The 46,628-nt window shown below is 72.6% G+C and carries 48 protein-coding genes; 29 read left to right on the forward strand and 19 right to left on the reverse strand.

Translation table 11 applies throughout. The annotated features are described in order from the left end of the window. The first annotated feature begins 186 nt into the window (after positions 1 to 186). The 8 genes from AC07A6_RS32705 to AC07A6_RS32740 all read left to right on the forward strand — a co-directional run bounded on the left by AC07A6_RS32705 (position 187) and on the right by AC07A6_RS32740 (position 6,903). The gene (locus AC07A6_RS32705) at positions 187 to 840 is read left to right on the forward strand and encodes an HAD family hydrolase (RefSeq protein ID WP_362474528.1); all 654 of its coding nucleotides are present in this window, start codon (positions 187 to 189) and stop codon (positions 838 to 840) included. A 55-nt stretch (positions 841 to 895) separates the two neighbouring features. After that, positions 896 to 2,119 (forward strand): MFS transporter, encoded by a 1,224-nt coding sequence (locus tag AC07A6_RS32710; protein ID WP_478779539.1) that lies wholly within the window; start codon positions 896 to 898, stop codon positions 2,117 to 2,119. After that, positions 2,091 to 3,239 (forward strand): acetoin utilization protein AcuC, encoded by a 1,149-nt coding sequence (locus tag AC07A6_RS32715; RefSeq protein ID WP_362474543.1) that lies wholly within the window; start codon positions 2,091 to 2,093, stop codon positions 3,237 to 3,239. The genes AC07A6_RS32710 and AC07A6_RS32715 overlap by 29 nt, the downstream gene beginning before the upstream one ends. Positions 3,240 to 3,330: 91 nt before the next feature. Beyond that, positions 3,331 to 4,161 carry a phosphatase gene (locus AC07A6_RS32720; protein WP_362474534.1) on the forward strand — a complete coding sequence of 277 codons (831 nt, stop codon included), beginning with the start codon at positions 3,331 to 3,333 and terminating at the stop codon, positions 4,159 to 4,161. A gap of 115 nt (positions 4,162 to 4,276) precedes the next feature. Then, entirely contained in the window at positions 4,277 to 4,486 is a 210-nt protein-coding gene (locus tag AC07A6_RS32725) for a helix-turn-helix domain-containing protein (protein ID WP_042803574.1), read from the forward strand. Between the two features lie 144 nt (positions 4,487 to 4,630). Beyond that, on the forward strand, positions 4,631 to 4,729 hold the full coding sequence (locus tag AC07A6_RS32730; RefSeq protein WP_003948845.1) for a 30S ribosomal protein bS22: 99 nt from the start codon (positions 4,631 to 4,633) through the stop codon (positions 4,727 to 4,729). Positions 4,730 to 4,825: 96 nt separating this feature from the next. Continuing rightward, positions 4,826 to 5,905, forward strand: a complete 1,080-nt coding sequence (locus AC07A6_RS32735; protein WP_478779540.1) for an NAD-dependent epimerase/dehydratase family protein — start codon at positions 4,826 to 4,828, stop codon at positions 5,903 to 5,905. Beyond that, positions 5,905 to 6,903: a lysophospholipid acyltransferase family protein gene (locus AC07A6_RS32740; RefSeq protein ID WP_478779541.1), complete on the forward strand. Its 999-nt coding sequence runs from the start codon at positions 5,905 to 5,907 to the stop codon at positions 6,901 to 6,903. Before AC07A6_RS32735 ends, AC07A6_RS32740 begins: the two co-directional genes overlap by 1 nt. 237 nt (positions 6,904 to 7,140) lie before the next feature. On the opposite strand, the gene AC07A6_RS32745 is transcribed toward AC07A6_RS32740, so the two are convergent. The 3 genes from AC07A6_RS32745 to AC07A6_RS32755 all read right to left on the reverse strand — a co-directional run bounded on the left by AC07A6_RS32745 (position 7,141) and on the right by AC07A6_RS32755 (position 10,764). Next, the gene (locus AC07A6_RS32745; protein ID WP_362467866.1) at positions 7,141 to 8,352 is read right to left on the reverse strand and encodes a DUF5667 domain-containing protein; all 1,212 of its coding nucleotides are present in this window, start codon (positions 8,350 to 8,352) and stop codon (positions 7,141 to 7,143) included. 239 nt (positions 8,353 to 8,591) lie between these two features. Continuing rightward, positions 8,592 to 9,395 (reverse strand): ECF subfamily RNA polymerase sigma factor, BldN family, encoded by an 804-nt coding sequence (locus tag AC07A6_RS32750; protein ID WP_362467868.1) that lies wholly within the window; start codon positions 9,393 to 9,395, stop codon positions 8,592 to 8,594. A gap of 340 nt (positions 9,396 to 9,735) precedes the next feature. Further along, positions 9,736 to 10,764, reverse strand: coding sequence for an HAD family hydrolase (locus tag AC07A6_RS32755; protein ID WP_478779542.1), 1,029 nt, complete (start codon positions 10,762 to 10,764; stop codon positions 9,736 to 9,738). A gap of 99 nt (positions 10,765 to 10,863) precedes the next feature. On the opposite strand from AC07A6_RS32755, the gene AC07A6_RS32760 reads away from it, so the two are divergent. The 8 genes from AC07A6_RS32760 to AC07A6_RS32795 all read left to right on the forward strand — a co-directional run bounded on the left by AC07A6_RS32760 (position 10,864) and on the right by AC07A6_RS32795 (position 18,742). Beyond that, the gene (locus AC07A6_RS32760; protein WP_362467872.1) at positions 10,864 to 11,142 is read left to right on the forward strand and encodes a glutaredoxin family protein; all 279 of its coding nucleotides are present in this window, start codon (positions 10,864 to 10,866) and stop codon (positions 11,140 to 11,142) included. Between the two features lie 273 nt (positions 11,143 to 11,415). Beyond that, positions 11,416 to 12,252 (forward strand): redox-sensing transcriptional repressor Rex, encoded by an 837-nt coding sequence (locus AC07A6_RS32765; protein WP_478779543.1) that lies wholly within the window; start codon positions 11,416 to 11,418, stop codon positions 12,250 to 12,252. Continuing rightward, entirely contained in the window at positions 12,249 to 14,174 is a 1,926-nt protein-coding gene (locus AC07A6_RS32770) for a glutamyl-tRNA reductase (protein ID WP_478779544.1), read from the forward strand. Before AC07A6_RS32765 ends, AC07A6_RS32770 begins: the two co-directional genes overlap by 4 nt. Next, the gene (gene hemC, locus AC07A6_RS32775) at positions 14,171 to 15,139 is read left to right on the forward strand and encodes a hydroxymethylbilane synthase (RefSeq protein ID WP_478779545.1); all 969 of its coding nucleotides are present in this window, start codon (positions 14,171 to 14,173) and stop codon (positions 15,137 to 15,139) included. Before AC07A6_RS32770 ends, hemC begins: the two co-directional genes overlap by 4 nt. After that, positions 15,136 to 16,821, forward strand: a complete 1,686-nt coding sequence (locus tag AC07A6_RS32780) for a bifunctional uroporphyrinogen-III C-methyltransferase/uroporphyrinogen-III synthase (protein ID WP_385763551.1) — start codon at positions 15,136 to 15,138, stop codon at positions 16,819 to 16,821. Before hemC ends, AC07A6_RS32780 begins: the two co-directional genes overlap by 4 nt. A gap of 139 nt (positions 16,822 to 16,960) precedes the next feature. Then, positions 16,961 to 17,323, forward strand: coding sequence for a hypothetical protein (locus tag AC07A6_RS32785; RefSeq protein ID WP_362467882.1), 363 nt, complete (start codon positions 16,961 to 16,963; stop codon positions 17,321 to 17,323). Positions 17,324 to 17,400: 77 nt separating this feature from the next. Next, positions 17,401 to 18,402 (forward strand): porphobilinogen synthase, encoded by a 1,002-nt coding sequence (gene hemB / locus AC07A6_RS32790; protein ID WP_362467884.1) that lies wholly within the window; start codon positions 17,401 to 17,403, stop codon positions 18,400 to 18,402. Between the two features lie 67 nt (positions 18,403 to 18,469). Further along, positions 18,470 to 18,742 (forward strand): DUF1876 domain-containing protein, encoded by a 273-nt coding sequence (locus AC07A6_RS32795; RefSeq protein WP_478779546.1) that lies wholly within the window; start codon positions 18,470 to 18,472, stop codon positions 18,740 to 18,742. Here AC07A6_RS32795 and AC07A6_RS32800 read toward each other — a convergent pair. Both AC07A6_RS32800 and AC07A6_RS32805 read right to left on the reverse strand, forming a co-directional pair. Next, the gene (locus tag AC07A6_RS32800) at positions 18,739 to 19,488 is read right to left on the reverse strand and encodes an ABC transporter permease (protein ID WP_478779547.1); all 750 of its coding nucleotides are present in this window, start codon (positions 19,486 to 19,488) and stop codon (positions 18,739 to 18,741) included. The two genes, AC07A6_RS32795 and AC07A6_RS32800, sit on opposite strands and share 4 nt — an antisense overlap. Continuing rightward, on the reverse strand, positions 19,485 to 20,405 hold the full coding sequence (locus AC07A6_RS32805; RefSeq protein ID WP_478779548.1) for an ATP-binding cassette domain-containing protein: 921 nt from the start codon (positions 20,403 to 20,405) through the stop codon (positions 19,485 to 19,487). Before AC07A6_RS32805 ends, AC07A6_RS32800 begins: the two co-directional genes overlap by 4 nt. A gap of 93 nt (positions 20,406 to 20,498) precedes the next feature. On the opposite strand from AC07A6_RS32805, the gene AC07A6_RS32810 reads away from it, so the two are divergent. Together AC07A6_RS32810 and AC07A6_RS32815 are read left to right on the forward strand one after the other, a co-directional pair. Further along, positions 20,499 to 21,275: a TetR/AcrR family transcriptional regulator gene (locus tag AC07A6_RS32810; RefSeq protein ID WP_478779549.1), complete on the forward strand. Its 777-nt coding sequence runs from the start codon at positions 20,499 to 20,501 to the stop codon at positions 21,273 to 21,275. A gap of 48 nt (positions 21,276 to 21,323) precedes the next feature. Further along, on the forward strand, positions 21,324 to 21,596 hold the full coding sequence (locus AC07A6_RS32815; protein WP_478779550.1) for a DUF1876 domain-containing protein: 273 nt from the start codon (positions 21,324 to 21,326) through the stop codon (positions 21,594 to 21,596). Here the strand turns inward: AC07A6_RS32815 and AC07A6_RS32820 are convergent. Both AC07A6_RS32820 and AC07A6_RS32825 read right to left on the reverse strand, forming a co-directional pair. Beyond that, on the reverse strand, positions 21,586 to 21,765 hold the full coding sequence (locus AC07A6_RS32820) for a DUF397 domain-containing protein (RefSeq protein ID WP_478779551.1): 180 nt from the start codon (positions 21,763 to 21,765) through the stop codon (positions 21,586 to 21,588). The two genes, AC07A6_RS32815 and AC07A6_RS32820, sit on opposite strands and share 11 nt — an antisense overlap. Next, positions 21,762 to 22,547, reverse strand: coding sequence for a helix-turn-helix domain-containing protein (locus tag AC07A6_RS32825; protein WP_478779552.1), 786 nt, complete (start codon positions 22,545 to 22,547; stop codon positions 21,762 to 21,764). The genes AC07A6_RS32820 and AC07A6_RS32825 overlap by 4 nt, the downstream gene beginning before the upstream one ends. A 179-nt stretch (positions 22,548 to 22,726) precedes the next feature. Here AC07A6_RS32825 and AC07A6_RS32830 point away from each other — a divergent pair, with 179 nt between their 5' ends. The 5 genes from AC07A6_RS32830 to AC07A6_RS32850 all read left to right on the forward strand — a co-directional run bounded on the left by AC07A6_RS32830 (position 22,727) and on the right by AC07A6_RS32850 (position 26,838). Beyond that, the gene (locus tag AC07A6_RS32830; protein ID WP_478779553.1) at positions 22,727 to 23,092 is read left to right on the forward strand and encodes an ATP-binding protein; all 366 of its coding nucleotides are present in this window, start codon (positions 22,727 to 22,729) and stop codon (positions 23,090 to 23,092) included. Positions 23,093 to 23,192: 100 nt separating this feature from the next. After that, positions 23,193 to 23,684, forward strand: coding sequence for a hypothetical protein (locus AC07A6_RS32835; protein WP_478779554.1), 492 nt, complete (start codon positions 23,193 to 23,195; stop codon positions 23,682 to 23,684). Between the two features lie 85 nt (positions 23,685 to 23,769). Next, positions 23,770 to 24,147, forward strand: a complete 378-nt coding sequence (locus AC07A6_RS32840) for a hypothetical protein (RefSeq protein WP_478779555.1) — start codon at positions 23,770 to 23,772, stop codon at positions 24,145 to 24,147. Next, positions 24,144 to 26,531, forward strand: coding sequence for an ATP-binding protein (locus AC07A6_RS32845; RefSeq protein ID WP_478779556.1), 2,388 nt, complete (start codon positions 24,144 to 24,146; stop codon positions 26,529 to 26,531). The genes AC07A6_RS32840 and AC07A6_RS32845 overlap by 4 nt, the downstream gene beginning before the upstream one ends. Before the next feature lie 67 nt (positions 26,532 to 26,598). Continuing rightward, on the forward strand, positions 26,599 to 26,838 hold the full coding sequence (locus AC07A6_RS32850) for a type II toxin-antitoxin system Phd/YefM family antitoxin (RefSeq protein WP_478779557.1): 240 nt from the start codon (positions 26,599 to 26,601) through the stop codon (positions 26,836 to 26,838). A 268-nt stretch (positions 26,839 to 27,106) separates the two neighbouring features. Here the strand turns inward: AC07A6_RS32850 and AC07A6_RS32855 are convergent, their stop codons facing one another. Continuing rightward, positions 27,107 to 27,904: a VOC family protein gene (locus AC07A6_RS32855; RefSeq protein WP_478779569.1), complete on the reverse strand. Its 798-nt coding sequence runs from the start codon at positions 27,902 to 27,904 to the stop codon at positions 27,107 to 27,109. A 135-nt stretch (positions 27,905 to 28,039) separates the two neighbouring features. Here AC07A6_RS32855 and AC07A6_RS32860 point away from each other — a divergent pair, with 135 nt between their 5' ends. Beyond that, positions 28,040 to 30,484 (forward strand): tetratricopeptide repeat protein, encoded by a 2,445-nt coding sequence (locus AC07A6_RS32860; RefSeq protein ID WP_478779558.1) that lies wholly within the window; start codon positions 28,040 to 28,042, stop codon positions 30,482 to 30,484. A 3-nt stretch (positions 30,485 to 30,487) separates the two neighbouring features. On the opposite strand, the gene AC07A6_RS32865 is transcribed toward AC07A6_RS32860, so the two are convergent. Beyond that, on the reverse strand, positions 30,488 to 30,919 hold the full coding sequence (locus AC07A6_RS32865) for a DUF3995 domain-containing protein (protein WP_478779559.1): 432 nt from the start codon (positions 30,917 to 30,919) through the stop codon (positions 30,488 to 30,490). A gap of 278 nt (positions 30,920 to 31,197) precedes the next feature. After that, positions 31,198 to 32,961 (reverse strand): arginine--tRNA ligase, encoded by a 1,764-nt coding sequence (gene argS / locus AC07A6_RS32870; protein WP_478779560.1) that lies wholly within the window; start codon positions 32,959 to 32,961, stop codon positions 31,198 to 31,200. 191 nt (positions 32,962 to 33,152) lie between these two features. On the opposite strand from argS, the gene lysS reads away from it, so the two are divergent. After that, positions 33,153 to 34,895, forward strand: coding sequence for a lysine--tRNA ligase (lysS, locus tag AC07A6_RS32875; RefSeq protein ID WP_386272481.1), 1,743 nt, complete (start codon positions 33,153 to 33,155; stop codon positions 34,893 to 34,895). Positions 34,896 to 34,971: 76 nt separating this feature from the next. Here the strand turns inward: lysS and AC07A6_RS32880 are convergent, their stop codons facing one another. From AC07A6_RS32880 to AC07A6_RS32890, 3 genes are all read right to left on the reverse strand, one after another. Beyond that, complete coding sequence (locus AC07A6_RS32880) at positions 34,972 to 36,378, reverse strand: DUF2637 domain-containing protein (protein ID WP_478779561.1); 1,407 nt, start codon at positions 36,376 to 36,378, stop codon at positions 34,972 to 34,974. Positions 36,379 to 36,476: 98 nt separating this feature from the next. After that, positions 36,477 to 37,265: a DUF3558 family protein gene (locus tag AC07A6_RS32885; protein ID WP_478779562.1), complete on the reverse strand. Its 789-nt coding sequence runs from the start codon at positions 37,263 to 37,265 to the stop codon at positions 36,477 to 36,479. A gap of 144 nt (positions 37,266 to 37,409) precedes the next feature. Further along, complete coding sequence (locus AC07A6_RS32890; RefSeq protein WP_478779563.1) at positions 37,410 to 38,336, reverse strand: DUF3558 domain-containing protein; 927 nt, start codon at positions 38,334 to 38,336, stop codon at positions 37,410 to 37,412. 172 nt (positions 38,337 to 38,508) lie between these two features. Here AC07A6_RS32890 and AC07A6_RS32895 point away from each other — a divergent pair, with 172 nt between their 5' ends. Beyond that, on the forward strand, positions 38,509 to 39,702 hold the full coding sequence (locus AC07A6_RS32895) for an RtcB family protein (RefSeq protein ID WP_478779564.1): 1,194 nt from the start codon (positions 38,509 to 38,511) through the stop codon (positions 39,700 to 39,702). 78 nt (positions 39,703 to 39,780) lie between these two features. On the opposite strand, the gene AC07A6_RS32900 is transcribed toward AC07A6_RS32895, so the two are convergent. Next, a complete protein-coding gene (locus tag AC07A6_RS32900; protein WP_478779565.1) occupies positions 39,781 to 40,656 on the reverse strand; it encodes a hypothetical protein in 876 nt (291 codons plus the stop codon). Positions 40,657 to 40,826: 170 nt separating this feature from the next. Then, entirely contained in the window at positions 40,827 to 41,321 is a 495-nt protein-coding gene (locus AC07A6_RS32905; protein ID WP_478779566.1) for a Uma2 family endonuclease, read from the reverse strand. 264 nt (positions 41,322 to 41,585) lie between these two features. Here AC07A6_RS32905 and AC07A6_RS32910 point away from each other — a divergent pair, with 264 nt between their 5' ends. Continuing rightward, complete coding sequence (locus tag AC07A6_RS32910; protein WP_362467929.1) at positions 41,586 to 42,260, forward strand: polysaccharide deacetylase family protein; 675 nt, start codon at positions 41,586 to 41,588, stop codon at positions 42,258 to 42,260. Positions 42,261 to 42,263: 3 nt separating this feature from the next. Here AC07A6_RS32910 and AC07A6_RS32915 read toward each other — a convergent pair whose 3' ends face one another. Next, positions 42,264 to 43,031, reverse strand: coding sequence for an SDR family NAD(P)-dependent oxidoreductase (locus tag AC07A6_RS32915; RefSeq protein WP_478779567.1), 768 nt, complete (start codon positions 43,029 to 43,031; stop codon positions 42,264 to 42,266). Positions 43,032 to 43,125: 94 nt separating this feature from the next. Beyond that, a complete protein-coding gene (locus AC07A6_RS32920; protein ID WP_362467933.1) occupies positions 43,126 to 43,458 on the reverse strand; it encodes a YnfA family protein in 333 nt (110 codons plus the stop codon). Between the two features lie 130 nt (positions 43,459 to 43,588). Here AC07A6_RS32920 and AC07A6_RS32925 point away from each other — a divergent pair, with 130 nt between their 5' ends. Then, positions 43,589 to 44,071: a hypothetical protein gene (locus tag AC07A6_RS32925; protein WP_362467935.1), complete on the forward strand. Its 483-nt coding sequence runs from the start codon at positions 43,589 to 43,591 to the stop codon at positions 44,069 to 44,071. Between the two features lie 24 nt (positions 44,072 to 44,095). Here AC07A6_RS32925 and AC07A6_RS32930 read toward each other — a convergent pair whose 3' ends face one another. Together AC07A6_RS32930 and AC07A6_RS32935 are read right to left on the reverse strand one after the other, a co-directional pair. Beyond that, positions 44,096 to 44,833, reverse strand: a complete 738-nt coding sequence (locus AC07A6_RS32930; RefSeq protein WP_478779568.1) for a Mut7-C RNAse domain-containing protein — start codon at positions 44,831 to 44,833, stop codon at positions 44,096 to 44,098. 54 nt (positions 44,834 to 44,887) lie between these two features. Next, a complete protein-coding gene (locus tag AC07A6_RS32935) occupies positions 44,888 to 45,304 on the reverse strand; it encodes a winged helix-turn-helix transcriptional regulator (protein WP_362467939.1) in 417 nt (138 codons plus the stop codon). A 195-nt stretch (positions 45,305 to 45,499) separates the two neighbouring features. Between AC07A6_RS32935 and AC07A6_RS32940 the strand changes: the two genes are divergently transcribed. After that, entirely contained in the window at positions 45,500 to 46,396 is an 897-nt protein-coding gene (locus AC07A6_RS32940) for an NADP-dependent oxidoreductase (RefSeq protein ID WP_478779570.1), read from the forward strand. Positions 46,397 to 46,628 lie beyond the last annotated feature (232 nt).

A 46,628-nucleotide genomic window follows, 5' to 3' on the forward strand; every position in this document is an offset into this window, starting at 1 on the left:
GGGGGGACCCTGTGGGAGAGTAGGACGCCGCCGAACAATCATTGTGGGAAAGCCCCGCACCTTCTGGTGCGGGGCTTTTCTGCGTTTACGGGCCGTACGGGCCCGCGGGGACCGTTCGGGCGCGTTCAGCCGTTTACCGGCACGCGGTTGCCGTCAACCTGAGCTGACTGCTCGTATGGTGGGCCGATGGGCTATGAGCTGGTCATCTTCGACAACGACGGCGTCCTCGTGGACAGCGAGCCGCTCGCCAACACGATCCTCTCCGAGTACCTGACGGAACTCGGGCACCCCACCACGTACGAGGACTCCCTGCGGGACTACATGGGGTCCGCCGTGCACCGGGTGCACGACCTCGTCCAGGAGCGGACCGGGCAGCGGCTGCCGGCGGACTTCGAGCGGGTCCTCAACGAGCGCGTCTTCGCCGCCTTCGAGCGCGAACTGCGGCCCGTCCCCGGAGTCGCCGACGTCCTCGGGGAGCTGTCCGCGACGGGCATGCCCTACTGCGTGGCCTCGTCCTCCAGCCACGAGCGGATCCGGGTCGGGCACCGGGCGTCCGGGTTGGACGAGTGGTTCGAGGAGGAGTGGATCTTCAGCGCGGAGGAGGTCGGGAAGGGCAAGCCGGCGCCGGACCTGTTCCTGCACGCCGCCGACATGATGGGCGTCCACCCCTCGCGGTGCGTGGTGGTCGAGGACAGCCCGCTCGGGGTGGAGGCCGCACGGGCCGCCGGGATGGACGTCCTCGGCTTCACCTCGATGCTGCCCGCCGACCGGCTCGCCGGGGCCACCGCCTGCTTCGGGGAGATGAAGGAGCTGTCCGCCCTGCTCGGACTGGGCGGTTGATTGGGTGTGTGATCTCTCTACCCACCGGTAGCCGCGGGGCCTACGCTGTGCCGCCATGACGGTTGACGTACGGCTTCGCCGTGGGCGTGGGGCGCTCGGGTTCAGCTTCTTCGTGCAGGGCGTCGCCTTCGCCCTGCTGGTGACGCGGATCCCGGCCATTCAGGACCGGTACGGGATATCCGACGGGCTGCTGCCCGTCTTCCTCGCGGCCGTGCCGGTCCTCGCCGGGGTCTCCAGCGTCGCGACCGAGCACCTGGTGAAGCGCGTCGCGCCCGGCGTGGTGCTGCGGTGGGCGCAGCCCGTCGTGCTGCTGGCCCTGCTGGGTGTGGGGGCCGGCAGCGGTATGGGGCAGGTCGCGGTGGCCCTGGGGGTGTTCGGGCTGGCGGTGGGGGCGCTGGACGCCTCGATGAACATGCTCGGGGTGAGCCTGCAGCGGGCGTACGGGCGCTCCATCATGCTGGGGTTCCACGCCTCGTACAGCCTCGGCGGGATCCTGGGGGCGTCGGCGGCCTGGGCGGGGGCGCACTGGCACCTGTCGCTGTTCTCGGGCTACCTGCCGGCCGTGGCGGTGCTGCTGCCGCTGGCGTTCGCGGGGAGCCGGTTCTACACGGGCGCGGCGGACGGGGGCGGGAAGGCGGAGCAGGGGTGGCCGGCGGGCGGGGGGAAGCTGCTGCTGCCGTTGTGCCTGGTGATGGCGTGCGCGTACATCGGGGACTCGACGGTGGCGAACTGGAGTGCCAAGTACCTCCAGGACGTGCTGGGGAGTTCGGAGCAGCTGGCGACCGTCCCCTACAACGTGTACATGGTGACGACGCTGGCCGGGCGGGCCGTCGGGGACCTGGGCGTGCGCCGGTTCGGCGCGGTGGCCGTGGTGCGGGCCGGGACGGTGGTGGCGGCGGCAGGGTTCGGGGTGGTGGCGGTCGCGCCGGGGGCCTGGGTGGGGATGCTGGGCTTCACGCTGCTGGGGATCGGGCTGTGCGTGATCGTGCCGCAGACCTTCGCGGCGGCCGGGCGGTTGTTCCCCGGTGCGTCGGACACGGCGGTGGCGCGGCTGAACATCTTCAACTACGTGGGTTTCCTGATCGGTTCGCCGCTGGTGGGCGGGATCGGGGACGCGTGGAACTACCGGGGCGCGATGGTCGTGCCGATGGTGCTGGTGTTGGTGACGTTGTTCCACGCCCGTTCCTTCGGCGCCGACGGGGCCCGATACGGTGTCGGGCATGAGCGGCGAGCCGGTGACCGGGCTGTTGATGTGGGACGAGGCGGTAACGGGGTATGACTTCGGACCGAGCCATCCGATGGACCCGGTGCGCCTGGCGCTGACCATGGGCCTGGTGCGTGCCTTCGGGCTGGACCGGGAGATGGAGGTGCGGGCGGCGCCGGCGGCCGGGGACTCGACGCTGAGGCTGGTGCACCGGGAGGACTACGTGGCCGCGGTGCGGGAGGTGTCGGCGGATCCCGGGCTGGCGGACGGTTCGTACGGGCTGGGGACCCTCGACGATCCTGCGTTCCACGGGATCCACGAGGCGTCGGCGCTGATCGCCGGGCAGTCGGTGGCGGCGGCGGAGGCCCTGTGGCGGGGGGAGGCCGAGCACGCGGTGAACTTCGCGGGCGGGCTGCACCACGCGATGCCGGGCGGGGCGGCCGGGTTCTGCGTGTACAACGACGCGGCGGTGGCGATCGCGCGGCTGCTGGAGCTGGGCGCGGAGCGGGTCGCGTACGTGGACGTGGACGTGCACCACGGGGACGGGGTGCAGGCGGCGTTCTGGGACGACCCCCGGGTGCTGACGGTGTCGCTGCACGAGCACCCGCGGACGCTGTTCCCGCAGACGGGCTGGCCGGAGGAGACGGGCGGTCCGGGGGCCGAGGGGAGCGCGGTGAACGTGGCGCTGCCGGCGGGGACCGGGGACGAGGGGTGGCTGCGGGCCTTCCACGCGACGGTGCCGGAGCTGCTGGCGGACTTCCGGCCGCAGGTGCTGGTGACGCAGCACGGGGCGGACACGCACTTCGAGGACCCCCTCGCCCACCTGGCGGTGTCGCTGGACGCGCAGCGGGCGGTGCAGGAGGCGTGCCACGCGCTGGCGCACGAGTACGCGGGCGGGCGGTGGCTGGCGCTGGGCGGCGGGGGGTACGCGGTGGTGGACGTCGTACCGCGGTCGTGGACGCACCTGGTGGGGATCGCGGCGCACCGGCCGGTGGATCCGGCGGCGATGGTGCCGCAGTCGTGGCGGGACGAGGCGTACGCGCGGACGCGGCAGGGCGGGCCTGCCCGGATGACGGACGGGCGGACTCCGGGTTGGCGGGAGTGGGAGGCCGGCTACGACCCGGCGGACCGTACGGATCAGGCCGTTCTGGCGACGCGGAGGGCGGTGTTCCCGCTGCGCGGGATGCTGGTGTGACGCAGGGTCAGCCGTTGGCGCGGTTACGCCAACTGTGGGGCGATTCGGCGGAATTGATGAACCGGCAGGTCCGGTGCGGCAGCATCGGAGGGTGTTGAGCACCGGCGCGTTGCGTGCGCATCTGCTGGCCGCCCGGTTGGCCGGGCCCGTCGCCACGACGCGGGAGGAGAGCCTGCGCAGCTACCGGCTGTTCGCGGCGGGGGACCCGCGGGTGTTGCTGGGGTTGGAGCCGGAGCGCCGGTGGGGTGTGGGTGAGCTGCTGGGGCTGATGGCGGCCAAGTGCGGGGTGTCGGCGGACCCGGCGCACGTCAGGGGGCCGGACGTGATCGATCCGGAGCGGACGGTGGCGGCGCTGGAGGCGTTCGCGGTGCGGCTGGGGGCGGCGGCGGGGGCGCGGTCGCCGGTGTTGTTCGGGACGGGGCACCCGCACCGGCTCCTGCCCTTCTACGCCGCTTTGGCCCGGGCGCTGTCGGCGGCGGGATGTGTTGTCCTCACTCCGGCGCAGGGGGTGCATGTCGACATGGCGACCCGGTTCGGCGTACGGCCGCACCGGATCGATTACGTACGGGGGGTCGCGCTGGTGCGGGAGTCCGGCGCGCGGGGCGCCGGGAGTGCCACCGGCGCACACTCCCATTCGCCGCTGCCGGTTCGGGTGGCGCTGGGCGCGCTGGCGGCGGCCGGCGGGCCGTTGCCGGAACTGGTGGTGGGTGATCACGGGTGGGTCTGCGGTGCAGGTCAGCTGGGTGTGGAGGCGATCGGGCTGGGCGATACGGATGATCCGGCGCTGTTCGTCGGGGAGGCCGAGGGGCGGGTGGTGGTGACCGTTCCGCTTGATGACGGGGTGCGCTCGGACTACTACGGTCCGCTCATCCGGCACGTGCTGCACCGGGCCGGCCTGTCGGGGCGTCAGGAGTGGCCGTAGCTCCTCTTCCCCACTCGTATCACCCGCCCCTACTCTGGGGAGTGAGCGTGCGACGACGAGGAGTAACCGGAGGGGAAGCCGGTGCCCGTCATGCGCGGAAGGTCAGGTGGGTGTCATGGCTGCTGGCGAGAGGCCTCTCAGTGAGGTTCAGTTCCTGACCGTGGCGGAGGTCGCCTCGGTGATGCGAGTGTCCAAGATGACCGTGTACCGGCTGGTGCACAACCGTCATCTGCCCGCGATCCGGGTGGGCCGGTCCTTCCGGGTCCCCGAGAACGCGGTCCACGAGTACCTCCAGGAGTCCTTCGTGGGGGTGGAGTCGGCCTGAGGTCCGGGCCTCCTGCCGAGGCTTGGTAACCCCTGCGGAGGGCTCGGATTACAAGCTCTGAGTTTGGGCGGGTAGGCTAGGCCGACGTAGGTCGTGTGGGCCCAGACGCCCCGCACCAGTGAAGAGAAGTGAGCGAGGGTAGTCGTGGGCTCTGTTATCAAGAAGCGGCGCAAGCGGATGGCCAAGAAGAAGCACCGCAAGCTGCTCAAGCGCACCCGCGTCCAGCGCCGTAACAAGAAGTAAACGGCAGCTGTACGTGTTCTCCGCAGCCCCTCCACCATCCTGGTGGAGGGGCTGCGGTGCAGCCGGGGGTACTTCTTCGAGGGAGGCGCTGAGCTCGTGGGGAAGGTCGTGCTCGTCACCGGGGCAGCCCGGCAGCTGGGGGGCCGCTTCGTGCGCCGCATCCAGCGCGACCCGGAGGTGGAGCGGGTCATCGCGGTCGACGCGGTGAACCCGCCGGACCGGCTCGGCTCGGCCGAGTTCGTGCGTACGGACATCAGACAGTCGGCCATCGCCCGGGTGCTCGCGGAGCACGCCGTGGACACGGTGGTCCACCTGGCGGTCACCGGGGGCGCCGCGGCGGGGGCGCCGGGCGGGCGCAGCACCGTCAAGGAGACGAACGTCATCGGGACGATGCAGCTCCTGGGGGCCTGCCAGAAGTCCCCGACGGTGCGGCGGCTCGTGGTGAAGTCGAGCACCAGCGTGTACGGGGGCACGGCGCGGGACCCGGCGGTCTTCACGGAGACCACGCAGCCGAAGACGCTGCCGGCGGGTGGCTTCGCGAAGGACGCCGCCGAGGTCGAGGGGTACGTACGGGGCTTCGCGCGGCGGCGGCCGGACGTGGCGGTGTGCGTGCTGCGCTTCGCGAACATCCTGGGGCCGTTCGCGGACTCCGCGCTGGCGGAGTACTTCTCGATGCCGGTGATGCCGACGGTGCTGGGGTACGACCCGCGGCTGCAGTTCGTCCACGAGGACGACGTGGTGGAGGTGCTGAGGCTGGCGGCGGGGGAGCCGGAGCGGGGGACGCTGAACAGCGGGACGTTCAACATCGCGGGTGACGGGGTGCTGCTGCTGTCGCAGTGCGCGCGGCGGCTGGGCCGGCCGACGGTGCCGTTCCTGCTGCCGGCGGTGACGTGGGTGGGGCAGGCGCTGCGGGCGGTGGGGGCGACGGACTTCTCGCCGGAGCAGATCCGGCTGCTGACGCACGGGCGGGTCGTGGAGACCACGCAGATGCGTCAGACGCTGGGGTTCCGGCCGATGTACACGACCGCCGAGACCTTCGCGGACTTCGCGCGGAGCCGGGGGAGCGGGCTGCTGCCGCCGGAGCGGGTGGCGCGGGCCGTGGGGCGGGTCGCGGAGCTGTTGGACGTCGACGAGGTCGACGAGGTTGCCCAGGTTGCCGAGGGAGTGGAGCGATAGTGGCCGACGCCAAGGTCATCCCGTTCGACGAGGACCGGCCGCGCCGGCGGGCCGGTGCGGGCCGGAAGGTGCGGGCGGTCCCGGACCGGCCGGAGCCGGTGGAGCCGGTGGAGCCGGTGGAGCCGGCCGTGGAGGCTCCGGTGCGGGCCGGCGGCGGGGGCGGCTGGGACCGGCGGATCGCGGGCGGGCTGGCGTTCCTGCGGCGGCGGATCACGGGCGAGTACGAGGTCGACGAGTTCGGCTACGACAAGGAGCTGACGGACCAGGTCCTGATGTCCTTGATGCGGCCGCTGTTCGAGAAGTACTTCCGGGTGGAGGTCCGGGGCGTCGAGAACATCCCGAAGGAGGGCGGCGCGCTGATCGTGGCGAACCACTCGGGGACGCTCCCGCTGGACGGCCTGATGCTCCAGGTGGCCGTCCACGACCACCACCCGGCGCAGCGGCACCTGCGGCTGCTGGCGGCGGACCTGGTGTTCATGCTGCCGGTGGTGAACGAGCTCGCGCGGAAGGCCGGGCACACGCTGGCGTGCGCGGAGGACGCGCAGCGGCTGCTGGAGGCCGGGGAGCTGGTCGGGGTGATGCCGGAGGGCTTCAAGGGCATAGGGAAGCCGTTCGGCGACCGGTACAAGCTCCAGCGGTTCGGGCGCGGCGGCTTCGTCTCGACGGCACTGCGGGCGGGCACGCCGATCGTGCCCTGCTCGATCGTGGGGGCGGAGGAGATCTACCCGATGATCGGCAACGCGAAGACGCTGGCGCGGCTGCTGGGGGTGCCGTACTTCCCGGTGACGCCGACGTTCCCCTGGCTGGGGCCGTTGGGGGCGGTGCCGTTGCCGACGAAGTGGACGATCCAGTTCGGGGAGCCGATCCCGACGGACGGGTACGCGCCGGAGGCGGCGGAGGACCCGATGCTGATGTTCAACCTGACGGATCAGGTGCGGGAGCAGATTCAGCACGCGCTGTACAAGATGCTGGTGCAGCGGAGGTCCGTCTTCTTCTGAGGGCGGGGCGGGTGTGGGGTGCCTGCGGCGCTGGTCCCCTACCCGCCCTTCGCCCGTTCCCCGGGGCTCCGCCCCGGACCCCGCGCCTCAAACGCCGACGGGGCTGGATGTCCGGGGGGCCGCCCCGGACCCCGCGCCTCAAACGCCGGCGGGGCTGGATGTTCGGGGCTCCGCCCCGGACCCCGCGCCGGAGCGCCCGGCGGGCTGGACGGCCAGCCTGCCGGGCGCTGTGCGTTGTTACTCGGCGTCCTCTGCCTGGATGCCCAGGCCCGGGAGGAGGCCCGGGAGGAGCGGGGGGAGGGTGATGTCCGGCTGGGGTTGCGCGGACGGGGCCGAGGGGGGCGGGGTGGACTGGCCCTGCGCCGGCGGGTTGAGCAGGTTGCCCGTGCCGCCGAGGAGGCCGCTGCCGGGAGCCGGGGGGTGGCTGCCGGAGGGGCTGGGGGCGGCCGGGGTCTGCGCCGCGGCGGGGGAGTCCGGTGCCGGTGCGGGCTGCTGCTTGCCCGTCGCCGGGGTGCTCGGCCTGGCGGGGCTGCCGCCGGGGCCGCTCCGCTGCTGCTCCGGGGGCTTGGGCAGCAGGCCCTGGAGCGGCGCCACCTCATCGTCTATGGCCTGGAAGACCGAGGTCACCTGGTCGCCCACGTCCATCAGCTGCGGCGGCAGGTTGGACCGGAGCCGCCCCCACGCGTCGCGGTGGGAGTTGGAGAACGAGGACAGCGTCTGGATCGGGCCCAGCGAGCCGTCCCGCTTGTAGGCCGCCTGGAGCAGCCGGTGGCCCTCGGCCGCGTCGTGCTGCATGCCTGCCAGGGCCCGCCGGATCTCGCCGAGGACCTCGTGGTCCAGGGGGCCGGAACGGCCGCGTTCCATCAGCCGGCGTGCTTCCGACAGGCGGTTCGAGGCCCGGTCGAGATAGACCTCGCCCCGGTCCGCGCCGTCGTCGGCCATGCCCAGCTTGAGGTCCTCCATGCCCAGCTTGACCGGGTAGAGGGGATCACCGGGCAGGGCGTCGGTGCTGGCAGCGGCCACTCCGCTGAAGGCCCCTGCGGCCACACCCACGGTGAGGCCCCCCGCTGCGATGCCCTTGGACCAGCGGGAGCGGGGCCGCAATTTCCGGAGCGAGGTCGCCCGGTGGGCGCCGCGGCCGGTCCGCTGCTCGGGCACCAGAGGGTCCTCGGCGGCACCGCCCCCGGCCCTCTCCTCCATCACCATGGCCTCCATGGCTGCTACGAGCTGTGCTCGTTGCACCACTTTGACCTCGGGGTCCAGCACCGGGCGCGGCATTTCGCCGAGCACGCTCGCCAGGGCCAACAACCGGTCGTGGTCGGCGGATTCGGCAGGTGCCTCGGACTGCTCGGCCGCCGGGTCCGGTTCCGAAAGAGCGGACGGGGTCCGATCCTCCAGGGCCTGGGCGAAGGCGTTCGCCCGCCGGTGCGGAGTCACGTTCGCGATCACTGGCGGCACCTCCTCTCGTCATGACGATCGACTCCCCAAGGTGTCCGGAAGGTTGCCTTCCTTGAGCACATCCACACTTTCGGGTGAGCGGCTTCGGGCAGGGCGTGTCCACAGGGAGCCTGCATTCCGCACAACGAGCGGCGCGGCACTTGGGTTACGGACGAAGGATGATCGGACCACAGCGTCATCGAGGGGTCACCGGTCGTGGGGTTGTGTAGTCGTATGCGGGAGCGGGCCGGTCAGCGGGCGTCGTCCGGCAGCAGGCGGGCCAGGGTGCGGACCGCCCGGTACTGGAGCGTCTTGATGGCCCCTTCGTTCTTGCCCATCACCCGGGCGGTCTCGGCGACCGAGAGGCCCTGGAGGAAGCGCAAGGTGACGCACTCCTGCTGCTGGGGGTTCAGTTTCCGCACGGCTTCGAGCAGGGCCGCGTTGGAGAGGGACTCCAGGACGGAGTCCTCGGGGCTGCGCTCCACCTCGTTGGCGTCGAGCATCTCGCCGGTGGTGACCTCCAGCCGGAAGCGGCTGGACTTGAAGTGGTCGGCCACCAGGTTCCGCGCGATGGTCACCAGCCAGGCGCCGAAGTCGCGGCCCTGCCAGGTGAAGGTGGAGATGCGGCGCAGCGCGCGCAGGAAGGTCTCGCTGGTGAGATCCTCCGCGGTCGCCTTGCCGCCGACGCGGTAGTAGATGTAGCGGTACACCGTGTCGCTGTACTGGTCGTAGAGGCGGCCGAAGGCCTCCGCCTCGCCGGCCTGGGCGCGTTCGACCAGGTCCATCATGCGGGCCTGGTCGCTGTCCGCCGTGGGGCGGCGGGCGGCGGCCGTGCTGGTGCCGCCGGCGGCGGAGCCCGCGCGACCGCGTCTGCCCACGGTCGCCCCGCCGTCCGTCAGGGCGTAGCAGGGGCCGGCCGGGCCGAGGCCGGCAGGGACCGCGGCGGCGAAGGCGGGGACGGCGTACGCGGTGGGGACGAAGCCGCGCAGGTGGTCGAGGACCGTCGCGCGCAGCGTAGCCAGGCCCGAGGCGTCAACCCCGACAGGTGGGTACACGGGACTCCCAGAGGCAGAGCTTCCATCACGTGCAGTGCGGGACCGTTCACCCGTCGTGGGGACGGATGGGCGGTGGCATGCGTTTGAGGAGAATAACGCTTCGTACAGGCAGCGCTACACCCAGTTGCCTAAATCACCGGTTCCGACACTTCTGTTGCGTGTCCAGGGCATATTCAGGCCTGGTTGGTGATCGATTCCTGATCGCTTGGATGCGCGGAATGGACGCTTCCACGGTGGCTCGCGACCGAGTCGGGCAGGCCGGAGTGCCGCGCCGACGGCGCGGGTAGAGGGGAGCGAATGGCCGCCGGGCGGCCCGTGGGCGGGCGGGGGCCCGGCGTTGCTACTTGCGGCGCCGGTGCAGGGCGATGGCGGCGGCCGCGCCGCCCGCGATCGCGCCGACTCCGGCGGCGGCCGGGACGCCGACCTTCACGGCCTTGCGGCCGGTCCGATAGTCGCGCAGCCGCCAGTCGTTGGCCCGGGCATGCTTGCGCAGTTTTGTGTCGGGATTGATCGCGTACGGATGTCCGACCAGGGACAGCATCGGGATGTCGTTGTGCGAATCGCTGTACGCGGCGCAGCGGTCGAGGTCGAGGTCCTCGGCGGCGGCCAGCGCGCGCACCGCCTCCGCCTTCGCGGGGCCGTGCAGCGGCTCGCCGACCAGGCGGCCGGTGTAGACCCCGTCCACGGACTCGGCGACGGTGCCCAGGGCGCCGGTCAGGCCGAGCCGGCGGGCGATGATCGTGGCCGTCTCGACGGGGGCCGCGGTGACCAGCCACACCTTCTGGCCGGCGTCGAGGTGGGCCTGGGCCAGGGCGCGGGTGCCCGGCCAGATCCGCTCCGCCATGTACTCGTCGTAGATCTCCTCGCCGATGGCCATGAGCTCGGAGACCTTGTGGCCCTTGACGATGGACAGGGCGCTGTCGCGGGCGTCCTGCATGTGCTCGGGGTCCTCGACGCCGGCGAGCCGGAACCAGGCCTGCTGCCAGGCGAAGCGGGCCAGTTCGCGGCGGCGGAAGAACTCGCGCTTGTAGAGGCCGCGGCCGAAGTGGAAGATCGCGGCGCCCTGCATGACGGTGTTGTCGAGGTCGAAGAAGGCGGCGGCGAGGTCGTCGCCGTGGACCGGGAACTCCGGCTCGGCGGGCTCGGTCCCGGCGTCCTCGGGCTCCGCGGCCGCGACTGTGGCCTCGGTGTCGGGGACCTCCCCGGGCGCGGGTGCAGGCGCGGTCTCCGGTGCGCCGGCCGCCTCGGGGGCGTGTGGTGCACCGGCCTGCGCGGTCTTGCGGGCGGCCTCGGCCGAGGCCTCGCCTGCCAGCACGCTCCGCGCCGTCGCGGAGCGCCTACGGGGGGTGAGCCATCCCAGAGCGGCCATGACGCGAGCATAGCCATTGTGTTCGGGAGTTCCCGAACCGCCGGGAAACGGAGCGGTTAACTCTTCGGGCATGCCGGACAGGCGCGGGACAATGGCGGCATGAGCCCTTTGCTGCGCCGTAAGGAAAAGAAGCGTCCCGCAGAGCGGATGGTGACGCTCATCGGGAAGCCCGGGTGCCATCTCTGCGACGACGCCCAGGAAGTGATCGAGAAGGTGTGCGCCGAGACGGGCGCACAGTGGGAGAAGAAGGACATCTCGCAGGACGAGGAGCTCTACCGGCTGCACTGGGAGCAGATCCCGGTGGTGCTGGTCGACGGTGAACAGCACACCTTCTGGAGGGTGAACCCTGACCGGCTGCGTCGGGCGTTGGGAAACTGACCCTTTCGCCCGTTACCATCATGGGCGATTTATGGGGACTCGGGGGCGTATCGATGAGGAGTGTGTACCGTTTTGCCCCCCTCGGGATTTGAACGGGTTCGGCCCGTTCCCGGCCCGGGCCCCATCTGCCCAGCCCGCGTGACCCCGGTCACTTTGCTCGGACAAAGCGGACACAATCTTTGTGCACGCGTTCACAAAGACATAGCCTGCATTCGACGGGGCGGTCCTGGGACAAGAGGCCGCCTGCAGCCCCGCTCATCCCGCAGGAGCATCGTGGCAACTGGCCGAACTCACCGACCGGCGACCCGCAGCCGAGGTATTCCCGAGGCCACTGTCGCCCGGCTTCCGCTGTACTTGCGCGCACTCACCGCGCTCTCCGAGCGATCGGTGCCCACGGTGTCCTCCGAGGAGCTCGCGGCCGCCGCCGGAGTCAACTCCGCGAAGCTGCGCAAGGACTTCTCCTACCTCGGTTCCTACGGGACGCGCGGCGTCGGCTACGACGTCGAGTACCTCGTCTACCAGATCTCCCGCGAGCTCGGCCTGACCCAGGACTGGCCGGTCGTCATCGTCGGCATCGGCAACCTCGGCGCCGCCCTGGCCAACTACGGCGGTTTCGCGTCGCGCGGCTTCCGCGTGGCCGCGCTGATCGACGCCGACCCGGCCATGGCCGGCAAGCCGGTGGCCGGCATGCCCGTGCAGCACACCGATGATCTGGAGAAGATCATCGAGGAGAACGGCGTCTCCATCGGCGTCATCGCCACGCCCGCGGGCGCGGCCCAGCAGGTCAGCGAGCGGCTGATCGCCGCCGGTGTGACCTCCATCCTGAACTTCGCGCCGACCGTGCTGTCCGTCCCCGAGGGCGTGGACGTGCGCAAGGTCGACCTGTCCATCGAGCTCCAGATCCTGGCGTTCCACGAGCAGCGCAAGGCCGGCGAGGGCTCCGGCGGCGCCGGTGCGGACACCGAGACCGAGCCCGGCGCCGGCGCTGGCGCCGCCGCGGGCGCCGCGCCCGTCGCCGCCGTCGAGCCGCCGGCCGGGCGGGCCGCCGCGGCCGCCGCCGCGCGCAAGGGCGGTCCCGAGGGCGATGTTCCGGCGGTGATGCCGGCATGAGTCTGCTCGTCGTAGGCCTGAGCCACCGCAGCGCGCCGGTGAGCGTGCTGGAGCGGGCCTCGCTGTCCGCCGACGCCAAGGTCAAGCTGCTGCACGACACCCTGGCCGCCGAGCCGGCGGCCGAGGCGACCGTGCTGGCCACCTGCAACCGCATCGAGCTTTACGCCGACGTGGAGAAGTTCCACGCCGGCGTCGCCGAACTGTCCACGCTGCTGGCCCAGCACAGCGGGGTCGCGCTGGAGGAGCTCACCCCCTACCTGTACGTGCACTACGAGGACCGGGCGGTGCACCACCTGTTCTCGGTGGCGTGCGGGCTGGACTCCATGGTCGTCGGCGAGGGCCAGATCCTCGGCCAGATCAAGGACGCGCTGGCGCTGGGGCAGGAGCTCCACACGGCGGGCCGGCTGATCAACGACCTCTTCCAGCAGGCGCTGCGGGTCGGCAAGCGGGCGCACTCGGAGACCGGGATCGACCGGGCCGGGCAGTCGCTGGTGACCTTCGGGCTGGAGCAGCTCGCGGTGCACCAGCCGGTGGGGGAGTGGGCCGCCGGGAAGCGTGCGCTGGTGATCGGCGCCGGGTCGATGTCCTCGCTGGCGGCGGCGACGCTCGCGCGGGTGGGTGTCGCCGAGGTGGTCGTGGCGAACCGGACCGCGGAGCGGGCGGAGCGTCTTGCGGAGATTTTGGTTGCCTCGGGCACTGGTGTCGCTGCGTGGGCGGTTCCGATGTCCGCCGTTGCGCGGGAGCTCGCGCGGGTGGACGTGGTGGTGTCCTGTACCGGGGCCACCGGGCTGGTGCTGACCGGGGACGACGTTTCGGCGGCCCTCGCCGATGCCGGGGTCCCTGCGGGGCTCTCCCCCACCCCGCCCCTTCCCGAAACCGGGGGCGAGCCCCCGGCCCCCTCCTGGGGGCTCCGCCCCCAGACCCCCGCGCCTCAAACTCCCCCAGCTACCGCTGGGAGGGGCCCCCAGGCGGGGCTGGAGAACGGGGCTGCGCCCCGGACCCCCGCGCCGCAGGCGGCGGGGCTGGATGTGGCCGGGGCTGCGCCCCAGGCCGCCGGGCCGGCCGTGGCCGTCGGCGTCGTTGACGCTGAGGTCGTCGCGCGGCTCGTCGCCGTGGCGGAGGCCGGGCGGCGGATCGCCGATGCCGGGGCCGTGCGGACGATCACCGCGCCCGCTCCTGTCGCGGCGGACGGGTGTCCCGTCGGGCTGGACGGGGCCGTCGGTGACGGCCCGGCCGCGCTCGCCGGTGACGAACGGCCGGCGCCGGCCGGGGACGGCCGCTCCGCGCTCGCCGGGGTCGACGCCGGGTCGCTCGAACTGCACGGGGCCTGGGCCGACCAGGGTGAGGCCGCCGCGCAGCGGCAGCCGCGGCGGGCGGCGCGGGCGCTGGCCGACGGGGCCGTTCCCGTACGGCTGGCGCTGCTGGACCTGGCCATGCCCCGGGACATCGACGCCGCCGTGCACCGGATCCCCGGCGTGCGGCTCGTCGACATCGAGAGCCTGGCGGAGGCGTCCGCGGACGCGCCGATGGCCGCCGACGTCGACGCCGTGCGCGGGATCGTGGCCGCGGAAGTGGCCGCGTTCGGCGCCGCGCAGCGGGCCGCGCACATCACGCCCACCGTCGTCGCCCTGCGGGCGATGGCCGCCGAGGTCGTCGCCATGGAGGTGGCACGGCTCGACGGGCGGGTACCCGATCTCGACGAGCGGCAGCGCGCGGAGGTCACCCAGACCGTGCGCCGCGTCGTCGACAAGCTCCTCCACGCGCCGACCGTGCGCGTCAAGCAGCTCGCGAGCGAGCCCGGCGGCGCCGGGTACGCGGAGGCGCTGCGCGAACTCTTCGACCTCGACCCTCAGACGGTGGCTTCCGTCAGCCGGGCGGACGCGGCCGATCCGATGAACGACGACCCAGGACGGGCATCATGAACACACGTCCCGACCAGCCCCTCAGGCTTGGCACGCGGCGCAGCAAGCTGGCCATGTCCCAGTCCGGGCACGTCGCCGAGGCGGTACGGGCGATCACCGGCCGGCCCGTCGAGCTCGTGGAGATCACGACCTACGGTGACGTGTCCCGCGAGAACCTCGCGCAGATCGGCGGCACCGGCGTGTTCGTCACGGCGCTGCGCGACGCGCTGGTGCGCGGCGAGGTCGACTTCGCCGTCCACTCGCTGAAGGACCTGCCGACGACGCAGCCCGACGAGCTGGTCATCGCGGCCATGCCCAAGCGCGAGGACCCGCGCGACGCGCTGGTGGCCCGCGACGGCCTGACCTTCGAGCAGCTGCCCGACGGGGCCCGCGTGGGTACCGGTTCGCCGCGCCGCATGGCGCAGCTGAACGCGTACGCCCGCAGCCTGGGCAAGAGCATCGAGACCGTCGCGATCCGCGGCAACGTCGACACCCGGATCGGTTTCGTGCGCTCCGGCGAGCTCGACGCGGTCGTGCTGGCCGCGGCCGGCCTGAACCGGATCGGGCGCGCCGACGAGGCGACCGACCTGCTGTCGGTCGACAACGTCCTGCCCGCGCCCGGCCAGGGTGCCCTGGCCGTGGAGTGCCTCGCCTCCGACGCGGACCTCATCTCCGCGCTCGGCCGGCTCGACGACCCGCACACGCGGGCCGCCGTGACCGCGGAGCGTGCGCTCCTCGCCGCCCTGGAGGCCGGGTGCAGCGCACCCGTGGGCGCGCTCGCCGACCTGCTGGCCGACGGGCAGATTGTCAATGAAATGCGCCTGCGTGGTGTCGTCGGGACCCTCGACGGTTCGACGCTGGTGCAGCTGTCCACCACCGGTCCCGTGCCCCAGTCGTACGACGAGGCCATGGCGCTCGGCCGCGAACTCGCGGACGAGATGCTGGCCAAGGGCGCGGCCGGTCTGATGGGGGAGCGATCCCTTTGAACCCCTCAAGCCCCACCACCTCCCCCTTCGCGGGCGTAGCCGCCCCCGGGCTGGTCACCTTCCTCGGTGCCGGTCCGGGCGACCCGGGTCTGCTGACGCTGCGCGCCGTGGAGGCGCTCGCCGCCGCGGACGTACTGATCGCTGAGCCCGAGGTGCTAGAGGTCGTACGGACCCACGCACGGGCGGGCGTCGACACGCCGCAGCTGACGGTCGCTGACGAGATGTCAGCCGCCGCCGGTGTCCCGGCGATCCGTACTCCGTCGACCGCCGCGGACGTTGCCAATCTTGTCATGGAGGCCGCGCGCTCCGGCAGGCGGGTCGTCCGTGCGGTGACGGGTGACCCCGGACTGGAGGGGAACGCGGCCGAGGAGATGCTCGCCTGCGCCCACCAGGGGATCCCCTTCGAGGTGGTGCCCGGTGTGGCGACCGCCGTCGGCGTGCCCGCGTACGCGGGTGTCCCGCTGCGCGGGGAGCAGGGCGCGGACGTGCGCTTCGTGGACGCCCGGCACGCCTCGGCGCGCTGCTGGAGCGAGGTCGGCACGAGCGACTGCGGCGTGGTGGTCTCGGCGACGCTGGAGACGGTCGCGAGCGCGGCCGCCGAGCTGGTGGCGGCCGGCCGCAAGCCGGAGACCCCGCTGACGGTGACCGTGGGCGGTACGACGACCCGGCAGCGGACCTGGAGCGCGACGCTGGGCACGATCGCCCAGGTGTTCAAGCAGGGCAAGGTGCTCCCCTCGCCCGAGGGCTCGCGCCCGGTGATAGCCGTGGTCGGTGAGCAGGGTGCCGCGGCGCGGCGCGAGGAGCTGGCCTGGTTCGAGTCGAAGCCGCTGTTCGGCTGGCGGGTCCTCGTACCGCGTACGAAGGAGCAGGCCGCTTCGCTCTCCGACCAGCTGCGTTCGTACGGTGCGGTGCCGCACGAGGTGCCGACCATCGCGGTGGAGCCGCCGCGCACCCCGCAGCAGATGGAGCGGGCCGTGAAGGGGCTCGTGACCGGACGCTACGAGTGGATCGCCTTCACGTCGGTGAACGCCGTCAAGGCGGTGCGGGAGAAGTTCGAGGAGTACGGGCTCGACGCGCGTGCCTTCGCGGGCATCAAGGTCGCCGCGGTGGGCGAGCAGACCGCGGCCGCGCTGGTGGAGTTCGGCGTGAAGCCGGACCTGGTGCCGAGCGGTGAGCAGTCGGCGGCGGGTCTGCTGGAGGACTGGCCGCCGTACGACCCGGTCTTCGACCCGATCGACCGCGTGTTCCTGCCGCGGGCCGACATCGCCACGGAGACGCTGGTGGCCGGGCTGATAGAGCTGGGCTGGGAGGTCGACGACGTCACGGCCTACCGGACCGTGCGGGCGTCGCCGCCGCCGGCGGACACCCGTGAGGCGATCAAGGGCGGCGGCTTCGACGCCGTTCTCTTCACGTCGTCCTCGACCGTCCGCAACCTGGTCGGCATCGCCGGCAAGCCGCACAACGTGACCGTCATCGCCTGTATCGGGCCGGCGACGGCCAAGACGGCTGAGGAGCACGGCCTGCGCGTGGACGTGCTGTCGCCGGAGCCGAGCGTGGGCAAGCTGGCGGAGGCGCTGGCCGCGTACGGGGAGGCGCGCCGGGAGGCGGCCAAGGCGGCCGGTGAGACGGTGGCCCGCCCGAGCGAGCGCCGTCCGGGCGCGCGCCGGCGGCGCGCGACGTGAGGTTAGTGGTCGGAGGGGCCCGGGAGCGGTGTACGCCCCGGGCCCCTTCGGCGTTCCCGGGGTACTCGGGCGGGGCTGAGTAGGCGGTTGAGTAGCCGCGCGGATACCGGGGGAGCCCGGGCGGCGGTTGGGTGGGGGCATGACCGAGAACACCGCTGCCGCCCCTGACGCCACCGACCGGCGGGCCTTCGTGGCGCCGCTGCTGTCCACGCTGCTGACCGTGCCCATGGGGTTGCTGTCGCTGTTCTTCGCGGGGATCTCGCCGATGGCCTGCGACTCCTGCAACGAAGGGGCCTCCGACGTCTTCGAAGCCAGCTTCGACGTCGCCTGGCCGGTGTTCCTGGGCGGGCTGGTGGTGGTGCTGATCACCCTGCTCGCGTCCTGGCTGCTGCCGTGGCGGCGCCGCAACGCGGCCCGGCGGGTGGTGCTCGCGCTGGTCGCGCCGGGCATCGTCCTGTTCAACGCGGCCGTCTTCTACGGGCTCGTCGACTGGCCCGCGTAGGGCCTGCGTCGGGCGGGCGGGGGCGGGCTCTAGGCTGGTTGCCGACTGCTGTCGATGCTCGAAGAGGCGACTAGAAGATGAGCGCGTACGGATCCTTCCCCGGCTCGCGGCCCCGCCGGCTGCGCACCACCCCGGCGATGCGGCGGATGGTCGCGGAGTACCGGCTGCACCCCTCGGACCTGATCCTGCCGGCGTTCGTCCGGGAGGGCATCAGCGAGCCGCTGGCGATCTCGGCGATGCCGGGCGTGGTGCAGCACACCCGGGACACGCTGAAGAAGGCCGCCGTGGAGGCGGTCGAGGCGGGCGTCGCGGGGATCATGCTCTTCGGTGTTCCGGCGGACGAGAACAAGGACGCGCTGGGCACGGCGGGCACGGAGCCGGACGGCATCCTCCAGGTCGCGATCCGCGACGTGAAGGCGGAGGTCGGCGACGACCTCGTCATCATGTCGGACCTGTGCCTGGACGAGTACACCGACCACGGCCACTGCGGGGTCCTGGACGAGCACGGCCGCGTCGACAACGACGCGACGCTGGAGCGGTACGCGGAGATGGCGCAGGTCCAGGCCGACGCGGGCGTCCACGTCGTGGGTCCGAGCGGGATGATGGACGGCCAGGTCGGCGTGATCCGCGACGCGCTGGACGAGACGGGCCACGAGGACGTGGCGGTCCTGGCCTACACGGCGAAGTACTCCTCCGCCTTCTACGGGCCCTTCCGCGAGGCCGTCGCCTCCTCCCTCCAGGGCGACCGCAAGACGTACCAGCAGGACCCGGCGAACGCCCGCGAGTCGCTGCGGGAGCTGGCGCTGGACCTGGAGGAGGGCGCCGACATGGTCATGGTGAAGCCGGCCGGCCCCTACCTGGACATCCTGCACCGGGTCGCCGAGGCCGTGGACGTGCCGGTGGCGGCGTACCAGATCAGCGGCGAGTACGCGATGGTCGAGGCGGCCGCGGAGAAGGGCTGGATCGAGCGCGACCGGGCGATCATGGAGACGCTGCTCGGCATCAAGCGGGCGGGCGCGGACACGATCCTGACGTACTGGGCGACCGAGGTCGCGGGCTGGCTGCGCGCCGAGCGCTGACACGGGTGCGGGACGGCCGGGGCGGGCGCACCCTGGAGGGGTAGTCCGACCGCGGAGGTGATCCGTCATGGCCACGCTCGCCGGATGGCACGTGGAGCTGGAGTTCACCGAGGACGGGCACCGCACGAACGCGGCGGCCCTGCTGAGGCTCGGTGACGGCTGCGAGATGAGGGCGCGCGGCTACGCCATGCGCCATCCCTCCGACCCGGAGCAGCTGCGGGTCGGCGAGGAGATCGCGGGCTCGCGGGCCCTCATGGACCTCGCGTCGCAGCTGCTCCAGAAGGCGCACACGGAGATCGACGAGGTCTCCGGCAAGCACTCCTTCCCGCTCACGGGCTAGCGGGTCCGGGCCCGGAACAGGGTGACCGCCAGGGTTAGCGCCAGGGCGGTGATGCCCGCGCACCAGGCCAGCGCCGTCCACGGGGTGTCGCCGGCGGGCTGGTCCAGGAGCAGGGCCCGCAGGGATTCGATGACCGGGGTCAGCGGCTGGTGCCCGGCGAAGCCGTGCAGCCAGGACGGCATGGTGTCGATGGGGACGAAGGCGCTGGAGGGGTAGGGCAGGAACATCATCAGGAAGGTGAACCCGCCCGCCGCCTCCGGAGTCTTGGCGAGCAGCCCGAGCGCCGCCGCGAGCCAGGAGATCGCGGTGATGTACGCGACGAGCAGCCCGGCGGCGGCCAGCAGGGCGAGCGGCCCGCCCGAGGGCCGGAAGCCGATGGCGAGGGCGACCAGCAGGACCAGGGTGGTGGAGAGCAGGTTCCGTACGACCGAGGCCGCGACGTGCCCGGCCAGGATCGGCACCCCGCCGACGTCGAGGGAGCGCAGGCGGTCGACGATGCCCTTGCTCATGTCGTCGGCCACGCTCACGGCGGTGCTCGCCGCGCCGAAGCCCGCGCACAGCAGCATGGCCCCCGGGACCACGTAGGTCACGTACTCGGTGCCGGTGTCGATGGCCCCGCCGAAGAAGTAGACGAAGATCAGCATCAGCATGACCGGCAGCATCAGGGCGGCGATCAGCGCGTCCGGGCTGCGCCGGCTGATGCGCAGGCTGCGCCCGGCCATGGTGAGGGCGGTGGCGTTGCTCATCGGGCTGCTCCCGTCAGGGTGAGGAAGACGTCGTCGAGGGTGGCGCTGCGTACGGTGAAGCGGGCGACGGCGGTGTGGTCGGGGTCGAGTTCGTCGAGCAGGGCCCGTACCTGGGCGGCGGAGCCGTCGGTGGCCAGGCCGAGGGTCAGCTCGTCGGGGGCGTGGTGCACGGCGCGGGCGGCGAGGGCCTCGTAGGCGCGGCGGCTGGTCAGGGTGAGGTCGAGGCGGTGCCCGGCGACGCGGGCCTTCAGCTCGGCCGGGGTGCCCTCGGCGGTGATGCGCCCGGCGTCGAGGACGGCGACCGTGTCGGCGAGCCGGTCGGCTTCCTCCAGGTACTGGGTGGTGAGCAGGACGGTGGTGCCGTCGGCGCGCATCTCCCGTACCGCGTCCCAGAGTTCGAGGCGGCTGCGCGGGTCGAGCCCGGTGGTCGGCTCGTCGAGGAAGAGCACCTCGGGCCGGCCGACGAGGCTCGCGGCGAGGTCGAGGCGCCGCCGCATGCCGCCGGAGTAGGTCTTGGCGAGCCGGCCGGCGGCCTCGGTCAGGCCGAAGCGCTCCAGCAGTTCGTCGGCGCGGGTGCGTGCGTCGCGGGCGGAGAGCCCGGCCAGCCGCCCGGTCATGCGCAGGGTCTCGGTGCCGGTCTGGAGGTCGTCCAGGGCGGCGAACTGCCCGGTCAGCGCGATGCGTTCGCGTACGCGGGCCCGTGCGCCGGCGATGTCGTGCCCGGCGACGCGCGCGGTCCCGGAGTCGGGTGCGGTGAGGGTGGAGAGGATCCGGACGGTGGTGGTCTTGCCCGCTCCGTTGGGCCCGAGGAGGGCGAGGACGGAGCCCTTCGGGACGGCCAGGTCGAGGCCGTCGAGGACCCGGGTGCCGCCGTAGGACTTGGTCAGGGCGTGGGCGTACAGGGCGTGGTCGTTCACGGCTATCCCTTCTGCGTATGGGTTACGCGCTTCTGCGTAAGTAATACACAGAACTAGGATGTGGGTCAACGAGACGAGAGGGGAGGGGTGGCCGTGGCGAAGGACGAACCGGATGAAACCGGGCTCCCGGCGAGCCTGCAGATGGCCTGGGGCCTGCGCGAACGCCCCGGCAAGGGCCCCCGCCCGACCCTCACCCTCCCCAAGATCGTCGACGCGGCCGTCGCCCTGGCCGCGAGCGAGGGAATGGACGCCGTCTCCATGGGCCGCGTGGCCAAGGAGCTGGGCGTTTCGACGATGTCCCTCTACCGCTACGTCACGGCGAAGGAAGAGCTGTACATCCTGATGTCCGAGGCGGGAGTCGGGACCCCGGCGCCGCTCCCGCCCGAGGCGGCGCAGTGGAGCTGGCGCGAGCTCCTGACCGACTGGGCCTACGCCCAGCGCACCCTGCTGATGACGAAGCCGTGGATCCTCCGGATCCCGCTCACGGCCCCGCCGGCCTCACCGAACCAGCTGGCCTGGATGGAACGCGGCCTCGCCTCCATGGCCGGCACGGCCCTGGAGGAGGGCGAGAAGCTCTCCGCGATCATCCTGATCGGGGGCCTGGTCCGGAACGAGGCGACGATGGCCGCCGACATGATGGACGCGATCATCAAGAGCGGCGTCGCCCCCGACCAGGTCATCGGCCGCTACGTGAAGACCCTCCACCTGCTGACGGCCCCGGACAGCCACCCCGCCCTGACCCGCCTCCTGGACTCGGGCGCCTTCGCCGGCTCCGGCGAGCCCGACTTCCAGTTCCGCTTCGGCCTGGACCGCATCCTCGACGGCCTGGCCCGCCTGATCGCGGAGCGGATGGCCCCGCCGAGCGCGTAGCCGCGTACGGGTGCACGCTGGAAAGCAGCGGCCACGGAGGTGATCGTCATGAAGGATGCCGTCGGATGGCATGTCGACGTGAAGTTCGATGAGGACAACGAACGCACCCGCGCCGCCGCCCTCGTCCGCCTGCCGGACGGGAGCGAGCTGCGCTCGCACGGCTACGCCAGCCGTCACCCGAGCGACGGTAATCAGCCCCGGGTGGGAGAGGAGCTCGCGGCGGCGCGCGCGCTCAACGATCTGAAGGAGCAGTTGCTGACCAAGGCGCACGACGAGATCGACGGGGCGTCGGGACGCACGTCGTACCCGATCAAGCGCTGATCCAGCCGGTTAGCGCCGCCCAACTGGCGGGTCCGAGGTCGAGGACGGGACCGTCCTCGACCTTGGAGTCCCGGACGTGGACGGTGGCGGGGGTGGTGGCGACCTCGACGCACTTGTCGCCCTCATCGCTGCTGTAGCTGGACTTGAACCACGAGAGTTCGGTGTTCATAGCTCTCCTAGCAGGCGCGTCAACAGGCCGCTGGTCTCTTGGGGGTTGAGGGCCTGAGTTCGCAGCATGGCATACCGGCGCGCCATGATGCTGACGTCGCCGGGGCTGCTGATGATCCTGCTGCCGCGTTGGCCTTCGAAGTACCCAAGATGCTCGTGTTCAGGGGTCTCCAGCATGGTGAAGGGGCCGGAGAGGCCGGGGTGGGCGGTCTGGCCGAAGGGCAGCACCTGGAGCGTGACGTGAGGAAGCTCCATGCAGGTCAGCAGATGACGTACCTGCTCGACGTAGATGGAGTCGCCGCCGATGCGGTCCCGTAGGGCCCCCTCCAGGACGACGAGGCTCAGGTGCGGTGGGTGTTGCCGGTGCAAGATCTGCGTGCGCGCCAGTCGCTTGGCCGTCAGGGTCTCGATCTCCCCCGAGGGGAATGCCGGGATGCGATTACGGAAGAGGGCGCGCATGTAGCTCTCGGTCTGGAGTAGTCCTGGTACGACCAGGCACTCGTACCAGTCGAGGGCGATCGCCTGCTTTTCCAGCTCCATGTACTCCTCGGACCAGGCTGGAAGGGGGTCCCGCTCTGGCATTCCGAGGGCAGCCACGGTCAGCAGCCCTGGCAGGCCCAGCTGGGAGTCCAGCAGCTCGGCAACGTTCGGCATCAGTGCGCGGCGACCCTGTTCGATGGAGGCGATGGTCTCCTCGTCCACCTTGACCAGCGCTGCGAGCTGTTTCTGTGTCAGGCCTTTTGCGGCCCTGGCGGCAGCCGCCTGCTTGCCGATCATCTTCATGGTCGTTGCGTTGGCGCGCGGGCGCTTCTTTGGTGGCATGGCGATGAACTCCCCGCCTCAGGAGGTGGACTACCCCGTGCCGATCCGTACTCATCGCAGAGTACGGGTCGGCACACTGTTACAAGTTAGTCACTCCCAGCGATCGTCGTCCCGTGAATCTAAATACTCAACCCGGGCTGATGCGCGAGCGGTTGTTCCCTCGGACCTTCCAAACGGTGGCCGCGGCGCGGGCCTTCGCCCGCGAGACCCTCGCCACCTGGGACGTCACCCACCGCCAGGTGGACATCGTGCTCTGCGTCAGCGAACTGGCCACCAACGCCCTCCGCCACGGCGTCCCGCGCGGTCGCGCCTACCGCCTCCGCCTCCTCAACTTCGGGTGCTGCCTGCGCGTCGAGGTGCACGACAGCGGGCCCGGGCGGTCGCGGATCCTCGGGCGGCCGCCGGGGAACGGGCTGCGGATCGTGGAGGCCGTCTCCGATGAGTGGGGGGTGCTTCCGCGACGGCCCGGCAAGGTCGTCTGGGCCGAGTTCCGCGCACACGAGTGATAAACGGGCCGCTACCGGGGCGGAACCCAACCTGCCTCCCTGCCGGAGCCACCATGGCGTGCGTACAGCCCGCAGAGTGCGAAAGGTGTGGTGAAGGTTCATGCGCACGACGACCCGGTACAGGGCCGCGACGGTGGTGGGCGCGGCGGCGCTGCTGGTGGGAGGTCCCGCCTGGGCGGCGCCGGCCGCGCCGTCCAACTCGGACCTGGAGGTGGTACGGATCGACCCGGACGCGGCGGCTCCCGGTGGTCTCACCACGCTCCACGCGTTCGTCGCCAACCTCGGCCCGGAGACGACCAACTCCCCGATGACCATCACGGTCGCCCTGCCGCGCGGAATGGAGGCCGCCGAACCCTTCTTCCCCGAGGACTGCAAGGCGTCCGAGGACCTGCGCAGGGTGCGGTGCGTGTTCCCGGCGGGACTGAGGGCGCAGCGGACTGCCACCGCCCACATTCCGATCCGCGTGGACTTGGAAACCCGCCTGGGCGTGCACCATGGCACGCTCACGGTGCAGAGCCCGGACGACCGGAACAGGGAGAACAACCGGGTCGAGTTCGAGATCACGGTCTTGGAGTCGGTCCCCGGCCGCTGACGCGCGAGGCCATGGCTGCGCAGCGGTGTCGTGCTCGGGATGCTGCTAGTTTCGGCTGACGGAGCAGACGGCCGGAGGGGGATCAATGTCGCGTCCGTGGCGGTGGGTTGTGGTGGTGGTGGCCACCGGGATCGGGTTCCTGATCGCCTTCGGGTTCGGGCAGTGGGACCCCTTCGGCTGGTTCCCCGAGAAGGACTCCGACCGCATCTCCGCCGCCGGCGCCTTCGGCGGGGCCATGGCCGCCGTCATCGCCCTGGCCCTCGGCTGGTGGGCCGGAGGCTCCGGTGGCGGGGACGGCGGCGGCTCCCTCACCCAGCGCGCCCGCGCCTCCGGCGCCTCGCAGATCACCCAGGACGGCGGCCGCACCACCCCCGGCCGGGTCGACCAGCAGGCCCGCGCCGACGGCGACTCCCGCATCGAGCAGCGCGGCGGCGGCGGTGAGACCGAGGAGCAGTCCCCGTGACGGCCGAGCAGCACGCCCGGGCCTCCGGCAGCGCCCGGATCACCCAGATCGCCGGAGACCAGATCAACTACGCCGCCGGGGCCGGCCCCGCACCCCGCGCCGGGCTCGGCCTGCCCGAGGCGCCTCCCGTACTGGTCGGGCGGGACGGGCCGGCCGAGGAACTGACGGCCCTCCTCGCCGAGGGCGGGCCCACGGTCGCCGTCGTCTCGGGCCTGGCCGGGGTCGGCAAGAGCGCGCTCGCCGTGGCCACGGCGCACCGGGCGGCGGAACTGGGCTGGTTCGGCGACCGGGTGTTCTTCCTCCGCCTGCGCGGCTACGCCCCCGGCGGCGGGGTGAGCGGGCCCGAGGCGGTCCGGGAGATGCTGCGGCAGCTCGGGATCCGGGACACGGACGTGCCGGAGTCCCAGGACGGCCGGGCGGCGCTGTACCGGGGGCTGCTGGCGGAATACGCCGGGGCGGGGCAGCGGGTGCTGATCGTCGCCGACGACGCGGGCGAAGTCGCCCAGGTCCGCGACCTCGTACCGGCCCACCCCGGACACCGGCTCCTCGTCACCTCCCGGCACCGGCTCGTGCACCGGGATTTCGCGGCCCGGGTGGTGCCCCTGGGCGAGCTGGCGCCCGGCCCGGCCGCCGAACTCCTCGCGGGGGCGGTCCTGCGCACCTGGCCGCAGGACCCCCGCCCGGCGGCGGAACCGGAGGCGCTCGCGGAGGTCGCGGCGCAGTGCGGGCGGCTCCCGCTGGCCCTCACGGTCGCCGGGGCGCTGCTGGCGGGCGACCCGGGTCTCCCCGTAACGCAGCTGGCGGCCCAACTGGCCGACGCCCGCACCCGGCTGTCCACACTGGACTCGGAGCTGGACGACGGCGTCCGGGCCGCCTTCGACCTCTCGTACGGGCGGCTCCCGGAGGACCAGGCCCGCGTCTTCCGCCTGCTGACGGTGAACCCGGGCCCGGACTGCGCCACGGTCTACGCCGGGCTCCTGACCGGCGAGGAGCCGGCCGCCCTGCGCCCGAAGCTCGCCGCCCTCGTACGGGCCTCCCTGCTCGCGGAGGAGCCGGTCGGCTCGGGCCGCTGGCGGATGCATGACCTGGTCCGGCTGTACGCGCGGGAGCGGGGGGAGGAGCGGGCGGCGGAGGACGGCCGGGAGGAGGCGGTCGACGCGCTGCTCGGCAGCCTCGTACTGGACGCGGGGAAGGCGACAGGAGCCCTGGGCGTGAACGGCGTCCCGGTGGCCCCGGGCCCGGGACTGCCATCGGTGGCGCAGGCGCTGGACTGGCTGGGGACGGAACGGGCCCTGCTCCTCGCAGCCGTGGGCTTCGCCCTCGACACGGGCCGGCCGACGACCTCCGTCGAACTCGGCCACTACCTGATGCCGTACCTCCAGATCTACCGGTACACCCAGGACGCGGTGCTGGTGGGGTACCAGGTTCTCGCCGCGGTCGAGCGGACGGGCGACGTCGAGCAGGTCGGGGCGCAGCTGTACGACCTCGGCCTGCTATTCCTCGGTGCGGACCTGCTGGACGAGGCCGTGGTCTCGCTCCTCCGCGCGTTGGAGGTGTTCCGGGAGATCCCCCTGCGGATGGGTGAGGGCAAGGCGCTCAACCTGCTGGGCACGGTGTACGTCGCGAGGCATCAGTGGGCGGAGGCGGAACGGGTCCTGGGGGAGGCGCTGGAGATCTTCCAAGAAGAAGGGATCCTCCACGCCGAGGGCACCGCATTGTCCGGACTGGCCGCCGTCTTCGAGCAGGACGGGCGGCTGGACGAGGCCATCTCCGCTCACTGGCGGGCGGTCGCCATCATGAACGCCTTCGAGGACCGCCACCGCGAGGCTTCCGCGCTGGTTGCCCTGGCGGACACGTTCTGGCGGGCCGGGCAGCGGGACGAGTCCCTGGCCGTGCGGGAACAGGCACTCGCCACGCAGCGGGAGTTCGGCAATGGCAAGCAGGTGGTCCGGAGGCTGATGGAGCTCGGTGACTCACTTCTCGAAGCGGGGCGCGAGGACCAGGCCAGGGTCCGCTATGAGGAGGCCCTCGACGCCCTCACGGAAGAGGAGGACCGGCACGGCCACCGGAAGAAGATCCTCGCCAACCTGGGCATGCTCCATCAGAAGGCGGAGCAGCCCGAACGGGCGCTGGTGCTGCTGGAGCGGTCTCGCGAGCTCTTCGCGGAGTCGGGTGACCGGGCCGGTGAAGCCGTCGTCGCCGGCGCGCTGGCCCTGACGCTGCACGCCCTGGACCGCCACGCGGAGGCCGCCGCCGCCTTCGAGCGGGCGGCGGCGCTCCACGCGGAGCTCGGCGACCCCGAGCAGGAGGCGGTGGCCCGGGCGGCCGCCGCCGACCTGCGGCGGCGGGCGGCCCGGCCCCGCCGGGGGCGGCGGCGCAGCTGATCCGCGGCAGCCGGATGACCCGACTCGTACGGTAATCCCGTACGACTCTGTACTGGGAGGTGAGCCCGTGCCGATCTCCGCGAACGAGGCCCGGCAGCGTTTCTACCCGCTGATCCGGCAGGTCAACGAGGACCACGTCCCCGTAGAGGTCACCTCCCGGGAGCACGGCGACGTCGTCATCATGTCCGCCGGGGACTTCCGGTCCTGGCAGGAGACCGTCTACCTCCTGCGCTCGCCGCGCAACGCGCAGCTTCTGATGGAGTCCATCGCGGAACTCGACGCCGGCCACCGACACGCCGGGGAGTGAGCCTGTTCGGCTGGTCCCGGAGGCCAGCCGGACGGCTGCGTGAGGGGGCGGGGGCGGGGTGGGGTGTTGTCCGGGACTAAAACGAGATGATTTCGGCGCGCGGTGCCGTTCCGCAGGGCAGGTCCGGATCAGGCGCCGAACATCGAAGCCCGTCCCGGACGACACCCCACCCCGCCACCGCCCCCGACACCCGCAGCACGCACCCAGGACCCCGCCCGGTCAGGGCAACGGCCCTGCCGGACCGTTGCCCACAGGCTGGGGATGAACCTCAGGCCGGATCCTCCTGCATCGACGCCGTGATGATCGAGAACGCCCCGCCCTGCGGGTCGGCCAGGACCGCCATGCGGCCCGCGACCATGTCGAAGGCCGGGGCCAGGACGGTGGCGCCCGCGCGGACGGCGGCGGCCTGGACGTCGTCCACGCTGTCCACGTGGAAGTACGGCTGCCAGTGCGGCGGCACGCCCGGCGGCATCTTGCTCATGTCCATCATCCCGCCCACCGCGCGGTCGTTGACCTTGAACTCGACGTACCCCTCGGCGCCCTCCATCTCCGACTCCGCCGTCGTGACGGGCAGGATGGAGGAGTAGAACGCCGAGGCCGCCTTCAGGTCCGGGGTGGTCAGCTCGTTCCAGATCAGCGCGCCGTGCTCGTTGACGATGCCCGCCCCGTCGAACGTCCCCGGCTGCCACAGGCCGACGACCGCGCCCGTCGGGTCGGAGATCACGGCCATCCGGCCGAGGTCCATGACGTCCATCGGGCCCATCATGACCGTGCCGCCCGCGTCCGTGACGGACTTGACCGTCGAGTCGATGCTGTCCGTGGACAGGTACGTCGTCCACACCGTCGGCGGCAGCGGGTCCGGCACCGTCCCGTCCGGGTTCATCGCCTTCATGATCCCGGCGACCGGCTTCCCCTTGAGGGTGCAGACGGCGTAGCCGCCCGTCTCCGGCGGGCCCACCTCGCCCTGCCAGCCGAAGAGGTCGCGGTAGAAGTCGAGCGCCGCCTGCTGGTCGGGGACCATCAGGTCGATCCAGCACGGGGTGCCGGGCTTGTAGGGGCCGTTCATGTCGGGCACGGATGCCTCCGTCGGTGGTGCGGTGGTACTGGGGCTGGACGGGCCATCCCCTACCCGGCTCCGGCCGTCGGAATCGGTCCGAACGGGTGACACCGAACCGCCCCCGGGCGGTGCCATCGTGGAGGCATGGCGAGTTCGGAGCAGGGCGCCCGGGCCAAGGACAACGCCCGCATAGAGCAGTTGACGGTGTACGGCGACTACTACGTCCGGCCCCCCGACCGGGCCACGGCCCCGGCGCGGACCCTGCCCGACGCCCCCGAGGCGCTCGTCGGGCGGGACCGGGAGCTCGGGGAGCTGCTGGCGGTGCTGGAGCCCGGCAGCGGGGCGCGGGCCGTGGTGGTGGCCGGGCTCGCCGGGGTCGGCAAGAGCGCACTCGCCGTCACCGCCGCGGAACGGGCCATGGAGCGCGGCTGGTTCACCGGCGGGGTGCTGTTCCTGTCGCTGCGCGGCTACGACCCCGCCGGGGCGGTCGGCGCCGGGCAGGCCGTCGGGACCCTGCTGGAGGGGCTGGGCGTCGCGGACGCCGAGCTGCCGGCCGATCCCGACGGGCGGCTCGCCCGGTACCGGTCGGAGCTGGCGGCCCGCGCCGGGGACGGGCGGCGCGTGCTGGTCGTCGCCGACGACGCGGGCGACGCCGCCCAGGTCCGGGACCTCGTACCGCCCGGCGGGGACGCCCACCGGCTGCTCGTCACCTCCCGGGACCGGCTCGTCGCCCCGGACTTCACCGCGCGGGTGCTGGACCTGGAGGTGCTCGGGGCGGACGCCGCCGCGGAGCTGGTCGCCGACGCGCTGCGCCGCGTACGGCCGGACGACCCGAGGCCGGGGGCGGAGCCGCGGGCCCTCGCGGAGGTCGCCGGGCACTGCGGGCGGCTGCCGCTGGCGCTGAGCGTGGCGGCGGCGGTCCTGGCGGGAGACCCGGGGCTGCGGGCGGCGGAGCTGGCCCGCCAGCTCGCGGACGCCCGCACCCGGCTGGAGGCCCTCAGCCCCCGCGACCGCGCCGGGATCCCGACGGGGGTGCGGGCCGCGTTCGGGCTCTCGTACGCCCGGCTGCCGGAGGAACAGCAGCGGATGCTGAGACTGCTGACGGCGGTACCGGGCCCGGACTGCGAGACTGGCTTCGCGGCCTTCAACCTGCGCGGACTGGTCGCGGAGGCGGACTGGGGCACGGCCGTCTCCAGCACCCGGGCCCTACTGGCCGCCCTCGCCGGCGCCGGACTCCTCGCGGAGCACCCCAAGGGTTTCCAGCGCTGGCGCATGCACGACCTGGTCCGGCTGTTCGCGGCCGAACTCGCCGACGCGCACGCCGAGGAGGACGGGCGGGAGGCGGTAGTGGACCAGGTTCTGACGGCCTACGCCGGCATGACGCTCGCCGCGGAATACCACCTGCTGCCCCGGCCGGGCGAGCCCGTGCCGCAGAACTTCCCGGACGTCGAGACGGCCCTGCAGTGGCTGGACGAGGAACGCGACAACCTGCTGGCCGCCGTGTCCTTCTGCGCCGCGCACGACCGCCCGGCGAAGGCGGCCGTCCTCGCCGTGCGCCTGTCCGCGTACCTGCTCAGGCGCCGGCTCTTCGACGACGCGATCGCCAACGCCGGGATCGGGATCGAGGCGGCCCGGCGGGCCGAGGACGAGGAAGCCGAGCACCTCCTGCTGAGCACGCTCGCCACGGCACTGTGGGAGACCTCTCGCTCCGAGGAGGCACCCGAGCTGGGCGAGCGGATCCTTGCCTTCTACAGCGCGCGGGACGACGGGGTCGCCACGGCCGTGGCCCTGGGGAACCTCGCCTCTTGGCGGTCGGCCACCGGACGCCCGGAGGAAGCCCGCACCGGGATCGAACAGTCCATCGACCTCCTGCGGGCACTGGGTGCGCGCGAGACCGAGGGCGAGGCCCTGACCGCCTTCGGCCTCATCCTGGCCGAACAGGGCCTGACCGCAGAGGCCGCCGACACACTGGAACGCGCCGTGGACGTGCTCTCGGAGTACGGCGACTCCCTGCACAGGGCGCGCGCGCTCGGCCACCTGGCCGCGGCCCTGGTGGCCGACGGGTGGGCAGGCGAGGCGGTCCCCCGCTACCGGGAGGCTGCCGTGATGTTCCGGCGTGTCGGCGAACGGTACGAGGAGGGCGCGGCGATGCACCAACTCGGCCTGCTGCTCCGGGGGCTGGGCCGCCTCGACGAGTCGGCCCAGGCGCTGTGGGAGGCGGCGCAGTGTGCCGCGGCGGCCGGGGAACACGACCAGGCGGGCGTCTCCCTGACCCAGGTGGGCGTGAACCTGCTATCGCTCTCGGACGCTGCCGGTGCCGTGCACGTGCTCAACGAGGCCCTCAGGCAGGGTCGGCGCGCCGACGCACCCGCGTGGTCGGCCGACGCGCTGTACGTGCTGGGTGTTGCGTACCAGACGACGGGAGACTTCGCCCGGGCCGCGGAGGCCTACCGCGAAGCCGCCGCCCTGTTCCGGGAGTCCGGCCGGGAGGAGGAAGCGCTGGGCGCCGAGGAGGCGTACGAGGCCGCCCGCCGCCGGAGCCGGCGCGGCTGGTGGCAGCGGCTGCGTACCCGGCTCCGGCGCCGCTGACCCTCACCGCTCCCGGGCCAGCCGGGCCGCCGCCCAGCCGAAGCCGAGGCAGGCCGGCGTGTACAGCGCGAGGTTCAGCGTGTGGAAGGGGCTGTCCGGCGGGCTGTCGAGGAGGCCGGCGGCCCAGCCCAGGCCCGCGAGGCCGCGTACGGCCAGGCCCGCGGCCACCGCGCCCGTGACGGCCCGCGTCAGGCGGCCGCCGCGGCCGTACCCGTGCGCGAGGACGGCCGCTCCGGCGGTGAGGGTCAGTGCGGCCAGCGGGAGGACGACGGGCGGGCCGAAGGAGGTCTCCAGGCCGAGCACCGCCAGCGACAGGGCCCGCTCGTCCGGGGCGGGCCAGGTGGCGCCGGTGGCCCAGTAGAGGTGGACGAGGCCGTCGGCCCCCAGCAGTCCCGCCACCGCGAGTGCGGCCCGTCGCCGTGCCGTGAGGTTCATCCGCGTGCTTCCCTTCGCCGTGCCGCGCCCTGACACACCGAAGAGGCCCGGCCCCCGGGGAACGTTCCCCGTGACACGCGTCACGCCGGCCTACTCGCACGCCTTCGGCATGTACTCCGGCATGGGCGGCACGGCTCCGCCGGCCGAGGGCGTCGCGGTCGTCATTTCCGGCTCCTTCTCGGATCGGCCGCCTTCCACCCCAGCCGTCCGGCTCCGGCCCGGGCCGGGAAACGCGAGGGCCCCCGGGGCGGATGCGCCGGGGGCCGTCGAGCGGTACGTCAGAGCTTCTCGGGGGTCCGGATCCCGAGGAGGGCCATGCCCTTGGTCAGGGTGCGGGCGGTCAGGTCGCACAGGAACAGGCGGTTCTCGACCTGCTCCGGGGTGTCGGCCTTCAGCACCGGGCACTCGGCGTAGAACGTCGTGTACAGCGACGCCAGCTGGTACAGGTACGCGGCCAGCTTGTGCGGGGCGTACTCGGCCGCCGCCTCCGCGATCAGCGCGCCGAAGCCGTCCAGGTGCAGGCCCAGCGCACGCTCCGAGGCGGTCAGCTCCAGCTCGGGGTGGGCGGCCGGCCGGGCCTCGCCCGCCTTGCGCAGGATCGACTGGATGCGCGCGTACGCGTACTGGAGGTACACGGACGTGTCACCGGTCAGCGAGACCATCTGGTCCAGGTCGAACTTGTAGTCGCGCGAGGCGGAGGTGGAGAGGTCCGCGTACTTCACCGCGCCGATGCCCACCTGGGCGCCGCGCTCGGCGATCTCCTCCTCCGTGAGGTCCTGGGCCTTCTCGCGGACGACCGCGGCGGCGCGGTCCACCGCCTCGTCCAGCAGGTCGACCAGCCGGACCGTCTCGCCCTCACGGGTCTTGAACGGCTTGCCGTCCTTGCCGAGGACCGTGCCGAAGGCCAGCTGCACGGCCTTGACGCCCTCGTTCAGCCAGCCGGCCCGGCGGGCCGTCTCGAAGACCATCTTGAAGTGCAGCGACTGCCGCGCGTCCACCACGTAGATCAGGCTGGTGGCCGCCAGGCCGGAGACGCGGTTGCGGATCGCCGACAGGTCGGTCGCGGCGTAGCCGAAGCCGCCGTCGGACTTCTGGACGATCAGCGGGGTCGGGTTGCCGTCCGGGCCCTTGTACTCGTCGAAGAACACGCACAGCGCGCCGTTGGAGCGGACGGCGACGCCCGACTCCTCCAGCAGCTTGCACGTCTCGACCAGCATGTCGTTGTAGCCGGACTCGCCGACCACGTCGGGGTCCTGGATGTCCATGTCCAGCTTGTTGAAGACGGAGTAGAAGTAGATCTTCGACTCGTCGACGAACCGCTGCCACAGCTCCAGGGTCTGCGGGTCGCCCGCCTGGAGGTCCACCACCCGGGCCCTGGCCCGCGTCTTGAACTCCTCGTCGGAGTCGAAGAGGGCGCGCGAGGCCTTGTAGAGGCGGTTGAGGTTGGACATGGCCTCCTCGCCGGAGGCCTCCTCGTCGCCGCCCTTGTGGTCCAGCTCGTGCGGGTGCTCCAGCAGGTACTGGATGAGCATGCCGAACTGGGTGCCCCAGTCGCCGATGTGGTGGCGGCGGATCACCTTCTCGCCGGTGAACTCCAGGATCTCCACCATCGCCGCGCCGATCACGGCGGACCGCAGGTGGCCGACGTGCATCTCCTTGGCCACGTTGGGCTGCGCGTAGTCGATCACCGTGGTGCCGGCGGACGCGTTGAGCGCCACGCCGAGCCGGTCGTCGGCCGCGCGGGCCGCGAGCGTCCTGATGATCGCCTCGTCGGAGACGGTGATGTTGAGGAAGCCGGGGCCGGAGACCTCGACGTCCTTGATCACGCCGCCCTTGTCCAGGCCCTCCAGGACGGTCGCGGCCAGCTCGCGCGGGTTGGCCTTGGCCTTCTTCGCGAGCGCCAGGATGCCGTTGGCCTGGAAGTCGGCCCGGTCGCTACGTCGCAGCAGCGGGTCGGCGGCACCGGCCTCCGGCAGGGCGGAGACGAGGGCGTCCGAGACGCGCTGTTCGACGGAAGAAGCGAGGGAAGGGACCGAGGCCATGAGCTGCCGTTCCTGTGAGGTTGCACGTGCGCGTGCACTTGGTTGTTCCGACAAGTGCCGAGTATCCCACGCGGAGGGTGCCCGTTTCCCGGCATATAGCGGCGCGTATCAGTGGGCGGAAGCAACCCCGGAGCGGCCCCTTCCGTCTGGGAGAATGGCCATAGCCAGCATTCGAGATAGAAGGACGTGTCGTGGCTCAGAGCGCGCAGGGCAGCAGCACAGAGACCGACTGGGTCTCCCGTTTCGCGGACGAGGTCATCGCCGAGGCGGAGCGCCGGGCCCCGGGCAAAACGATCGTCGTCGCGTCCGGACTCTCTCCCTCCGGCCCGATCCACCTGGGCAACCTGCGCGAGGTCATGACCCCGCACCTGGTCGCGGACGAGATCCGCCGCCGGGGCCACGAGGTCCGCCACCTCATCTCCTGGGACGACTACGACCGCTACCGCAAGGTCCCCAAGGGCATCCCCGGCGTCAGCGAGGAGTCCCACGCCCAGCACATCGGCCGCCCGCTGACCGCCGTGCCGGCGCCCGAGGGCTCCTCGTACCCGAACTGGGCCGAGCACTTCAAGGCCGCCATGGTCGCCTCCCTGGCCGAGCTGGGCGTCGAGTACGACCCCATCAGCCAGACCGAGCAGTACACCTCCGGCGCCTACCGCGAGCAGGTCCTGTTCGCGATGAAGCACCGCGGCGACATCGACGCCGTCCTCGCCCAGTACCGCACCAAGCAGAAGCCGGGCGGCAAGAAGCCCCAGCAGAAGCCCCTCGACGAGGCCGAGCTGGAGGCCGCCGAGGGCTCCGGCGCGGCCGGCGAGGACGACGGCAGCGCCGAGGGCGCGGAGTACTTCCCGTACAAGCCGTACTGCGGCGAGTGCAACAAGGACTTCACCAAGGTCACCGCGTACGACGACGCGACCACCGAGCTGACCTACGTCTGCACGGAGGACGAGTTCACCGAGACCGTCAAGCTGTCGGAGTTCAACCGCGGCAAGCTGGTCTGGAAGGTCGACTGGCCGATGCGCTGGGCCTACGAGGGCGTCGTCTTCGAGCCCTCCGGCGTCGACCACTCCTCCCCGGGCTCCTCCTTCCAGGTCGGCGGCCAGATCGTCGGCCTCTTCGGCGGCGAGCAGCCCATCGGCCCGATGTACGCCTTCGTCGGCATCTCCGGCATGGCCAAGATGTCCTCGTCGAAGGGCGGCGTCCCCACGCCGGCCGACGCGCTGAAGATCATGGAGCCGCAGCTGCTGCGCTGGCTGTACGCGCGCCGCCGCCCCAACCAGTCCTTCAAGATCGCCTTCGACCAGGAGATCCAGCGCCTGTACGACGAGTGGGACAAGCTGGAGGGCAAGGTCGCCGACGGCTCCGTGCTGCCGGCCGACGCCGCCGCGCACGCCCGCGCCGTACGCGTCGCCTCCCACGAGCTGCCCCGCACCCCGCGCCCGATGCCGTACCGCACCCTCGCGTCGGTCGTCGACATCACCGCCGGGCACGACGAGCAGACCCTGCGCATCCTCTCCGACCTGGACCCGTCGCAGCCGCTGACCTCCCTCGACGACGTACGGCCGCGCCTGGACCGCGCCGAGAACTGGATCACCACCCAGGTCCCGGCCGACCAGCGCACCCTGGTCCGCGAGGACGCCGACACCGAGCTGCTGTCCTCCCTGGACGAGGCCGGACGCGAGTCCCTGCGGCTCCTGCTGGAAGGCCTCGACTCCCACTGGTCCCTGGACGGGCTCACCACCCTCGTCTACGGCGTCCCGAAGGTCATGGCCGGCCTGGAGCCCGACGCCAAGCCCACCCCCGAGCTCAAGGTCGCCCAGCGCGAGTTCTTCGCCCTGCTCTACCGCCTGCTCGTGACCCGGGAGACCGGCCCGCGCCTGCCCACCCTGCTCCTGGCGGTCGGCGCCGAGCGGGTGCGCAAGCTGCTCGCCGCCTGACCGCACGTACGCGGCCGACGCATGAGGAAGGGCCCGCACCCCGAGGGGTGCGGGCCCTTCCGCGTGGTCGTACCGGCTACGCGATGTGCTCGCTCTCCAGGTCGCGCTGGTAGCGCTGCTTGAGCGCGGGCACCAGCCGCTTGAGCTCGGCCTCGCTGCGCGGGTGCGTCTGCCCGAGGCGGGCCGAGAGGTGCTTGTCCAGCTCGTCCGGCTCCGGGAACTGGGAGTACTTGTCGATGTACGCCCGGAAGACCTCGTACGCGGCCTCCGCGAACTTCTCCTCCTCGGCGTCACCCGGCGCAGGCTCCGCCTGCTCCAGCTCCAGCTGCTCCGGCAGCGGCTCCTCCTCCGGGCCGGCCGGGGCCATCACCGGGGTCGGCTCCAGGCCCTCGACGTACCGGGGGTCGTAGTCGCCCTCGTACGCGGCCTGCGGCGCCCGCGGCCCCGCGAACCAGGCGCTGTCGTGCGCCGCCGGCATCGCCGTCGGGTCCACCGCGAAGGGCGCGGGGGCGTGCGCCGGCTGGGGCTGCCGCCGCTGCGCCGAGGCCCGGTCCTGGCCCTCCCGCTGCTCGGGAACCTCCGGGGCCGCGTCACCGCCGGACGCGGCAGATGCGCTGGACCCGCCGGCCGCCGGGGCGGAAGCGGGCGCCGCCTGGGACGGAACCGCGGCCGGAGCGCCTGCCGCAGCCCCGGGCGCCGCCGGCAGGGCAGGGGCCGCATGGGCGTCCGCAGCCGGCAGCACCGCCCCCGCGGCGACGGCCGGACCCTTCGCGACCGCCGGAGGCAGCAGCACCGGGTCGATGCCCGCAGCCGCCAGCCCCTCCGGAGCCGTCTGCGACAGCGGCACGCCGATCCGCGCCAGCCGCAGCGGCATCAGCGCCTCCACCGGCGCCTTGCGCCGCCACGCCCGCCCGTACCGGGCCTGGAGCCGCGCCTGGTAGATCAGCCGGTCCTGCTCCATGCCCACGGCCTGCTCGTAGGAGCGCAGCTCCCACAGCTTCATCCGGCGCCACAGCTTGAAGGTGGGTACCGGGGACAGCAGCCAGCGGGTGATCCGCACGCCCTCCATGTGCCGGTCCGCGGTGATGTCCGCGATCCGGCCCACGGCGTGCCGGGCCGCCTCCACCGTCACCACGAACAGCACCGGGATCACCGCGTGCATGCCCACGCCCAGCGGGTCGGGCCAGGCCGCCGCGCCGTTGAACGCGATCGTCGCCGCCGTCAGCAGCCACGCCGTCTGGCGCAGCAGGGGGAAGGGAATGCGGATCCACGTCAGCAGCAGGTCCAGCGCCAGCAGGACGCAGATGCCCGCGTCGATGCCGATCGGGAACACCAGCGAGAAGCTGCCGAAGCCTTTCTTCAGGGCCAGCGCGCGGACCGCGGCGTAAGAGCCCGCGAAACCGATGGCCGCGATGACCACGGCTCCGGCGACCACGACACCGATGAGTATCCGGTGCGTACGAGTCAGCTGCATCGCGGCCACCCGCGGTCCCCTCCCGTTGTCGAGCTACGGCAGGCACAGCGTACGGGTGACTGCGCGTCACCCGTGCCCTAGGCCCCCTCTTGTCGGAGGGATTGTCGCTACGACTGCGCCGACGGGGAAGCGGAAGCCGAAGCGGAACCCGACGGAGTCGCACCCTCGCCGGTGTTGGCGGCGCCGATCGCGGCCACCGTCTCCTTGGCCGCGGTGATCGCGTCCTGGAGCAGCTTGCCCTGGTCGGGGGCGCCGGCGCCCTCGTAGGCGGCACCGTTGTAGTCGACGGTGACGACCACGTTCTGGGCGCGGACGACGATCGAGTTGTTGGAGAAGTCGACGTCCTTCTTCACGCCGAAGGACACGGAGGTGGCGGCGTCGCCCAGCCCGTCCGCCTTCTCGGTCTTGACGTCGTGCGCGCCCTCGGTGGTCTTCGCCAGCTCGATCTGCTTGTTGTACTGGTCCTCGGCGCGCTTGTTGCCGCTGCCGAGCGAGGCGTGCGAGTCGTAGCGGACCAGGGAGACGGAGAGCCAGCGGTACTGCGAGCCCTTCGCGCCGTCCGTCTTGAGGCCGTTCCAGGAGCAGCTGGCGCGGTTGGCCAGGTCGTTCGACTTGGCCGCCGTGCCGCCCTTCTCCTTCGCCTCGGGCACGAGCGAGTCGATGCTCTTGCCGGTCACGGCCTTGCACGGGTCGGGCAGCTTCGCGAAGGCCACCTTCTCCAGCGGGGCCGCGGACTTCGTGCCCGGCTTGGCGGGCGAGGAGGCTTCGGACTTCTTGCCGGAGTCCTTGGCACCCGAGGACTTGTCCGAGTCGGACGAGCAGCCGGCGACGGTGAGGATCACCGGGACGGCTGCGCAGGCGAGAACGCGGGTGAGGCGCGAGGCTGATCGGTGCATGGTTCCTTCAGACGTTGGGCAGACGTGGGGTCTTCTGCGGGGTGCGTTACGGGCGCTGGACCCGAGCAACGGTAGCCCGACCGGGCGCCCGGCTGCTGTGCGCGCCGTCACGCGGGGCGTGCGCGCCCCCTCGCGGGAGCGCCGTCACTCGCTGAAACGCTCGGCCAGGGCCTGCGCCAACTGGCGCGCCTTCTCCTGCGTTTCCGCACTCGGGGGGACCGAGCCCGGCCCGGACGGCTGGACGCTGTACTCGACGGTGACGAGGACGTTCGAGGTGCGGAACACGATCCGCACCGTCCGCGACTGGGCGGCGGTGGCGCCGGCCGCGCTGAGCTTGTCGTCGAGGAACGCCTCGTTGCCGAGCCCCTCCAGGATCCGCGAGCCGAGCTCGGGCGGAGCGGTCGGGGAGGCCGGCGAGGCGACCGGCGAGGCGGGCGCGGACGGCGAAGCGGAACCGGGAGCGGAGGCGGCCGGCGGGGGCGCAGTGCTGCCGCCGGGGGCGGGTGCGGGGGGCGCGCTGGGGCTGCCACTCGTATTCGTACCGTTACCGGCGCTGGGGGTCGGGCTTCCCGACGGCCCCGGGAAGGGCAGCTTCGCGGCGGTCAGCAGGCGCACGTACACCTGGCGGGCCTTGTCGTCGTCGCTCGTCGTGGCGCGGTCGTACGAGACCACGCGCTCGAAGGTGACCGACAGCAGCAGGTTCCCCTCGGGGGCCTGAGCGTTCCAGCGGCAGCCGACGTGCCGGTCCCCGTCGTACGAGGGGTCCGCGGTCCCGGCGTAGAGCCGTTCGCGCTGCTCGGTGGTGAGGGAGTCGGAGGCCGGGAGCATGGCCTTGAGCCGCTTGGCGTCGGCGGCCTTGCAGGGCTGCGGCAGGCTGCGGTACTTCCCGGGCTGCGCGGGCGCGGCGCTGCTCCCGCCGCCCTTGGGGTCGCTGGTCCCGATGCCGTTGCCGTCGGTGCACCCGGTCGCGCCCGCCACGAGCGCGGTGAGCACGCCGAGCATCGCGATGCCCGGCAGGACTCGGCGGCGGCGCACCGACGCCCGGTGTACCGGCATTGGGTCCACGTCCACTGGCTCCCCTTGGCTCCCTCGGGAAAATCCGTTGCCGCGACTTGGGCACGGATGGACACAATGTCTATCGCACACGCACGTGCCGGCGCCGGTTCCCTGTCTGCTTTGGGGTGATGAGCGCGGCTTTTCGCGTATTCATACTTTTCTGCGGTTTTCGGGGGATGGTTGTCTTATGTCGTATGTAGAGGTACCTGGGGCGAAAGTCCCGATCCGGATGTGGACGGATCCGGCGTCGGTCGAGGACAGCGCGATGCGGCAGCTCCAGAACACGGCCGGACTGCCCTGGATCAAGGGCCTGGCCGTGATGCCGGACGTGCACTACGGCAAGGGCGCCACGGTCGGCTCGGTCATCGCGATGAAGGACGCGGTCTGCCCGGCGGCGGTCGGCGTCGACATCGGCTGCGGCATGTCGGCGGTCAAGACCTCCCTGACGGCGAACGACCTCCCGGGCGACCTGTCGAAGCTGCGCTCGCGCATCGAGCAGGCGATCCCGGTGGGCACGGGCATGCACCGCGACCCGGTGGATCCGGGGCGGCTGTACGGCTTCTCGGAGGCGGGGTACGCGGACCTGTGGGAGCGGTTCGACTACCTGGCGGACGAGGTGAAGTTCCGGCGTGACAGGGCGCTGCGGCAAACCGGAACACTAGGCTCCGGGAATCACTTCGTTGAAGTTTCAATCGATGAGTCCGGGGCGGTGTGGCTCATGCTGCACTCGGGCTCCCGGGGCATCGGCAACGAGCTCGCCGCGCACCACATCGGTGTGGCCCGCGGCCTCTCCCACAACCAGAACCTGGTCGACCGGGACCTGGCGGTGTTCCTCGCGGCGACCCCGGAGATGGACGCGTACCGCAGCGACCTCTTCTGGGCGCAGGAGTACGCGAAGTACAACCGCGCGGCGATGATGGGCCTGCTCAAGGAGGTCGTCCGCAAGGAGTTCCGCAAGGCGAAGGTCTCCTTCGAGCAGGAGATCAGCTGCCACCACAACTACGTGGCGGAGGAGCGGTACGACGGCATGGACCTGCTGGTCACCCGCAAGGGCGCGATCCGCGCCGGCAGCGGCGAGTACGGCATCATCCCGGGCTCGATGGGCACGGGCTCGTACATCGTGAAGGGGCTCGGGAACGAGAAGGCCTTCAACTCCGCCTCGCACGGCGCGGGCCGGAAGATGAGCCGGACGGCGGCGAAGAAGCGGTTCACCGCGCGCGACCTGGCGGAGCAGACGCAGGGCGTGGAGTGCCGGAAGGACTCGGGCGTGGTGGACGAGATCCCGGGCGCGTACAAGTCGATCGAGCAGGTCATCGACCAGCAGACGGACCTGGTCCGGGTCGTGGCGAAGCTGAAGGCCGTCGTCTGCGTGAAGGGCTGAACGGCTGAACGCACCGTGCCGTGCCCGGATGGATCCGGGCACGGCACACGTGTGTTGCTCAGCGGGGGCCTGATGGGGTCAGGAGGCCTCGGCGCTCTTCGAGAGGTTCTTGTTCGCTACGAACGGGCCGCTGGGGTCGTCGGTGAAGCCCACCAGGCGCCAGCGTCGCAGAACCCCGGCGTTGGGGCCGGTGGCGTCGGGGCCGCAGTTGAGGTTGGCCCCGGGGGCGTTGGCGTCGCACTGGAGCTCGTACACGGTCCCGACCGTGGTCTGGACCTTGAAGTTCGCAATTGCGCCCTGGACCGACAGAGTGGCGGAGCAGACCGTGGTCGGGTTGGGGTAGTCGGGGTTCTGCGCGGGCGTGGTGAGGTTCTGGCGGATGTAGTTGCCCGTGGTCGGGGAGTGGCGGTGGCCTCCGTACGTCACTCCGTCGACCAGGAAGACGGCGAACTCCTCCGTGCCGTTGGGGAGGACCGCGTCGATGTCGTTGCCGCACGCGCTGGTTCCGGCGGGTCCGGGCGGACCCGGCTGGCCGTCGCGGCCGTCTCGGCCGTCTCGGCCGTTCGTGCCGTCGGCGCCGGGGGCGCCCGGGGTGCCGGGCTGGCCGTCGCGGCCGTCGCGGCCGTTCAGGCCGTTGGCGCCGGGGGCGCCAGGGGCTCCCGGAGGTCCGGGCGGGCCGACCTTGAAGCACTTGTCCTTGTGGGGTTCGGCCGCCGCGCCCTTTACTTCGGGCTCGTAGTCGTCGTTGTCCTTCTCCTTGTCCTTGCCCTTGCACTTGTCGCCGGCCGGCGCCGCGGCGACCGTTGCCGACGCCGGGGCGTCGGTGTCCGCCTGTGCGGGGGTGGCGAGGCCGAGCATCGCGATGGCCATCGTGGCCACCGCACCGCCGGCGAGCCACTTGCTCTGCCGGGGCAGCGGGCCCATGCGGGACGGTGTCCTTGTCTCAGGACTCATGTGTGGTGCTCCTCGTGGGAACCGGGGGTCTGACGTCGAGGCGTTGGCGGCCTCTGTCCCGCATGGTTCGCCCGCCGGAGCCCGTACGGCGTGAGGCGCGAGGTCCGATCATCAGATAGGTGTCACAAATGACGCCGAACGGCCGAGCCGCCGGCGCCCCCGGTCGCCGCTCAGCGCCCCGCTTCGGGCCTCCTGCCGTCGAGGAGTCGGTCTACGGGCAGTTCGAGGCTGATGCCGATGGATTCGGGGAGCGGGACCGACGTGCCGCGCTTGAAGGGCTTGCGCGACCGGTACTCGCCGCCGCGCGGGTCGGTGTAGAGGACGGCCTCGTCGTGGCGGCGGTCGGCCACCAGGTAGACCGGGATGCCGGCCTGGGCGTAGCAGTCGGCCTTGGTGCCGAGGTCGTCCGACCAGTTGGACGAGGTCACCTCTACGACGAGGCGGAACACGTGTGGTGGGTAGCAGTTCTTCCCGACGTGGTGGTCGAGGAAGTCGGCCTCGACGAGTGCGAAATCGGGGATGGCGTAGTCGTCCGGCCCTGAGGGTAGCCACAGGCCGATGGCCTGGGCGTACTCAAGTCCTGCCTGCGGCGCTCCTGCCTTGTCGGACTCCACGACGAGCCAGCTCAGTGATAGGGCGTGAGCCCCGTCGGCGGGTGGTGTCACGGTGAGCCTCCCCTGGAGAATCTCCACTCGATGCCCGGGAAGCTCCTTGGAGAGTCGATCGGCGGCGTCCGCGATCGTGATCTCGTGCTGTATCACGGCCATAGCTTCCTCCCTTTCGCGACTCATGCTTTCGGAGCGTATCGGGGTCCGCCGACATTGCGTACGGATTCACCCATACGGGCTCCGAAGGGGCTGCGGGGCGGCAACTTCCGCTTGGGGGAAGGGGATTGACGGCGGGAGTTGGTCTAGACCATGGTGGGCGGCATGTGGAGAACTCGTGTGCTTGTCGCCGCCCTCGCGTCGTTGTCGCTCGCCCTCGGGGCCGCCGGGTCCGCTCAGGCGGGGGTGGGGCTGCCGCCCGTCGTGTCGCACGTGCCGACCCAGGAGAAGGTCGTCTTCATCACTATCGACGACGGCTGGAACCACGACCCCGAGGCCGCCCGGATCCTGTCCGAGAAGCGGGTGCCGGTGTCGATGTTCCTGCTCCCGGGGGCCACCTCGTACGACACCGCCTACTTCACCGGCCTGGTCGACCAGGGCCGGGCCACCGTCGAGAACCACACCGTCAACCACCCCGACCTCACCACCCTCGACGCCGCCGGGAAGGACGCCGAGGTGTGCGGGGCCGGGGAGCGGCTCGCCGAGACCTTCGGGAAGACGCCGAAGCTGCTGCGCCCGCCGTACGGGGCGGTCAACGACGACGTGCGGCTCGCGGCGAAGGCGTGCGGGGTGAAGGCGCTGGTCACCTGGACGCACGACTTCACCACCTGGGGCCAGACCCCGCCCACCCCGCAGCTGAAGGCCGGGGACATCGTGCTGCTGCACTTCACGCCGACGCTGGCGGCGGACCTCCAGCGGGCCCTGGACGCGGCGAAGGCCGCCGGGCTGAAGCCGGCGGCCCTGATGCCGCACCTGAGGAGTGCCGGGCTGGTGCCGTAAGGGCTAGAGCTCGCGGTGGACCTTCGTGTTCGAGGCCTGGGCGCGGGGGCGGACCACCAGCAGGTCGATGTTGACGTGGCTGGGGCGCGTCACCGCCCAGGTGATCGTGTCGGCCACGTCGTCGGCGGAGAGGGGCTCCGCGACGCCCGCGTAGACCTTCTCGGCCTTGGCGGCGTCGCCGCGGAAGCGGGTCTTGGCGAACTCCTCGGTCTTGACCATGCCGGGCGCGATCTCGATGACGCGGACGGGCTGGCCGACGATCTCCAGGCGGAGGGTCTCGGCGAGGACGCGGGCGCCGTTCTTGGCGGCGACGTAGCCGGCACCGCCCTCGTAGGTGGCGTGGCCGGCGGTGGAGGAGAGCACGACGACCGTGCCGTCGCCGGAGGCGACCAGGGCGGGCAGCAGCGCCTGCGTCACGTTGAGGGTGCCGATGACGTTGACCTCGTACATCGTGCGCCAGTCGGCCGGGTCGCCGGTGGCGACGGGCTCGGCGCCGATGGCTCCGCCGGCGTTGTTGACGAGTACGTCGCAGCGCTCCAGGGAGGCGGCGAAGGCGTCGACGGCGGGGCGGTCGGTGACGTCGAGGGCGTGGGCGGTGGCCTCGTGGCCGGCTCCGGTGATCTCGGCGGCGAGCGCCTCGATGCGGTCCTTGCGGCGGGCGGTGAGGACGACGTGGTAGCCGGCGGCGGCGAGCTGCCGGGCGGTGGCCGCGCCGATTCCGCTGCTCGCGCCGGTGACGACGGCGGTTCGGGTGGCCGGGCGCGTGCTCATGGGCGGGGCTCCTCGTGGGGTCGATCGCGGGGTCGCGGGTTCGCCCGCCGGTTCGGTCGTTCGTACGGGCGAATCTCCGCCAGCATAGGCCGGGTCAGCGGCGCGGCGCGTACATGATCACGGCCATCCCGGCGAGGCAGACGAGCGCGCCGGCCACGTCCCAGCGGTCGGGCCGGTAGCCGTCGGCGACCACGCCCCACAGCAGGGACCCGGCGACGAAGACCCCGCCGTAGGCCGCGAGGACGCGGGCGAAGTCGCCCTGCGGCTGGAGCGTGGCGACGAATCCGTAGAGGCCGAGGGCGATGACCCCGGCGCCGATCCAGGCCCAGCCCTTGTGTTCCCGTACGCCTTGCCAGACCAGCCAGGCGCCCCCGATCTCCAGGAGGGCGGCGAGGGAGAAGAGGGCGGCGGAGCGGGCGATCAGCATGGCCGGAAGCCTACGCATGCGGCTCGGGCCGGGCCGCCGGGCGAATGGCGGACGGCTCGCCCTCATTCGTGTGATGGTCCGATCGTCGGCTGGCCGGGGTGGCTACGGTCCGCGCGAGGAGGTGGTGGCGGTGCGCCGTGGTGCCGTACGCAGTGTGGTGGTGGCGGGCTTGCTGGTGCTGTGCGGGGCGGGTCCGGTGGCTCCGGCGGGTGCCTGGCCGGGGGCGGACGAGGAGGCCGACGTGGCCTACCACGGGCGGGTCCAGCTGGCCCGGGGGCAGCTGAAGGTGTGGATGGTGCCGCAGAACGAGGGTCCGGCGGAGGTGCCGAACGCGACCGTGCGGGTGCGGCTGTCGGCGGACCTCGCCGACCGGCACGAGCTGTCCCAGGGGTGCGCGCGGGTCGGCCGGCGCGAGGTGGTGTGCGAGACGGGTGCGCTGCCGCGGCACGGGCGGGGGCGTCACATCGCGCTGCTGCTCGGGCTGCGGGAGCGTCCGGCGGAGGTCGCGGTGCGGATCGACACCCTGTGGGACGGCGGCGCGACCGACCGCAACCGCGCCAACAACGAGCACGTGGTGCTGGCGTTGGACACGGGCGACCCGTACGCCTTCTGACGTGGGCCGCCCGCGTCCGGCCGGTCAGACGGTGGCGCCGTCGCCGAACTCGGCCATGGCGTCGCCGACGATCCGTTCCAGACGGGAGTGGTGGGCGCCGCGCCAGTAGACGCGCTCGCAGTCGGTGCACTGCGCGAACACGTCGTACGAGCGCTGCGTGCCGTGCTCCAGCCGGTCGCCGACGCTGTCCTTGTCCGCTTCGCGGAGCGGTCCGTTGCAGGCGGTGCAGCGGGTCCAGGGGGCGAGCTCGGGGGCGAACCGGCCGAGGACGTCGCGCAGTTGGTCGTCCGGGTTGTCGCTGTAGACGTAGGCGCCGGCGAAGATCTCGCGGCGGCGCAGCAGGCCGCGGTCGCGGGAGAGCAGTACGCGCTGCTCGGCGGCGGAGCGGGTGGCGAGGGCGGGGTCGCCGATGTCCTCGTTCTCGTAGGCCGCGTCGACGCCGAGCAGGCGCAGTCGGCGGGCGAGGGTGCCGAGGTGGACGTCGAGGAGGAAGCGCAGCGGGGCGCCGGTGACCTGCTGGGGCCGCTCGACGCCGAACACCTCGACGGATTCGCCGGCTTGGGGCACGTACGAGACGGTGACCTCCTGCCCGTCCACGAGCAGCCGGCCCACCTCGGTGAGGGGGACGCCGGCGGATTCGACGACGTGTCCGAGGCTGGAGGCGCCGTCGGTGGCGGTCGGTACGCGGTCGACGCGCCGGCTGGGCGGGGCGAAGAGGCGCAGTTCGGGGGCGAGGGTGAGGTGGATGCCGGGACCGTTCACGGTCCCAGCATGCCATCGGGGGGTGTGGTGGTGCGGCCGAATTTCGGAGTGGGGTCAGGCGGTGGCGGCGGCCTCGTCGTAGGCCTCGCGGTGGGCGCTGACCTCGTCGAAGTGGTTCTCGGCCCACTGCTTGACGGAGGAGAGGAGGCAGCCGAGGCTGCCGCCGAGTTCGGTGAGGCGGTAGTCGACGCGGACGGGGACGGTCGCGGTGACGGTGCGGGTGACGATGCCGTCGCGTTCGAGGGAGCGGAGGGTCTGGGTCAGCATCTTCTGGCTGACGCCGGGGATCTTGCGGCCGAGTTCGCTGTAGCGCATGGAGCCCTGTTCGGCCTGGCCGAGGGCGCTGAGGACGAGGCCGACCCACTTGTCGCTGATGCGGGCCAGGAGCTGGCTGGTGGGGCACTCCTTGACGAAGGCGTCGTAGGCGGCGCGGGCCTCTTCGCGGAGGGCGGCGGCGGTGCGGGTGGCCATGGGTGCCCACTTCCGGGTCGGGTACGCACTCCGGAGTGCGTACTTACGAAAAGAGAGTACCTCTCCATAAGTTAGTGGTCATCGGGAACGGCCCTGACGGCCGGCAACGCGACAACGCGACAACGCGACAACCCGACAACACGACAACACGACAACCCAACAGCCAACGGGGAGAGGGAAATGAGCGAGCAGACCATGCGGGCGGCGGTCGTCAGCACCTTCGGCGGGCCGGAGCAGGTGGAGCTGGCCGAGGTGGCGGTCCCGCGGCCGGGGGCCGGGCAGGTCCGGATCCGGGTCCGGGCCGCCGGGGTGAACCCGGTCGACGGCGCCGTCCGCGCGGGCGTCTTCGGCGGGGCCGGGCAGCGGATCGGGCTCGGCTGGGACGTGGCGGGGGAGATCGATGCGGTCGGCGCCGGCGTGGACGGCTGGACGGAGGGCCGCCGGGTGGTCGGGCTGCACTACGGCCCGGTGAAGCCGCTCGGCACGCACGCCGAGTACGCGGTGCTCGACGCCTCGGCGGTGGCGGCCGCCCCCGAGTCGGTGGACGACGCGGCCGCGGCGGCGCTGCCGCTGAGCGGGCTGACGGCGGCCCGGGCGGTGGACCTCCTGGGGCTGGCCCCGGGCGACTCGGTACTGGTCACCGGCGCGGCCGGGCTGGTCGGCGGCATGGCGGTGCAGCTGGCCGCGCGGGCGGGGCTGGTGGTGACGGCGCTGGCGGGCGCGGGGGACGAGGAGTTCGTGCGCTCGCTCGGCGCGGCGGAGTTCGTGGCCCGGGGCGGGGCGCCCGCCGGGCCGGTGGACGGGGTGCTGGACACGGCGGTGATCGGCGCGGAGGCGCTGGGCTTCGTCCGCGACGGCGGCGCGTACGTCGGCCTCATCCCCGGCGCGGCGCCGGCCGCGGAGCGGGGGATCCGGGTGGCGGAACAGGAGGTCGCCGCGGACGGCGAGCTGCTGGCCCGGCTGTCGGCCCTGGTCGACGCGGGTGCGCTGACGCTTCGGGTGGCGGACGCCTTCCCCCTCGCGGACGCCGCGAAGGCCCACGAGGCCCTCGCCACCCCGGGCACCCGGGGGCGCGTGGTCCTGGTCCCCTGACCGGCGGGGGTGGCCGCTGCGCGGGGCGAGGTCCCCTACCCGCCCTTTGTCCGTTCCCCGGGCTGCGCCCGGAGCCCTCCTGGGGGCTCCGCCCCCAGACCCCCGCGCCTCAAACGCCGGCGGGGCTATGAATAGCCCCGCCGGCGTTTGGGGCGACGGGCGCGAAGCGCCCGTACCGGGGTCAGAGGCGGAGGCCCGGTCTCCCCGCCCCCCCGACGCGTTAGGCGAGGAC

It is taken from the genome of Streptomyces sp. NPDC044002 (assembly GCF_056434525.1).

Excerpts from the sequence above, each read along its gene's own strand:
- argS (WP_478779560.1), bottom strand. The coding sequence starts at position 32,961 with ATGGCCTCGGTCCCTTCCCTCGCTTCTTCCGTCGAACAGCGCGTCTCG.
- AC07A6_RS32760 (WP_362467872.1), top strand. The coding sequence starts at position 10,864 with ATGAGCCCTTTGCTGCGCCGTAAGGAAAAGAAGCGTCCCGCAGAGCGG.
- AC07A6_RS32860 (WP_478779558.1), top strand. The coding sequence starts at position 28,040 with ATGGCGAGTTCGGAGCAGGGCGCCCGGGCCAAGGACAACGCCCGCATA.
- AC07A6_RS32885 (WP_478779562.1), bottom strand. The coding sequence starts at position 37,265 with ATGCACCGATCAGCCTCGCGCCTCACCCGCGTTCTCGCCTGCGCAGCC.
- AC07A6_RS32755 (WP_478779542.1), bottom strand. The coding sequence starts at position 10,764 with ATGGCCGCTCTGGGATGGCTCACCCCCCGTAGGCGCTCCGCGACGGCG.
- AC07A6_RS32715 (WP_362474543.1), top strand. The coding sequence starts at position 2,091 with ATGTGGGACGAGGCGGTAACGGGGTATGACTTCGGACCGAGCCATCCG.
- hemC (WP_478779545.1), top strand. The coding sequence starts at position 14,171 with ATGAACACACGTCCCGACCAGCCCCTCAGGCTTGGCACGCGGCGCAGC.
- AC07A6_RS32770 (WP_478779544.1), top strand. The coding sequence starts at position 12,249 with ATGAGTCTGCTCGTCGTAGGCCTGAGCCACCGCAGCGCGCCGGTGAGC.
- AC07A6_RS32785 (WP_362467882.1), top strand. The coding sequence starts at position 16,961 with ATGACCGAGAACACCGCTGCCGCCCCTGACGCCACCGACCGGCGGGCC.
- AC07A6_RS32865 (WP_478779559.1), bottom strand. The coding sequence starts at position 30,919 with ATGAACCTCACGGCACGGCGACGGGCCGCACTCGCGGTGGCGGGACTG.
- AC07A6_RS32830 (WP_478779553.1), top strand. The coding sequence starts at position 22,727 with ATGCGCGAGCGGTTGTTCCCTCGGACCTTCCAAACGGTGGCCGCGGCG.
- AC07A6_RS32825 (WP_478779552.1), bottom strand. The coding sequence starts at position 22,547 with ATGAAGATGATCGGCAAGCAGGCGGCTGCCGCCAGGGCCGCAAAAGGC.
- AC07A6_RS32895 (WP_478779564.1), top strand. The coding sequence starts at position 38,509 with ATGTCGTATGTAGAGGTACCTGGGGCGAAAGTCCCGATCCGGATGTGG.
- AC07A6_RS32800 (WP_478779547.1), bottom strand. The coding sequence starts at position 19,488 with ATGAGCAACGCCACCGCCCTCACCATGGCCGGGCGCAGCCTGCGCATC.
- hemB (WP_362467884.1), top strand. The coding sequence starts at position 17,401 with ATGAGCGCGTACGGATCCTTCCCCGGCTCGCGGCCCCGCCGGCTGCGC.
- AC07A6_RS32915 (WP_478779567.1), bottom strand. The coding sequence starts at position 43,031 with ATGAGCACGCGCCCGGCCACCCGAACCGCCGTCGTCACCGGCGCGAGC.
- AC07A6_RS32900 (WP_478779565.1), bottom strand. The coding sequence starts at position 40,656 with ATGAGTCCTGAGACAAGGACACCGTCCCGCATGGGCCCGCTGCCCCGG.
- AC07A6_RS32835 (WP_478779554.1), top strand. The coding sequence starts at position 23,193 with ATGCGCACGACGACCCGGTACAGGGCCGCGACGGTGGTGGGCGCGGCG.
- AC07A6_RS32710 (WP_478779539.1), top strand. The coding sequence starts at position 896 with ATGACGGTTGACGTACGGCTTCGCCGTGGGCGTGGGGCGCTCGGGTTC.
- AC07A6_RS32795 (WP_478779546.1), top strand. The coding sequence starts at position 18,470 with ATGGCCACGCTCGCCGGATGGCACGTGGAGCTGGAGTTCACCGAGGAC.
- AC07A6_RS32920 (WP_362467933.1), bottom strand. The coding sequence starts at position 43,458 with ATGCTGATCGCCCGCTCCGCCGCCCTCTTCTCCCTCGCCGCCCTCCTG.
- AC07A6_RS32935 (WP_362467939.1), bottom strand. The coding sequence starts at position 45,304 with ATGGCCACCCGCACCGCCGCCGCCCTCCGCGAAGAGGCCCGCGCCGCC.
- AC07A6_RS32815 (WP_478779550.1), top strand. The coding sequence starts at position 21,324 with ATGAAGGATGCCGTCGGATGGCATGTCGACGTGAAGTTCGATGAGGAC.
- AC07A6_RS32840 (WP_478779555.1), top strand. The coding sequence starts at position 23,770 with ATGTCGCGTCCGTGGCGGTGGGTTGTGGTGGTGGTGGCCACCGGGATC.
- AC07A6_RS32725 (WP_042803574.1), top strand. The coding sequence starts at position 4,277 with ATGGCTGCTGGCGAGAGGCCTCTCAGTGAGGTTCAGTTCCTGACCGTG.
- AC07A6_RS32855 (WP_478779569.1), bottom strand. The coding sequence starts at position 27,904 with ATGAACGGCCCCTACAAGCCCGGCACCCCGTGCTGGATCGACCTGATG.
- AC07A6_RS32705 (WP_362474528.1), top strand. The coding sequence starts at position 187 with ATGGGCTATGAGCTGGTCATCTTCGACAACGACGGCGTCCTCGTGGAC.
- AC07A6_RS32940 (WP_478779570.1), top strand. The coding sequence starts at position 45,500 with ATGCGGGCGGCGGTCGTCAGCACCTTCGGCGGGCCGGAGCAGGTGGAG.
- AC07A6_RS32910 (WP_362467929.1), top strand. The coding sequence starts at position 41,586 with ATGTGGAGAACTCGTGTGCTTGTCGCCGCCCTCGCGTCGTTGTCGCTC.
- AC07A6_RS32820 (WP_478779551.1), bottom strand. The coding sequence starts at position 21,765 with ATGAACACCGAACTCTCGTGGTTCAAGTCCAGCTACAGCAGCGATGAG.